The sequence below is a fragment of the Kitasatospora sp. NPDC024654 genome (assembly GCF_055559155.1).
On the sequence record NZ_JBVHLF010000025.1, the window covers coordinates 1 to 57,671 of the forward strand.

Annotated in this window: 42 protein-coding genes, 1 tRNA gene and 1 other RNA gene (1 of these 44 running past the window's edge); 30 read left to right on the top strand and 14 right to left on the bottom strand. The window is 73.6% G+C overall.

The features are described from left to right. Positions 1-150: 150 nt before the first annotated feature. Complete coding sequence (locus tag ACZ38L_RS17025) at positions 151-795, top strand: transposase (RefSeq protein ID WP_465693899.1); 645 nt, start codon at positions 151-153, stop codon at positions 793-795. Between the two features lie 43 nt (positions 796-838). Here ACZ38L_RS17025 and ACZ38L_RS17030 read toward each other — a convergent pair whose 3' ends face one another. From ACZ38L_RS17030 to ACZ38L_RS17050, 5 genes are read right to left on the bottom strand one after another with little or no spacing between them, the layout of a single operon-like run. Beyond that, positions 839-2,149: a DUF58 domain-containing protein gene (locus ACZ38L_RS17030; protein WP_465693903.1), complete on the bottom strand. Its 1,311-nt coding sequence runs from the start codon at positions 2,147-2,149 to the stop codon at positions 839-841. 22 nt (positions 2,150-2,171) lie between these two features. Continuing rightward, on the bottom strand, positions 2,172-3,170 hold the full coding sequence (locus ACZ38L_RS17035) for an AAA family ATPase (protein ID WP_465693907.1): 999 nt from the start codon (positions 3,168-3,170) through the stop codon (positions 2,172-2,174). Next, positions 3,167-4,363: a DUF4350 domain-containing protein gene (locus tag ACZ38L_RS17040; protein ID WP_465693911.1), complete on the bottom strand. Its 1,197-nt coding sequence runs from the start codon at positions 4,361-4,363 to the stop codon at positions 3,167-3,169. Before ACZ38L_RS17040 ends, ACZ38L_RS17035 begins: the two co-directional genes overlap by 4 nt. Continuing rightward, a complete protein-coding gene (locus ACZ38L_RS17045) occupies positions 4,360-5,025 on the bottom strand; it encodes a DUF4129 domain-containing protein (RefSeq protein WP_465693915.1) in 666 nt (221 codons plus the stop codon). The genes ACZ38L_RS17040 and ACZ38L_RS17045 overlap by 4 nt, the downstream gene beginning before the upstream one ends. Positions 5,026-5,030: 5 nt before the next feature. Continuing rightward, positions 5,031-6,251: a DUF7847 domain-containing protein gene (locus ACZ38L_RS17050; protein WP_465693919.1), complete on the bottom strand. Its 1,221-nt coding sequence runs from the start codon at positions 6,249-6,251 to the stop codon at positions 5,031-5,033. A gap of 240 nt (positions 6,252-6,491) precedes the next feature. On the opposite strand from ACZ38L_RS17050, the gene mtrA reads away from it, so the two are divergent. Genes mtrA through ACZ38L_RS17065 form a run of 3 tightly spaced genes read left to right on the top strand, consistent with a single transcriptional unit; the run spans position 6,492 to position 11,236 of the window. Next, positions 6,492-7,169 carry an MtrAB system response regulator MtrA gene (mtrA, locus tag ACZ38L_RS17055; RefSeq protein WP_396563765.1) on the top strand — a complete coding sequence of 226 codons (678 nt, stop codon included), beginning with the start codon at positions 6,492-6,494 and terminating at the stop codon, positions 7,167-7,169. A gap of 1 nt (position 7,170) precedes the next feature. Next, complete coding sequence (mtrB, locus tag ACZ38L_RS17060) at positions 7,171-9,291, top strand: MtrAB system histidine kinase MtrB (protein WP_465693925.1); 2,121 nt, start codon at positions 7,171-7,173, stop codon at positions 9,289-9,291. Then, a complete protein-coding gene (locus tag ACZ38L_RS17065; protein ID WP_465693929.1) occupies positions 9,272-11,236 on the top strand; it encodes an LpqB family beta-propeller domain-containing protein in 1,965 nt (654 codons plus the stop codon). Before mtrB ends, ACZ38L_RS17065 begins: the two co-directional genes overlap by 20 nt. Here the strand turns inward: ACZ38L_RS17065 and ACZ38L_RS17070 are convergent. Beyond that, complete coding sequence (locus tag ACZ38L_RS17070; RefSeq protein WP_465693933.1) at positions 11,233-11,928, bottom strand: ComF family protein; 696 nt, start codon at positions 11,926-11,928, stop codon at positions 11,233-11,235. The genes ACZ38L_RS17065 and ACZ38L_RS17070 overlap by 4 nt on opposite strands. Positions 11,929-12,327: 399 nt before the next feature. On the opposite strand from ACZ38L_RS17070, the gene hpf reads away from it, so the two are divergent. Both hpf and ACZ38L_RS17080 read left to right on the top strand, forming a co-directional pair. Next, positions 12,328-13,017 carry a ribosome hibernation-promoting factor, HPF/YfiA family gene (hpf, locus tag ACZ38L_RS17075; RefSeq protein ID WP_465693937.1) on the top strand — a complete coding sequence of 230 codons (690 nt, stop codon included), beginning with the start codon at positions 12,328-12,330 and terminating at the stop codon, positions 13,015-13,017. A gap of 162 nt (positions 13,018-13,179) precedes the next feature. Continuing rightward, entirely contained in the window at positions 13,180-13,908 is a 729-nt protein-coding gene (locus ACZ38L_RS17080) for a response regulator (protein WP_465693942.1), read from the top strand. Between the two features lie 15 nt (positions 13,909-13,923). On the opposite strand, the gene ACZ38L_RS17085 is transcribed toward ACZ38L_RS17080, so the two are convergent. Beyond that, the gene (locus tag ACZ38L_RS17085) at positions 13,924-15,105 is read right to left on the bottom strand and encodes a winged helix-turn-helix domain-containing protein (protein ID WP_465693947.1); all 1,182 of its coding nucleotides are present in this window, start codon (positions 15,103-15,105) and stop codon (positions 13,924-13,926) included. 47 nt (positions 15,106-15,152) lie between these two features. Next, on the bottom strand, positions 15,153-15,692 hold the full coding sequence (locus ACZ38L_RS17090) for a GNAT family N-acetyltransferase (protein WP_465694018.1): 540 nt from the start codon (positions 15,690-15,692) through the stop codon (positions 15,153-15,155). Positions 15,693-15,931: 239 nt separating this feature from the next. On the opposite strand from ACZ38L_RS17090, the gene secA reads away from it, so the two are divergent. Then, a complete protein-coding gene (gene secA / locus ACZ38L_RS17095) occupies positions 15,932-18,697 on the top strand; it encodes a preprotein translocase subunit SecA (protein ID WP_465693951.1) in 2,766 nt (921 codons plus the stop codon). Between the two features lie 62 nt (positions 18,698-18,759). On the opposite strand, the gene ACZ38L_RS17100 is transcribed toward secA, so the two are convergent. Further along, complete coding sequence (locus tag ACZ38L_RS17100; protein ID WP_465693955.1) at positions 18,760-19,281, bottom strand: Rv3235 family protein; 522 nt, start codon at positions 19,279-19,281, stop codon at positions 18,760-18,762. Positions 19,282-19,588: 307 nt separating this feature from the next. Here ACZ38L_RS17100 and ACZ38L_RS17105 point away from each other — a divergent pair, with 307 nt between their 5' ends. The 3 genes from ACZ38L_RS17105 (at position 19,589) to ACZ38L_RS17115 (ending at position 26,090) form a co-directional block, all read left to right on the top strand. Continuing rightward, the gene (locus ACZ38L_RS17105) at positions 19,589-20,104 is read left to right on the top strand and encodes a DUF6912 family protein (protein WP_465693959.1); all 516 of its coding nucleotides are present in this window, start codon (positions 19,589-19,591) and stop codon (positions 20,102-20,104) included. Between the two features lie 58 nt (positions 20,105-20,162). Beyond that, positions 20,163-20,858: an HAD family hydrolase gene (locus tag ACZ38L_RS17110; RefSeq protein WP_465693962.1), complete on the top strand. Its 696-nt coding sequence runs from the start codon at positions 20,163-20,165 to the stop codon at positions 20,856-20,858. A gap of 285 nt (positions 20,859-21,143) precedes the next feature. After that, a complete protein-coding gene (locus ACZ38L_RS17115) occupies positions 21,144-26,090 on the top strand; it encodes an NAD-glutamate dehydrogenase (protein WP_465693966.1) in 4,947 nt (1,648 codons plus the stop codon). Between the two features lie 62 nt (positions 26,091-26,152). Here the strand turns inward: ACZ38L_RS17115 and ACZ38L_RS17120 are convergent, their stop codons facing one another. After that, positions 26,153-28,876, bottom strand: a complete 2,724-nt coding sequence (locus tag ACZ38L_RS17120; RefSeq protein ID WP_465693967.1) for an FtsK/SpoIIIE domain-containing protein — start codon at positions 28,874-28,876, stop codon at positions 26,153-26,155. 367 nt (positions 28,877-29,243) lie between these two features. Here ACZ38L_RS17120 and ACZ38L_RS17125 point away from each other — a divergent pair, with 367 nt between their 5' ends. The 3 genes from ACZ38L_RS17125 to prfB all read left to right on the top strand — a co-directional run bounded on the left by ACZ38L_RS17125 (position 29,244) and on the right by prfB (position 33,692). Further along, complete coding sequence (locus ACZ38L_RS17125; RefSeq protein ID WP_465693968.1) at positions 29,244-31,097, top strand: serine/threonine-protein kinase; 1,854 nt, start codon at positions 29,244-29,246, stop codon at positions 31,095-31,097. A 200-nt stretch (positions 31,098-31,297) separates the two neighbouring features. Next, complete coding sequence (locus tag ACZ38L_RS17130; protein WP_465693969.1) at positions 31,298-32,572, top strand: serine/threonine-protein kinase; 1,275 nt, start codon at positions 31,298-31,300, stop codon at positions 32,570-32,572. A gap of 10 nt (positions 32,573-32,582) precedes the next feature. Beyond that, complete coding sequence (prfB, locus tag ACZ38L_RS17135; RefSeq protein ID WP_465693970.1) at positions 32,583-33,692, top strand: peptide chain release factor 2; 1,110 nt, start codon at positions 32,583-32,585, stop codon at positions 33,690-33,692. Between the two features lie 159 nt (positions 33,693-33,851). Here the strand turns inward: prfB and ACZ38L_RS17140 are convergent, their stop codons facing one another. Then, positions 33,852-34,046: a hypothetical protein gene (locus ACZ38L_RS17140; RefSeq protein WP_396563794.1), complete on the bottom strand. Its 195-nt coding sequence runs from the start codon at positions 34,044-34,046 to the stop codon at positions 33,852-33,854. A gap of 504 nt (positions 34,047-34,550) precedes the next feature. Here ACZ38L_RS17140 and ftsE point away from each other — a divergent pair. From ftsE to ACZ38L_RS17185, 9 genes are all read left to right on the top strand, one after another. Continuing rightward, positions 34,551-35,240: a cell division ATP-binding protein FtsE gene (gene ftsE, locus ACZ38L_RS17145; RefSeq protein WP_396563796.1), complete on the top strand. Its 690-nt coding sequence runs from the start codon at positions 34,551-34,553 to the stop codon at positions 35,238-35,240. 56 nt (positions 35,241-35,296) lie between these two features. After that, positions 35,297-36,205 (top strand): permease-like cell division protein FtsX, encoded by a 909-nt coding sequence (gene ftsX, locus ACZ38L_RS17150; protein WP_465693971.1) that lies wholly within the window; start codon positions 35,297-35,299, stop codon positions 36,203-36,205. A gap of 45 nt (positions 36,206-36,250) precedes the next feature. Beyond that, entirely contained in the window at positions 36,251-37,390 is a 1,140-nt protein-coding gene (locus ACZ38L_RS17155) for a S41 family peptidase (protein ID WP_465693972.1), read from the top strand. 8 nt (positions 37,391-37,398) lie between these two features. Next, the gene (gene smpB / locus ACZ38L_RS17160) at positions 37,399-37,875 is read left to right on the top strand and encodes an SsrA-binding protein SmpB (RefSeq protein WP_465693973.1); all 477 of its coding nucleotides are present in this window, start codon (positions 37,399-37,401) and stop codon (positions 37,873-37,875) included. An 87-nt stretch (positions 37,876-37,962) separates the two neighbouring features. Next, positions 37,963-39,243, top strand: coding sequence for an alpha/beta hydrolase (locus ACZ38L_RS17165; protein ID WP_465693974.1), 1,281 nt, complete (start codon positions 37,963-37,965; stop codon positions 39,241-39,243). A gap of 96 nt (positions 39,244-39,339) precedes the next feature. Then, positions 39,340-39,710, top strand: a transfer-messenger RNA (tmRNA) gene (ssrA, locus tag ACZ38L_RS17170). 215 nt (positions 39,711-39,925) lie between these two features. Continuing rightward, positions 39,926-42,268: a HelD family protein gene (locus ACZ38L_RS17175; RefSeq protein WP_465693975.1), complete on the top strand. Its 2,343-nt coding sequence runs from the start codon at positions 39,926-39,928 to the stop codon at positions 42,266-42,268. 382 nt (positions 42,269-42,650) lie between these two features. Further along, positions 42,651-44,123, top strand: coding sequence for an NAD-dependent malic enzyme (locus tag ACZ38L_RS17180; RefSeq protein WP_465693976.1), 1,473 nt, complete (start codon positions 42,651-42,653; stop codon positions 44,121-44,123). A gap of 505 nt (positions 44,124-44,628) precedes the next feature. Then, positions 44,629-44,910, top strand: a complete 282-nt coding sequence (locus ACZ38L_RS17185) for an HU family DNA-binding protein (protein WP_396563810.1) — start codon at positions 44,629-44,631, stop codon at positions 44,908-44,910. 160 nt (positions 44,911-45,070) lie between these two features. Here the strand turns inward: ACZ38L_RS17185 and murA are convergent, their stop codons facing one another. Beyond that, positions 45,071-46,411, bottom strand: coding sequence for a UDP-N-acetylglucosamine 1-carboxyvinyltransferase (gene murA, locus ACZ38L_RS17190; protein WP_396563812.1), 1,341 nt, complete (start codon positions 46,409-46,411; stop codon positions 45,071-45,073). Between the two features lie 290 nt (positions 46,412-46,701). Between murA and ACZ38L_RS17195 the strand changes: the two genes are divergently transcribed. From ACZ38L_RS17195 to ACZ38L_RS17220, 6 genes are all read left to right on the top strand, one after another. Further along, positions 46,702-47,271 carry a YqgE/AlgH family protein gene (locus ACZ38L_RS17195; RefSeq protein ID WP_396563814.1) on the top strand — a complete coding sequence of 190 codons (570 nt, stop codon included), beginning with the start codon at positions 46,702-46,704 and terminating at the stop codon, positions 47,269-47,271. A 41-nt stretch (positions 47,272-47,312) separates the two neighbouring features. Next, positions 47,313-47,588 (top strand): DUF3039 domain-containing protein, encoded by a 276-nt coding sequence (locus tag ACZ38L_RS17200; protein WP_396563816.1) that lies wholly within the window; start codon positions 47,313-47,315, stop codon positions 47,586-47,588. Positions 47,589-47,651: 63 nt separating this feature from the next. Beyond that, the gene (locus ACZ38L_RS17205) at positions 47,652-49,286 is read left to right on the top strand and encodes a beta-N-acetylhexosaminidase (RefSeq protein WP_465693977.1); all 1,635 of its coding nucleotides are present in this window, start codon (positions 47,652-47,654) and stop codon (positions 49,284-49,286) included. 324 nt (positions 49,287-49,610) lie between these two features. Continuing rightward, positions 49,611-50,492, top strand: coding sequence for an FAD binding domain-containing protein (locus tag ACZ38L_RS17210; RefSeq protein ID WP_396564035.1), 882 nt, complete (start codon positions 49,611-49,613; stop codon positions 50,490-50,492). Then, complete coding sequence (locus ACZ38L_RS17215; RefSeq protein WP_465693978.1) at positions 50,489-51,769, top strand: (2Fe-2S)-binding protein; 1,281 nt, start codon at positions 50,489-50,491, stop codon at positions 51,767-51,769. The genes ACZ38L_RS17210 and ACZ38L_RS17215 overlap by 4 nt, the downstream gene beginning before the upstream one ends. Beyond that, entirely contained in the window at positions 51,766-54,081 is a 2,316-nt protein-coding gene (locus ACZ38L_RS17220) for a xanthine dehydrogenase family protein molybdopterin-binding subunit (protein WP_465693979.1), read from the top strand. The genes ACZ38L_RS17215 and ACZ38L_RS17220 overlap by 4 nt, the downstream gene beginning before the upstream one ends. Positions 54,082-54,232: 151 nt before the next feature. Here the strand turns inward: ACZ38L_RS17220 and ACZ38L_RS17225 are convergent. Then, a tRNA-Cys gene (locus ACZ38L_RS17225) sits at positions 54,233-54,304 on the bottom strand. A 293-nt stretch (positions 54,305-54,597) separates the two neighbouring features. On the opposite strand from ACZ38L_RS17225, the gene ACZ38L_RS17230 reads away from it, so the two are divergent. Both ACZ38L_RS17230 and ACZ38L_RS17235 read left to right on the top strand, forming a co-directional pair. Further along, entirely contained in the window at positions 54,598-56,043 is a 1,446-nt protein-coding gene (locus ACZ38L_RS17230; protein WP_465693980.1) for an MFS transporter, read from the top strand. Positions 56,044-56,170: 127 nt separating this feature from the next. After that, positions 56,171-57,352 carry a hypothetical protein gene (locus tag ACZ38L_RS17235; protein WP_465693981.1) on the top strand — a complete coding sequence of 394 codons (1,182 nt, stop codon included), beginning with the start codon at positions 56,171-56,173 and terminating at the stop codon, positions 57,350-57,352. Between the two features lie 19 nt (positions 57,353-57,371). Here the strand turns inward: ACZ38L_RS17235 and ACZ38L_RS17240 are convergent, their stop codons facing one another. Further along, positions 57,372-57,671 carry the final stretch of a hypothetical protein gene (locus tag ACZ38L_RS17240; protein ID WP_465693982.1) on the bottom strand. Its footprint extends 438 nt past the window's final position, so only the last 300 of its 738 coding nucleotides appear in the window; its start codon lies beyond the right edge, outside the window; its stop codon occupies positions 57,372-57,374.

Below are 57,671 nucleotides of genomic sequence, written 5' to 3' on the forward strand. Positions count from 1 at the left end.
AGCCTTACAGCGCCGATGGTACTGCAGGGGGGACCCTGTGGGAGAGTAGGACGCCGCCGAACGATTTTTCAGAGAAGCCCCTTCCGGGAGACCGGGAGGGGCTTCTCGCATTTCCGGACCCGGACGGACGGGCCCAATATGATCGGGGGCATGGCAGCTCCCAAGAACCGTCCCGAGGCCAAGCCGCCGCGCATCGAGCCCTTCGGCTCGTCCACCGACCCTTTCGTGCTGGAGACCTCGCACGAGGTCGCCGGGATGTACCTGGCCCCGCCGGAGCGGGTGCTGGCGCTGCGTCTGGACGGCGAAACCCTGCTCCGCCCGAAGCTCCGCGAGGCGTTGCGGGAGCGGCAGGCGGATCCGCTCCTGCCGACCGTCCAGCAGCTGCTGGACGGTCTCGGCAGCACGACCGAGCACGTGCTCGGGACGCTGCACCGCCGCCGGCGCGGAGTGGAGTTCCGACGCTTCCTGTCGCAGCTGGACGGCGAGCTGCCGGAGGGCGGTCAGGTCCACCTCATCTGCGACAACTACTTCACGCACAAGTCCCCGACGGTGGTGAACTGGCTGCGGGCCCACCCTCGGGTCACCATGCACTTCGCGCCCACCGAGGCGGCCTGGCTCGCGTGCGTCGAGCGCTGGTTCGCGTACCAGGCGGCGCGGGAGGCCTTCCACGGCGACAAGTTCACCGCGGTCGGGCTGGTCCAGGGCATCACCGCCTGGCAGCAGGAGAACGCCGAGCCCGCGGCGGACGAGGCCGAGACCGGCCGCGCGCACGTCTGGATCAAGCCGGGCTACTGAGCAGCACGGCTACCGAGCAGCGGGGCAGGTCCCGTCGGACCGGCTACAGCCGGCCGGCGGCCTTCAGCGCCAGGTAGGCGTCGGCCAGCGCCGGCGGTAGGGCGGCCGGTGGGGCGTCCAGAACGGTGGCGCCGAGCCGGGTCAGCCGCTCCGCCACGGCGCGGCGTTCGGCCCGGGTCCGCTCGGCGGCCGCGGCGCCGTAGACGGCCTGCGGGGTGCCGCGGCCGGTGGCCAGCACGTCCAGCCGCGGGTCGGCGGCGGCGGCGATCACCACCTCGTGCCGCTCGGTGAGCCGGGGGAGCAGCGGCAGCAGCCCGTCCTCGACGGGCCCGGCGTCCAGGCCGGTCAGCAGGACGATCAGCGAGCGGTGCGGGGCCAGCCGCAGGGCGGCCGTGGTCAGCGCCCGTAGGTCGGTCTCGACCAGGGCCGGCTGCAGCCCGGCCATCGCGTTGGTGAAGGCCGGTAGCACCTCGCCGGCCGAGCGCCCGAGCACCGCACCGCGCCGGCGCAGGTCGTGGGCGAGCAGGTCGACCCGGTCGCCGGCCTTGGTGGCCAGCGCGGCCAGCAGCAGGGCGGCGTCGAGCGCGGCGTCCAGGCGGGGGGCGTCGCCGACCCGGCCGGCCGAGGTGCGGCCGGTGTCCAGGACGATCAGGATGTGCCGGTCCCGTTCGGGCCGCCAGGTGCGGACCGCGACGGTGTTGCGGCGGGCGCTGGCCCGCCAGTCGATCGAGCGGACGTCGTCGCCCGGCAGGTACTCGCGCAGGCTGTCGAACTCGGTGCCCTGGCCCCGGGTCAACACCGAGGTGCGGCCGTCCAGTTCACGCAGCCGGGCGAGTCGCGAGGGCAGGTGCTTGCGACTGGTGAAGGGCGGCAGCGCACGCAGCGTCCACGGCAGGTGGTGCGAGCCCTGACGGCCCGCCAGGCCGAGCGGGCCGAGCGAACGGATCGTCACCCGCTGGGCGTGGTGGTCGCCGCGGCGGGTCGGCGCGAGCGGTGTGCTGACCCGCCGCCGCTCGCCGGCCGGGATCCGCAGGCTGTGCCGACCGGCGGTCAGTTCCGTCCCGGGGCGGAAGCTGGACGGCGGCCAGGCGTCCCGCAGCCGGGCCCGAAGGGTGCGGCGGGACGGGTTGCTGACGGTCAGTACGACCTCGGCCGGCTCGCCGAGCCGGACCGAGCCGTCGCCCTCGCGGGTCAGCACCAGGCCGCGGACCGGCGCGGCGAGCGCCAGGTCGACCAGGACCGCGACGAGCAGCGGCAGGGTGACCACCGCGATGCCCGTCCAGGAGGGCAGCAGGAGGCCCACCACCAACGCGCCGGCGGCGGCGAGCAGGGCGGTCCGGCCGGTGAGGGCCATCGGGGGCTCCTAGAACTGGTGATCAGCGGGGGACGGGGGTCTGCGCCAGCACGGCCTGGATGACGGCGTCGGCGGTGACGCCCTCCATCTCCGCCTCGGCGCGCAGCTGGACGCGGTGCCGCAGGGTGGGCAGCGCGAGTGCCTTCACGTCGTCCGGCGTCACGTAGTCCCGGCCGGACAGCCAGGCCCAGGCGCGCGCGGTGCCGAGCAGTGCGGTGGCGCCGCGCGGGGAGACCCCGATCGAGAGCGAGGGCGACTGCCGGGTGGCCCGGCAGAGGTCGACGATGTAGGCGAGCACCTCGGGCGAGACGGTCAGCTCGGCGATCTGCGCGCGGGCGGCGGCCAGATCGGCCGGTCCGGCCACCGCGCGGACCCCCGCGGCGGCCAGGTCGCGCGGGTCGAAGCCGGCCGCGTGCCGGCTGAGCACCTGGAACTCCTGCTCCCGGTCGGGCAGCGGCAGCACCAGCTTGAGCAGGAAGCGGTCCAGCTGGGCCTCGGGCAGCGGGTAGGTGCCCTCGTACTCCAGGGGGTTCTGGGTCGCGGCGACCAGGAACGGGACGGGCAGCGCGCGCGGCTCGCCGTCCACCGTGACCTGGCGCTCCTCCATCGCCTCCAGCAGGGCGGACTGCGTCTTCGGAGGGGTCCGGTTGATCTCGTCCGCGAGCAGCAGGTTGGTGAAGACCGGGCCGGGTTGGAAGGAGAACTCGGCGGTGCGGGCGTCGTAGACCAGCGAGCCGGTGACGTCGCCGGGCATCAGGTCGGGAGTGAACTGGATCCGCTTGGTCTCCAGGCTCAGTGCCGCCGAGAGGGTCCGGACCAGCAGGGTCTTGGCGACGCCGGGGACCCCCTCCAACAGGACGTGCCCGCCGCAGAGCAGGGCCACGACCAGGCCGGTGACGGCGGCGTCCTGGCCGACCACGGCCTTGCCGATCTCGGCCCGTAGCGCGGTCAGCGCCTGCCGGGGATCGGCGGGCGCCGCGGCGCTGCCGGCGGGCGTTGCGGGAGCGGAGAGCTCGGTCACGGCTGTCGTACCTGCCTTTCCAGGGCATCGAGGTCGTCGGCGAGCCGCAGCAGCGCGGCGTCGTCGGTGGGTGGCGCGCCGTACAGCAGGGCCTGTGGGGCGCCGGGTCCGGGCCGGTCGGGGAGCCGGTCGGCGAGCGCGGCGAGCAGGGCCGTGGCCTCCGGTTCGCCGGCGGTCAGCGGGACGGCGAGGACGGCGGCGAGCCGGTGCCGGGTGGCCCGGCGCAGCGCGTCGGCGGCCCGGCCGCGAGCCTTGGCGCGCTGGTAGAGCCGGGCTCGGCCCTCGGTGGTCTCGGTGGCCCGGACCACCACCGGCAGCTCCTCGCTGACCACCGGCCCGAGCCGGCGGCCCCGCCAGAGCGCGGCCAGCACGGCGGCCACGGCCAGCTGGAGCGCGGCCCAGGACCAGCCGGCCGGGATCAGCTCGGTGAAGCTCTTGGACTGGTCCGGGGCGGCCGGCAGCGCGTCGTAGTCGGGCGCGTACCAGGTGAGGTGGGGCTGGGAGCCGAGCAGCCCGAGGGCGAGCGCGGCGTTGCCGTCCTGGGCCAGGCTCTGGTTGGTCAGGAAGCGGCCGGAGCCGACCACGATCACCTGGGTGCCGGCCTGGTTGGTGGTGCTGACCAGCGCCGGGTGGCCGTCGCGGGGGTAGCAGGCGCTGGCGCCGCCGCCGAAGGTGTAGAGCAGGCCACCGAGCTCGGCGCTGCCGGCCACCTCGGCCTCCGGCAGTGTGCAGTCCGGCGGGGTGCTGGCGGAGGCGATGCTCAGCGGCTGGTCGGCGGTTCCGGCGGTGCGCAGGTCGGGGGCGAGCACGGCGAGGGTGGCGTCGCCGGGGGAGACCAGGACCAGCCGGCGGTGGCCGGCCGCCATCAGGTCGAGTAGCTGGTCGGGGCTGAGCAGGTCGGGCAGCGGGACCAGCACGGTGTCCGAGCCGGTGCCGCCGCCGAGTTGGGCGGCGGTGGTCGCGGTGTCCACGGTGACGCCCTGGTGGCGCAGGAGTTGGGCGGTGGCCCGGGCACCGTCGGGGTCGGCGGAGCGCGGGTCCAGCGCGGGGTAGCTGGGGCCGCTGGTCAGGCCGCCGATGAGCAGGCCGGCGAGCAGCAGGAGCACGGCGGCGAGCAGGAACCAGCGGACTCGGCGCCAGAGTTGACGGAGCGTCGGGGAGAGCGCAGTGGTGGGTGCGGTGGCGGTGGTCATCCGCGGCCTGCCAGCGTGGCTCGAGTCCGGGTCAACTGTCGGTCGAGGTCGGCGAGTTGTTGATAGGCGGCGCGGTCGGCGGTCCGGGTGCCGTACGCGATGGAGTCGAACAGCCGGGCGGCGTCCTGGAGTTCGGCGGCGTGCTCGGGTAGCGTCCGGCCCGCCTCGGCGGCCGCCTCGTCCGCGGTGCGGCCGGGACGCGGGTCGAGCAGGGTGCGCTCCTCCAGGGCACGGACCAGCGCGCGCATCTGCTCGCGGACGGCCTCCGGCCACTCCTCGGCCGCCGCGTGCCGGCCGGCGGCCGCGCGGTGCTGCTCGGCGGTGCGCGGACCGGTGGTCGCGAAGAGCGCGGCGGTGCCGCCGGCGGTGCGGCCGGGCCGGCCCAGCCGCCACCACAGCGCGGCGCCGATCACCACGGCGACCAGCAGGAAGAGCACGATCCCGGTGGTGCCGTCGGTGGCGGAGGAGTCGAGCCGCCCGAGCAGGCCGTCCAGCTGGTCCCAGAGCCAGTTCGAGATCCGTTGCAGCAGGCTGGGGTCGTGCCGGTGGTACTCCGGGTTGAGCAGCTCGCTGCGGGCGGCCTCGCGGGCGGCGTCGCGCGGCACCTGCACCGGAGCGCCGTCCGCGAGCGCCGCGAGTATCCCGTCCCCCCTGATCGGCATCGGCCTCAGATCCCGGCGGGGGGCGCGGGCTGCCCGGCCCAGCCGGTGCCGCCGTACTCGGGCAGACCGGCGGCGCGGGCCAGTTCGAGGTCGAGCGCCTCGCGGCGGATCCGCTGGTCGACGTAGAGCAGCACGTTGACGGCGGCCTGGATCGGGAACGTCACCGTCCCGCCGATCACCGCGCCGATCCCGATGATCACCAGGAAGCCGAGCGGCAGGCCCTGGCCCGGGTCGGCGCCGAAGGTGGTGAAGGCCGAGGAGTTCAGCACGGCGGCCGCGATGGTGAACGGCAGGCCGATGATGCCGGCCAGCACCTGGGTGATCACCAGGCCGAGCAGGCTGATGCCGAGGATCCGCCACCACGAGCCGCGCACCAGCCGGCGCGAACGGCCCAGGGCGGCCCGGACGCCCTGCTTCTCGAGCATCAGCGCGGGAGCGGCCAGGCTGAGCCTGACCGCCATCCAGAGCCCGGCCAGCAGGCCGGCCAGCGCGCAGGGCAGCCCGACACCCAGGCTGAGCGCGGTCGGGCTCTTGACCACCAGCAGCACGATCAGCGGGACGAACCCGCCGAGCACGATCCCGCCGATGATCAGCCCGAGCAGCACGGTGAGGCCGAGCAGGCGCGCCAGCTGCGGGCGGGCGGCCCGCCAGGCGATGGCGAGCGAGACCGGCTCGCCGAGGACGGCCTTGCTGACCACCATGGTGAGCAGCGCGGTCAGCACCAGCACGGCGACCACGCCGAACAGCGCGCCGCTCACGGTGGTCAGGGCGTTCGCCGGCCCGGTCGGCTCCCACCACTGGAGCAGGGTCTGGACCGTCTGCTCCAGCACCGCGACCACCAGTGAGATGCCGAGGACGGTCCTCCAGTGCCGGCGGACGGTGGAGATCGCGCCGTCCAGGATCTCGCCGACGCCGAGCGGGCGCAGCGGGATGATGCCGGGCTTCGGGCTCGGCGGGGCTCCCCAGGTCGGCTGCCCCCAGCCGGGCTGCGGGCCCCAGACCGGCTGCGGACCCCAGGCCGGCTGCGGGCCCCGGCCGGACCGCGCGGGCGGCGGGACCGGGGCGGTGGCGTACGGTGCGCCGTACGTCGCGTCGTGCGGCGGCGGCGCGGTCGGGCCGGGGATCGTGCTGTCCGACGGACCGTCCGGCGCCGGGGCCGCCGGCGGGGCGTCCTCGGGATCGGATCCGGACGAGCTGGGCGGGACCCAGCCCGGGGTGTCGGTCATCACTGCTCCTCGGCGCGGGGCTGTCGCCCCGGGATGATGGGGTGGCGCACTTGGTGCCGCCCATCGTGCCATGGTGGCGACAGGCGCCCCAGCGGCGCCGGGTTGCTGATCGACAACGGCGTCGGCAGGCCCACTGAAGTGGGGAGTTTGGGTGGATATGGATGGTCTCGACCCGGAGGGCGGACGGAAATTGGCACGGGTGTGCGGCAGGTCACAATCCGGTAATGAGAGGATGGGCGCATGAAAGGTCGCGTCCTCGTCGTCGATGACGACTCCGCACTCGCCGAGATGCTCGGCATCGTGCTGCGTGGTGAGGGTTTTGAGCCGTATTTCGTCGCGGACGGGGACAAGGCACTGGCCGCGTTCCGCGAGACCAAGCCGGACCTGGTGCTGCTCGACCTGATGCTGCCCGGGCGCGACGGCATCGACGTCGCCCGGCAGATCCGGGCGGAGTCCGGCGTCCCGATCGTCATGCTGACCGCGAAGACCGACACGGTCGACGTCGTGGTCGGCCTGGAGTCGGGCGCCGACGACTACGTGGTCAAGCCGTTCAAGCCCAAGGAACTGGTGGCCCGGGTGCGCGCCCGGTTGCGCCGCGCCGAGGAGCCCACCCCCGAGCAGCTGACCATCGGCGATCTGGTGATCGACGTGGCCGGGCACTCGGTCAAGCGGGACGGCCGGGGCATCCCGCTCACCCCGCTCGAGTTCGACCTGCTGGTCGCGCTGGCCCGCAAGCCCTGGCAGGTGTTCACCCGCGAGGTGCTGCTGGAGCAGGTCTGGGGCTACCGGCACGCGGCGGACACCCGGCTGGTGAACGTGCACGTGCAGCGCCTCCGGTCGAAGATCGAGAAGGACCCGGAGCGCCCCGAGATCGTGGTCACGGTGCGCGGTGTCGGCTACAAGGCCGGGCCCAGCTGACGTGACGGATCAGGTACACCCCTCCCCGACCGGCCCGGCGGCCGGCGGGGAGGATCGCGCCGGCACCCGCGGCGCGCGCACCGGCCCGGCCTCGGCCCTCGGGCTGCTGGGACGCCAGCTCCGCCGCCTGGTCCACCGCGCGGCGGCGCTGTACCGCCGGTCCATCCAGCTGCGCGTGGTCGCCGCGACGCTGCTGCTGTCGGTCGCGCTGGTCGTGGTGCTCGGCGTGGTCGTGATGGCGCAGGTCCGCACCGGTCTGCTCGCCACCAAGGAGCACGCCGCGCAGGGGCAGGCCTTCGGCGGCTTCACCACCGCGCAGAAGCAGAGCGACCAGCTCGCCAACCTGCCGGCCGGAGTCGGCGGAACCACCACCGGCCCGAGCCCCAGCGAGACCGGCACCTGGCTGTCCGACCAGGTCGCCAGCCTCGCCAGCGGTGGGCAGGGCGTCTACTCGGTGATCGGCATGGTGGTGCCCGGTGACCAGAGCGCCGGCAGCGCGGGCCCGCTGAGCGTCCGGGTGACCGGTGACGTCACGGTGGACAGCATCTCCCCGGAGCTGCAGGCGGACGTCCGCAAGGACCCGAGCGTCCCGCACGAGCAGACCACCACCATCCACCGCAAGACCAGTTCGGGGCAGAACACCTCGGAGCCCGGTCTGGTGATCGGCAAGCAGCTGCGCGGCCCGGACAACACCGACTACCAGCTCTACTTCGCCTTCTCCTTCGCCCAGGAGGACAAGACCCTGGGCCTGGTGACCGGGACGGTCGCCACCGCCGGCGTCTTCATCGTGGTGTTGCTGGGCTGCATCGCCTGGCTGGTGGTCCGCCAGGTGGTCACGCCGGTGCGGATGGCCGCCGGGATCGCCGAGCGGCTCGCCGACGGGCACCTGGAAGAGCGGATGAAGGTCACCGGGACGGATGACATCGCCCGGCTGGGTGAGTCCTTCAACCGGATGGCGGGTGCGCTGCAGGCCCAGATCCGCCAGCTGGAGGAGCTCTCCCGGGTGCAGCGGCGGTTCGTCTCGGACGTGTCGCACGAGCTGCGCACCCCGCTGACCACCGTGCGGATGGCGGCGGACCTGATCTACGACAGCCGCGAGGACCTCGATCCGATGGCGGCCCGCTCGGCCGAGCTGCTGCAGGGCCAGCTGGACCGGTTCGAGTCGCTGCTCGCCGACCTGCTGGAGATCAGCCGGTTCGACGCCGGCGCGGCGATCCTGGACGCCGAGCCGGTCGACCTGCGCGACATCGTGGGCCGGGTGGTCGAGGCGGCCGACCCGCTGGCCCGGCTGAAGGGCAGCGCGGTGATCCTGCGCGGCGCCGAGGAGCCGGTGGTGGCCGAGGTGGATCCGCGCCGGATCGAGCGGATCCTGCGCAACCTGGTGGTCAACGCGCTGGAGCACGGTGAGGGCCGGGACGTGGTGATCCGGCTCGGTTCGGCCGGCGGCGCGGTGGCGGTCGGCGTCCGCGACTACGGGATCGGGCTCAAGCCCGGCGAGGCGTCCCGGGTGTTCCACCGGTTCTGGCGGGCCGACCCGTCCCGGGTGCGGACCACCGGCGGCACCGGCCTGGGCCTGTCGATCGCGGTCGAGGACGCCCACCTGCACGGCGGCTGGTTGCAGGCCTGGGGCGAACCCGGCGGCGGCTCGCACTTCCGGCTCACCCTGCCGCGCACCCGTGGCGGGGACATCGGCCGGGCGCCGTTCCGGCTGGAGCCCGAGGACTCCCGGCACAACCGCGGGCTGCGCTCCCAGGGCACCCCGTACCGGCGCGCGGTGCAGCCGGCCGGGGCGACCGCGCTGACCGCCAGCGGCGAGTCCACGGTGATCCCGGAAACCCCGGGTGGCGTCGGCGGCGGACTCGGGCCGGGGCTCGGTGGGGTGCTCAGCATCGGGCCCGGGCTCGGGCCCAAGCGGCTGCCGCAGGCGCCCGTGGTGGATCCCTCCGACGTCCGCGCGGCGGCGGCGGGGTACGGTGCCACCGGCGCGCAGGTGGTGGTCGACTGCGGCCAGCCGCGCCCCACGGGCGGTGAGGAGTCGGCCGGCGGGGAACCCCCGGCGGCGGGGACGGACGACGACCGGACGAGCCCGGAGGGGACGCGCAGTGCGGAGCAGCAGGACTGAGCCCGGCGGCCGGCGCCGGGGCCGCCCCGGTCGCCGCACGGCCGGGGCGGCCTGGACCGTGCTGACCGTGCTGCTCGCGGCCGGGTGCGCGACGATGCCGGACAGTGGCGACCCGGAGCGGGTGGATCCGCCGCAGGGCGCCGGGGCCGACCAGGGCGTGCAGGTCCGGGTGATCCCGGTGCCGCCGCGCGAGGGCCAGTCGGCGCGCGAGGTGCTGCAGAACTTCCTGGACGCCTCCATAGCCGACGAGCACGACTACAACACCGCCAAGATGTACCTGACCCCGGCGGCGGCCAAGGGCTGGCACCCGGACAGCGGGGCGGTGGTGCTGCACGACACCAACCCCGGTGCGCCCGTCGTCGACCCGGCCTACGGCAGCGACGACGACAGCCACGTCGTGATAGCCGTCAAGTCCCAGGAGACCGGCCTGCTGGACGCCGGGCACTCCTACACGGCGGTCCAGAACACGCCCTACGAGGCCGACTTCGAGCTGGTCAACGTGGCCAAGGACGGCAAGGACGCGTCGAGCAAGGCGCAGTGGCGGATCGCCACGCTGCCGGACGGGCTGATCCTCAACCAGACCAACTTCCGCAACGCGTACCAGCAGTCGGACCGCTACTTCTTCACCAATCCCCAGCCGGGTGGGAGCGACCAGCCGACGGTGCTGGTGCCGGACCCGATCTACCTGCGCCGCCGGGTGGACCCGGTCTCGGCGGCGGCCGCCGCGCTGGCCCAGGGGCCCTCCGACTGGCTCGCCCCCGCGGTCCGGACCGCCTTCGGCGGCACCTCGCTGGTCGGGGCGGTCAACTCGGACGACCCGCGCAACCCGCGGGTCCAGTTCAACGGCGTCGACTTCGAGAAGAACGCCCACCAGTGCCAGCAGATGGCGGCCCAGCTCTACTTCACGCTGCTCAGCGTGGCCGGCGCCGGCTCCATCGACCGGGTCACGTTGACCGCGCCGCACGGTGGTTGTGACCTGACGTCGAGCCAGGCGAAGACCTCGCCGTACGCGCCGGCCAGCCTGGCCGGCGGGCCGCCCGGGGGCGCCGGCGACGGGCAGGCGTACTTCCGTCGGCCGGAGACCGGGCAGTTGATGCGGACCACCGGGCCGGACTCGGCCGCGCCGGTCAGCGGGGTGCTCGGCGCCGCCGACCTGCCGGCCCCGCTGTCGCCCAGCGGCGGCCACCCGGTCGGTCCGTACGCGGTCCGCCGGGACGGCCGGGTCGCGGCCGTGGTCAGCGACGACGGCAAGTCGCTCTACGAGGTCGGGCTGGACGACGGCGACAACAAGCTCGGCAACGCGCTGGCCACCAGTCAGGCGCCGCGCTCGGACGAGGGGTTCACCTCGCCGAGCTGGGACGGCTTCGGCGGCCTCTGGGTGGTCGACCGCAACCCGTCGGCGCCGCGGATCCTGCTGATCCGCGGGCAGAGCCAGCTGACCGTCGCGGCCGACCTGCCGACCGGCAAAACGGTGGACGGCATCCGGCTCTCCTCGGACGGCACCCGGATCGCCCTGCTGCTCAAGGACCCGGCCAGCGGCACCCGGAGCCTGTGGGTCGGCGTGGTGGTGCAGGGCGGCACCGCCGCGGCGCCGACCGCGACGATCACCGGGGTGCGGCCGATCGCGCCGCAGCTCTCCGACGTCAGCTCGGTCGCCTGGGCCGACTCCGACCTGCTGCTGGCGCTCGGCAGGGAGAGCGACAGCACCCAGCAGCTGCTCTACCTGGCCACCGACGGCTCGCCCGAGGTGGACTCCGGGCTGCAGGCGGTGGACGGGATGACCGTGGTGGCCGCCTCGGAGTACCGCGCGGACCCGGTGCTGGCGGACTCCAACAACCGCACCGTCTACTCGCTCGTCGGCAGCACCTCGGCGCTGGTCGGCAGCGCCCAGTGGCAGTGGAAGGCGTACGGGACGGACGGCGTGCAGCCGTCCTACCCGGGCTAGCCTCCGGCCCGGCCGGCCCGGTCGGCGGCGGTGGCGGCGACCGTCGCGGCGGCCAACGGGGGCGCCCCGGCCGCGCCGAGCGCCCGGGCCGCCTCGGCCAGCGTGGCGCCGGTGGTGACCAGGTCGTCCACCAGGACCGGGCGCAGGCCGGCCAGCCGGGAGCGCAGCCGGGGCGGGACGGTCAGTGCGCCGTGCAGGTTGCGCCGCCGCTCGGCCGCGCCCAGCCCGGACTGGTCGGCGATCCGGCGGGTCGGGCGCAGCACCGGGGCGACCCGGCAGGGCAGCCCGGTCCGGCCCAGCTCGCGGGCGGCGGCCCGGGCCAGGCGCAGCGTGGCGTCGTGGCCGCGGGCCCGGACGGCGCGGCGGGTTGAGGGCATCGGGACCAGCAGCAGCGGCCCGGGCAGGTCCGCGCCGGCGGCCGGGGTGACGGCCGAGCGCACCGCCCGGGCCAGCACCGCGCCGAGCGGGCCGGCCAGTGGCAGCGCTCCCCTCTCCTTGTGGGCCAGCAACAGGCGGCGGACCGGATCCTCGTACCAGCCGGCGGAGTGCGGCACGGGCAGGCCGGGCGGGACCGGCCGGGGGCCCAGCGGGCGGCCGCGCAGCGTTCCCAGCAGGTGGCGGCAGTCGGCGCAGAGCTGGCCACCGGAGGCCCCGCAGCCGGCGCAGTCGGTGGGCAGCAGGAGGTCGAGCACGGCCAGCAGCGGGGTGGTCAGCGCGGCGATGGGACACCTCCCGGGCGGCTCGTGGCGGGCCCGCAGGCCCCGGCGGTCTGCTCAGGGTGGGCCGTCTGGGCGGAGTTGTCCAGATATTTACCTTCACTTCACTCGATCGAGGGTAGACAGGGGTGAACAGCCGCCCGGCTCGCACCCCCTCCGCCTAGGGTCCGGAGGCGAAACGCCCGGTCGGGGTGTCTGATGAGGCTCCGAGGGGTTTCAACCGTCCCCGGTGGGGAGGAAGGTGGGTACAGGGCTCGGTGCGCATCGCCGGCTCGGCGGCGCGCGTGGGCCCGCGGCAGATTGGCTGGTCAGGCTGGGTCCAGCCCGGTCCGGTAGCGATCGGACCGGCGTCAGCACGAAGGATCGGAGTTCTGCGTGGACATCGTCGTCAAGGGCCGCAAGACCGAGGTGCCCAGGAGGTTCCGCGAGCACGTGGCCGAGAAGCTGGAGAAGGTCCAGAAGTTCGACGGCAAGGTGATCAGCCTCGACGTCGAGGTGTCCAAGGAACACAACCCGCGCCAGGCCGACCGGTCCGAGCGGGTGGAGATCACCCTCCGCACCCGCGGTCCGGTGATCCGGGCCGAGGCCGCCGCCGCGGATCCCTACGCGGCGCTCGATCTGGCCGCGGCCAAGCTGGAGGCGCAGCTGCGCAAGTCCGCCGACCGGCGCCGGGTCCACCACGGGGCCCGTAGCACGCCGCTCAGCGTCGCCGAGGCGACCGCCCAGATCGCGGCGATGCCCGGCACGGCGAGCGCGGAGGAGCTGACCCCCCCGCCGACCCGCAAGATGATCGGGTCGCTGGAGGTGGAGGGCGAGGGACCGTTGGTGGTCCGGGAGAAGACGCACGCCGCCGCGCCGATGTCGCTCGACCAGGCGCTCTTCGAGATGGAGCTGGTCGGCCACGACTTCTACCTGTTCGAGGAGAAGGACAGCGGCCTCGCCAGCGTCGTCTACCGGCGGCACGGCTACGACTACGGGGTGATCCACCTCAAGACCGACGGCCTCACTCCGAACGGCGAGATCGGCGGCGCCGGCGGCGCGATCAACGCGCCGGGCGACCGCTGACGGCGCACACCCATATCACCACCCCGGCGGCCGGCCGTGAACCGGCCGCCGGACGTCATTCCCGATGGACGTACGGCGGGTGGCGCGCCGATCAGTGGGTGAGGCGGGTCCCGGATGCCGTGGAATGATGTGCCCCACAGCGTCGGCAGTGGGGAGGGGCGGATGGGGGAGCGGTTCGACGGCGGTGAGGGCGGGGTCCCGGAGCCCGACTACACGCCGCGCGGCGGAGAGCCGATTCGAGTGCTGGTGGTGGACGACCACGCGCTCTTCCGGCGGGGGCTGGAGATCGTGCTCGCCGAGGAGCAGGACATCCGGGTCGTCGGTGAGGCCGGGGACGGCGCCGAGGCGGTGCTCAAGGCGGCCGACCTGCTGCCGGACATCATCCTGATGGATGTCCGGATGCCGCGTCGCAGCGGCATCGAGGCCTGCACCTCGATCAAGGAGGTGGCGCCCAGCACCAAGATCATCATGCTGACGATAAGCGACGAGGAGGCCGACCTCTACGAGGCGATCAAGGCCGGGGCCACCGGCTACCTGCTCAAGGAGATCTCCACGGACGAGGTGGCCACCGCGATCCGAGCGGTGGCCGACGGGCAGTCGCAGATCAGCCCGTCGATGGCGGCCAAGCTGCTCACCGAGTTCAAGTCGATGATCCAGCGGCGTTCGGACGACCGGGAGTTGGTGCCCGCGCCCCGGCTGACCGACCGCGAGCTGGAGGTTCTCAAGCTGGTCGCCACCGGGATGAACAACCGGGAGATCGCCAAGGAGCTGTTCATCAGCGAGAACACGGTGAAGAACCACGTGCGCAACATCCTGGAGAAGCTGCAACTGCACTCCCGGATGGAGGCGGTGGTGTACGCGATGCGGGAGAAGATCCTCGAAATAGGGTGACGGGCCCGGTTCGGGTCAGTCGGCCAGCAGCTTCTCCAGGGCCGGCCGCAGCGCGGGGTCGTCCAGCGCCTCCACCCGGACCGCGTCGCAGCCCACCCAGGCGGCGGCCTCGCGCAACGCCTGGGCGAGCGCGGGCAGCTGCCGGGAGCCGGCCAGCGAGACCTGACGGGCCACCAGGGTCCGCCCCTCGCGGGCCGGGTCGACCCGGCCGACCAGCCGGCCGCCGGCCAGCAGCGGCATCGCGAAGTAGCCGTGCACCCGCTTGTGGCGCGGGGTGTAGGCCTCCAGTCGGTGTGACATTCCGAAGATCCGCTCGGTCCGGGCGCGGTCCCAGATCAGCGAGTCGAACGGGGAGAGCAGGGTGGTGCGGTGCCGGCCGCGCGGCTCGCTCGCCAGCGCCGCCGGATCGGCCCAGGCGGAGACCGGCTCCGGACCCCAGCCGGCCACCGCGACCGGCAGCAGGCCGCAGTCCGCGAGCACCGAGTCGACCTGCTCGGCCTTGAGCCGGTGGTAGTCCATCAGGTCGGCCCGGGTGGCCGCCCCGAGCGCCTGGCCGGCCTGCCGGACCAGCCGTTCCAGGCACTCGCGGTCGGTGAGCTCCTGCTGGTACAGCTCGGCCGGGACGGCCTGCTCGGCCAGCTCGTACACCCGCTTCCAGCCCCGGCGCTCGGTGCAGACCACGTCGCCGAAGGCGAGCGCGCGCTCCACCGCGATCTTGGTGTCGGACCAGTCCCACCACTCGGCGGTCCGCTTGGCGCCGCCCAGCCCGCTGGAGGTGAGCGGGCCCTCGGCGCGCAGCCGGTCCAGCACCGCCCGGTACGCCTCGGGGCTCACCTGGTGGCTCCAGAGCCGGCCGCGGTCGCGGTAGGCGCGGCGGCGGAAGGCGAACAGCGGCCACTCCTCGACCGGCAGGACGCAGGCGGCGTGCGACCAGTACTCGAAGGTGGTCTCGGAACCCCAGTAGGCGTGTTCCACGGCCGGCCGGCCGATCGCGCCGAGCCGGGCGTACGGCACCAGTTCGTGCGAGCGGGCCAGCACCGAGATGGTGTCGAGCTGCACCGCGCCGAGCCGGCGCAGCACACCGCGTACCCCCGCCCGGCGGTCCGGCGCGCCGAGCAGGCCCTGGGCGCGCAGGGCGATCCGGCGGGCCTCGTCGGCGCCGAGGGTGGTGATGGGGGTGGGCAGCGCTGCGGTCATGCCGGGCAGCGTAGGCGCCGGGACCGACAGGCGGACCCGCCCGGCCGTCACCGGGCCAGGTCTGCCGGCAGCAACGAGCCCATCCAGCAGTCGAGGTACCGGCCGCGCTGGGCGCCGTAGGAGCGCGGGGTGCCCTCCATGGTGAAGCCGGCCCGCCGGGCGACCGCGCGGGAGGGCTCGTTGCCGACGTAGGCGACCCACTCCAGGCGACGGATCCGCCACTCGGCGAAGGCCCAGCGGGCCACCGCGAGCAGCGCCTCGACAGTGTAGCCGCGGCCGCGGGCCTCCGCGGCGGTCCAGAACCCGACTTCGGCGACGCCGGGCGCGCGGGTGGCCAGGCCCTGGGTGCCGACCAGGGTGCCGGTCTCCTTCTCCAGCACGCACCAGATCGGGTTCCGACCGGTCGGCCAGCCCTCCGGGGCGAGTTGCCGCACGAAGAACTCGGCATCCGTGCGGTGGTAGGGAGAGGGGACGACCGTCCAGCGCTGGATCGCCTCGTCCTGGCAGGCGAGGTTGACCGCGTCGACGTCCTCGGGGAGCGGCGCGCGCAGGAGCAGGTGCTCGGTCTCCAGGACCACGGGTTCCAAGATCGCTTCCGTCATGCGGGTGAGTATCGCCCGTGCGGGGAGCGGGCGGTAGCGACATTCTCTGCCCGATTTTTCCCTATACGGCAGCCATTGAGTGATCCGCTCCGACGGGTGACACCGGAATGGCGTGCTGACGCACCTCCCGGCGGATTGGACTCCTCGCATACGATGGCCCGTACGGTGGGGTGAACCCCGCCGTGCAGCTGTCCAGAGCCGATCCAGGCAAGGAGCCCGCTCAAGTGTCCGTCTTCGACAAGATCCTGCGCGCCGGCGAAGGCAAGATCCTTCGCAAGCTGCAGCGGATTGCCGCCCAGGTCAACTCCATCGAAGAGGACTTCGTCAACCTCACGGACGAGGAGCTGCGCGCTCTGACCGACGAGTACCGGTCGCGGCTCGCCGACGGGGAGACGTTGGACGACATCCTCCCGGAGGCCTTCGCCACCGTTCGCGAGGCCGCCAAGCGCGTCCTCGGCCAGCGCCACTACGACGTGCAGATCATGGGTGGCGCCGCGCTGCACCTCGGCTACGTGGCCGAGATGCGCACCGGTGAGGGCAAGACCCTGGTCGGCACGTTGCCCGCCTACCTCAACGCGCTGACCGGCAAGGGTGTTCACCTGATCACGGTCAACGACTACCTCGCCGAGCGCGACTCGGAGTGGATGGGCCGGGTGCACCGCTTCCTCGGCCTCGAGGTCGGCGTGATCCTCGGCAACATGCCGCCGGCCGAGCGCAAGCGCCAGTACGGCATGGACATCACCTACGGCACGAACAACGAGTTCGGCTTCGACTACCTGCGCGACAACATGGCCTGGTCGCAGGACGAACTCGTGCAGCGCGGGCACAACTTCGCGATCGTCGACGAGGTCGACTCGATCCTGATCGACGAGGCCCGTACCCCGCTGATCATCTCCGGCCCGGCCGACCAGGCCACCAAGTGGTACGCCGACTTCGCCAAGTTGGTGCTGCGCCTCAAGCGCGACCGCGACTACGAGGTGGACGAGAAGAAGCGCACGGTCGGCGTGCTGGAGGAGGGCGTCACCCGGGTCGAGGACTACCTCGGCATCGAGAACCTCTACGAGTCGGTCAACACCCCGCTGGTCGGGTTCCTGAACAACGCCATCAAGGCGAAGGAGCTCTACAAGGCGGACAAGGACTACGTCGTGATGAACGGCGAGGTCATGATCGTCGACGAGCACACCGGCCGTATCCTGGCCGGCCGCCGCTACAACGAGGGCATGCACCAGGCGATCGAGGCCAAGGAGGGGGTGGAGGTCCAGAACGAGAACCAGACCCTGGCCACCATCACCCTGCAGAACTTCTTCCGGCTCTACGACAAGCTCTCCGGGATGACCGGTACGGCCACCACCGAGGCCGCCGAGTTCCACCAGATCTACAAGCTCGGCGTGGTGCCGATCCCGACCAACCGCACCCCGCAGCGCATCGACCAGCCCGACCTGATCTACAAGTCGGAGCCGGCCAAGTTCGCCGCCGTGGTCGAGGACATCGCCGAGAAGCACGAGAAGGGCCAGCCGGTCCTGGTCGGCACCGTCTCGGTCGAGAAGTCCGAGTACCTCTCCCAGGAGCTGCGCAAGCGCGGCATCCCGCACGAGGTGCTGAACGCCAAGCAGCACGAGCGCGAGGCGCAGATCGTCGCCCAGGCCGGGCGCAAGGGTGCGGTCACCGTGGCCACCAACATGGCCGGCCGTGGCACCGACATCATGCTCGGCGGCAACGCCGACCACCTCGCCACCGCCGAGCTGGCGCAGCGCGGGCTCAACCCGGTGGACACCCCGGAGGAGTTCGAGTCGGCCTTCCCGAGCGCGCTGGAGAAGGCCAAGGCGGCCGTCAAGGCGGAGCAGGAGGAGGTGCAGGAGATCGGTGGCCTGTACGTCCTGGGCACCGAGCGGCACGAGTCGCGCCGGATCGACAACCAGCTGCGCGGCCGCTCCGGCCGTCAGGGCGACCCGGGCGAGTCCCGCTTCTACCTCTCGCTCGGTGACGACCTGATGCGGCTGTTCAAGGCCGGCATGGTCGAGCGCGTGCTGTCGATGGCCAACGTGCCGGAGGACGTGCCGATCGAGTCGAAGATGGTCACCCGGGCGATCGCCTCCGCGCAGACCCAGGTCGAGCAGCAGAACTTCGAGATCCGCAAGAACGTCCTGAAGTACGACGAGGTGCTGAACCGCCAGCGCGAGGTCATCTACGGCGAGCGCCGCCGGGTGCTGGAGGGCGAGGACCTCCAGGAGCAGATCGGCCACTTCATGGACGACACGGTCGAGGCGTACGTCAACGCCGCGACCGGCGAGGGCTTCGAGGACGACTGGGACCTCGACAAGCTCTGGGCCGCGCTCAAGCAGCTGTACCCGATCACCCTGGACCTGGCCGAGCTGGAGGAGGAGGTCGGCGGTCCCTCCGGGCTCACCCCCGAGCACCTCACCAAGGTCATCCAGGAGGACATCCAGGCCCAGTACGGCGCCCGCGAGGACCAGCTCGGCGAGCAGGTCATGCGTGAGCTGGAGCGCCGGGTGGTGCTCTCGGTGCTGGACCGCCGCTGGCGCGAACACCTGTACGAGATGGACTACCTGCAGGAGGGCATCGGCCTGCGGGCGATGGCCCAGCGCGACCCGCTGGTCGAGTACCAGCGCGAGGGCTTCGACATGTTCGGCGCCATGATGGAGGGCATCAAGGAGGAGTCCGTCGGCTACCTGTTCAACCTGGACGTCCAGGTCGAGCAGCAGGTCGAGGAGGTCCCGGTGGCCGACTCCGAGGAGGCCGTCTCGCTGGAGAAGGAGGGCCAGCGCCCGGAGATCAAGGCCAAGGGCCTGGAGGCTCCGGTCCGCCAGCGGCTGCACTACACCGCCCCCTCGGTGGACGGCGACGACACGGTGATCGAGGGCGACTTCGAGGGTGACTTCGAGGACGGCGCGGACGAGGGCGACGGGCTGACCCGCGCCGAGCGCCGCAAGGCCGCGAAGTCGGCCAAGGGCCGCCGCCGCAAGGTCTGACCGTCCCGGTCCGTCGTCGGCAGGGCGCCGTTCCCGGATCTCCGGGGCGGCGCCCTGCCGCGTCACCGGGCTTCCACCGCGGCGCACTGCCACTGCTCGGTGCGCCGGTGCCGCTCCAGCCGGAAGGCCACCATGTGGTGGCGCGGGCCGGCGGCCACCCGGACGCAGACCTCCAGGGCGCCCGGGCCGGGCGAGAAGTCGTGCACCGGGCCGAGCAGCGGGTGGGGCGTGCCGGCCGCGGTGCGCAACGGGCCGCGGCGGGCCAGCCGGGCGAGCTGGCGGTAGCCGTCGTGGGTGGTGTGCCGGACCAGCTGGCCGGCCGGGCGGATCCCGCAGAGCACTTCGACCAGCCGCCGCGCGAAGCGGTCGGCGAGCCCGGCCGGGCCGCCGCGGGCCGGACCGCAGAGCGCGCGCGGCTGTCGCGGCTGCCGGGGCGGGGCACTGCGCGACGCGGGCGGCGGGTGGTGCGGGGGCTGGTGCGTGCGGTGCACCGGCCGGCCGCGGTGTGCGCGCTCGACGGGCGGACGGCGCCCGGGGGCGGTGGCCAGCGGGTGGATCAGCGGGAGGACGGCGGTCTCGGCCATAGCGGGGGGCTCCTCGTTCGGCTGCGGAGTGTTCGGCTGTGGAGCGCTGCTCTGTGCCCTGTGCTACCGCCACCGGGCCGCGCGGTTCAACGCGGTTCGAGGGGAGCCCGGGCCCGCGGTCCGGTGTCACCCGTACGGCGGCTTGACAGCCCGCCGTACCGGCTGCCGGCGGCCCGGGCGGGCCGCGCGCCCCGAGGCCGGGCGTCCGCACAATCGCTCGAAGGGGTACACCGGCGGCGCACCCCCGAGTGATCGCCAGGGCCGTATTCTGTGGGGGTCCGAGAGCCCGAGGAGCGGAGTGCCCCCGATGCGTGTCTACGTGCCCACCACCCTGACCGGTCTGGCGGCGGCGCACCCGGACGGCGAACTGGCGCAGTCGGCGGCGTACGCGGTGACCCCCGCGCTGCGCGAGTGGTACGTCAGCGACGACCTGGAGGAGCTGGAGTACGCCGCGCTGGTCCGGGCCGCCCAGTCCTCGCTGCGCCTGCTGGCCGCTGACCCGGAGGCGCCGCGTCGCCGGGTGGTGGTGGCGCTGGACGTCCCGGACGCCTCGGTGCGGCCGTTCGGCGGGGACGAGTACCAGGACCAGGCCTCGCTCGGCCGGGTCACCCTGGCCGGCCCGGTCCGGCTGGCGAAGGCCGCCGCGGTGCACGCCGACGTGGCCGACCCCGAGGTGGTCGAGGACGTGGCCCAGGCCGCGGCGGTGATCGAGGCGGCGGACGCCGGCGACGACGACGCCCAGTTCACCGTGGACGGCGCGGAGGACCACGAGCTGCTCTGGTTCGCCACCCAGGAGATCCCCGGTCTGCTGGGGCCCGCCTGAGGCCCGCCGTCCGGCCTGCGGACACCCGGTTGTCAGCGCCGTCCGTTACCGTTCCCCGGTGCGCACTCACATCGTCTGGGACTGGAACGGGACCCTCTACCACGACACCGAGGCCGTGCTCGCCGCGAGCAACGCGGCCTTCGCCGAGCTTGGCCACGCCCCGCTGACCCTGGAGCGCTACCGGGAGTTGTACGAGGTCCCCGTTCCGCGCTTCTACCAGCGGGTGCTGGGCTACCAGCCGAGCGGCGCCCAGTGGGAGCGGCTGGACGCCGTCTTCCAGGGGCACTACAGCCGGCTGCGCGGCGGCTGCGGGCTGACCGAGGGCGCCGCCGAGCTGCTCGCCGCCTGGGCGGCCGAGGACGGCACCCAGTCGCTGCTTTCGATGTACGAGCACGAGCGGCTGCTCCCGGTGGTGCACGGCTTCGGGATCCAGCGGCACTTCCTGCGGGTGGACGGCCGGACCGGCCCCTCGCACGGGCAGAAGGCCGCCTCGCTGGTCCGCCACCTGGCCGCGCTGGGGCCGGAGGTGTCGCCGGCGCGCACCGTGCTGATCGGCGACGCGGCGGACGACGCGCTGGCCGCCCGGGAGGCCGGCGCGCACGCGGTGCTCTACACCGGGGGTTCGCAGGCCCGGGCCCGGCTGGAGCCGGTCGGCGTCCCGGTGGTGGACACCCTGGCCGAGGCGGTCGGGCTGGCCCGGGAGCTGGCGGGTTCGAATGCCCGGACCGGGCCGTCCGCCGGGCACCTCGGGTAACGGTTGCGCATCGGTTGGACAAGGTGTCCAGGAACCGCCGATCTTCCTGCAGGTTTGTGCCTCCCTGTCCCCTGACACCTTGGTTTCGGTTGGTTAGGCTGGCTGGCGTCGTCGGGCGGTTTTCGCAGACCAAACGACCTGTCGTACCCAGGCAGGGGGTGCTTCAAGCGTGCCTTTGGCGCCTTTCTCTGGGATCGTGCGGGAGGATTGCGAAAGTGACCCGGCGGTGCACACCCACACCACCACCGAGTCACGCAACGGCGCGCGACAGGAGCCAGAGAAGCCATGCAGACCAAGCTGGACGCAGCCAAGGCCGAGCTGCTCGCCAAGGCAGCAGCAGCCGCTGAGAACAGCCAGGTGGGGGGAGCGGCGCCCGGGGAGGGTCTGAGCAACGGTGCTCTGACCGCGTACCTGCACCACTACTACCTCCACACCGCGCCCGAGGACCTGGTTGACCGCGACCCGGTCGACGTCTACGGCGCGGCCGCCTCCCACTACCGGCTGGGGCTCAAGCGCCCCCAGGGCACCGCCGAGGTCCGGGTCTACACCCCGACCGTGGACGAGAACGGCTGGTCCAGCGGCCACACCGTGGTCGAGGTGGTCACCGACGACATGCCGTTCCTGGTCGACTCGGTCACCAACGAGCTGTCCCGCCAGGACCGGGCGATCCACCTGGTGATCCACCCGCAGCTGGTGGTCCGCCGTGACATCACCGGCAAGCTGCTGGAGATCCTGGACATCGACGCCTGCGCCCGCAGCCAGGCCGCCGGCCGGGACTGGCCGGCCGACGCCACCGTCGAGTCCTGGATGCACATCGAGATCGACCGGGAGACCGACCGCGCCGATCTCCGCTCGATCGAGGCGGACCTGCGCCGGGTGCTGGGCGACGTCCGCGAGGTGGTCGAGGACTGGGCCAAGATGCGCACCTCCGCCCTGCGGCTGGCCGACGAGCTCGCCGAGCAGCCCCCGGCCCACCTGCCCGAGCAGGAGGTCGGCGAGGCCTGGGAGCTGATGCGCTGGCTGGCCGACGACCACTTCACCTTCCTCGGCTACCGCGAGTACGACCTGGTCGAGCACCAGGGCGAGGAGGTGCTGCGCGCCATCCCGGGCACCGGCCTCGGCATCCTGCGCTCCGACCCGCTGAGCCACGACACCGACCACCACCCGGTCAGCGAGTCCTTCGGCCGGCTCTCCGCGCCGGTCCGCGCCAAGGCGCACGAGAAGAAGCTGCTCGTGCTGACCAAGGCCAACTCCCGGGCGACCGTGCACCGCCCGTCCTACCTGGACTACGTCGGCGTCAAGAAGTTCGACGCGGACGGCAACGTGGTCGGCGAGCGCCGCTTCCTCGGCCTGTTCTCCTCGGCCGCCTACACCGAGTCGGTCACCCGGATCCCGGTGGTCCGCCGCAAGGTCCAGGAGGTCGTCAACGACTCCGGCTTCTCCGCCGAGAGCCACGACGGCCGCGACCTGCTCCAGATCCTGGAGACCTTCCCGCGCGACGAGATCTTCCAGACCCCCGCCGCCGAGCTGCTGGCGATCGCGACCAGCGTGCTCTACCTGCAGGAGCGCCGCAAGCTGCGGCTGTTCCTGCGCCAGGACGAGTACGGGCGCTACTTCTCCGCCCTGGTCTACCTGCCGCGCGACCGCTACACCACCCGCATCCGGCTGCGCCTGATGGACATCCTGATGCAGGAGCTGAACGGCGCGGCCATCGACTACACGGTCTGGTCCACCGAGTCGGTGCTCACCCGACTGCACTTCGTGGTCCGGGTCGCCCCGGGCAGCGAGCTGTCCGAGCTGACCGAGGTCGAGATCGAGCGGATCGAGGCCAAGCTGGCCGAGGCCGCCCGGTTCTGGATGGACGGCTTCAACGACCAGCTCCATCTCGAACTGGGTGAGGAGCGGGCCGCCGAGCTCGGCCACCGCTACGCCAACGCCTTCCCCGACGGCTACCGGGCCGACTTCACCGCCCGTACCGCGGTCGCCGACCTCAAGCAGATCGAGTCGCTGCAGGGCGAGGGCGACTTCCGGCTGAACCTGTACCAGCCGGTCGGCGCCGGCGAGGACGAGCGCCGCTTCAAGATCTACCGGGTCGGCGGTCCGATCTCGCTGACCGAGGTCCTGCCGGTGCTCCAGCGCCTGGGCGTCGAGGTGCTCGACGAGCACCCGTACGCGCTGCGCCGCTCGGACGCCACCACCGCCTGGGTCTACGACTTCGGGCTGCGGCTGCGCGAGGCCGGCGAGCTGACCGACGAGGCCCGCGAGCGGTTCCAGGAGGCCTTCGCGGCGACCTGGACCGGCCGCGCCGAGAACGACGGCTTCAACGGCCTGATCCTGACCGCCGGGCTGAACTGGCGCCAGGCGGTCGTGCTGCGCGCCTACGCCAAGTACCTCCGGCAGGCCGGGAGCACCTTCTCCCAGGACTACATGGAGGACGCGCTCCGCAACAACGCCCACACCACCCGGCTGCTGGTGAACCTCTTCGAGGCCCGGCTCAGCCCCAGCCACCGGTCCGGCGCGACCGAGCTGACCGAGGGCATCCTGGAGGAGCTGGCCGGCGCGCTGGACGAGGTCGTCTCGCTGGACGAGGACCGCATCCTGCGCTCCTTCCTGCACCTGATCAAGGCCACCCTGCGGACCAACTTCTTCCAGCGCACCGCGACCGGCGAGTGGCACCCGTACGTGTCGATGAAGTTCGACCCGCACGCCATCCCGGACCTGCCGGCGCCCCGCCCGGCCTTCGAGATCTGGGTCTACTCGCCGCAGGTCGAGGGCGTGCACCTGCGCTTCGGCAAGGTCGCCCGCGGCGGTCTGCGCTGGTCCGACCGGCGCGAGGACTTCCGCACCGAGATCCTCGGCCTGGTCAAGGCCCAGATGGTCAAGAACACCGTGATCGTCCCGGTCGGCGCCAAGGGCGGCTTCGTCGCCAAGCAACTGCCGGACCCGTCGGTGGACCGTGACGCCTGGCTGGCCGAGGGCATCGCCTCGTACAAGAACTTCATCTCGGCGCTGCTGGACATCACCGACAACCTCAAGGGCGGCCAGGTCGTCCACCCGGTCGACGTGGTCCGGCACGACGAGGACGACACCTACCTGGTGGTCGCCGCCGACAAGGGCACCGCGACCTTCTCGGACATCGCCAACGGCGTGGCCGAGGAGTACGGCTTCTGGCTCGGCGACGCGTTCGCCTCCGGCGGTTCGGCCGGCTACGACCACAAGGGCATGGGCATCACCGCCCGCGGCGCCTGGGAGTCGGTCAAGCGCAACTTCCGCGAGCTGGGGGTGGACACCCAGTCCGAGGACTTCACGGTGGTCGGCATCGGCGACATGTCCGGTGACGTCTTCGGCAACGGCATGCTGCTCAGCGAGCACATCCGGCTGGTGGCGGCCTTCGACCACCGGCACATCTTCATCGACCCGAACCCGGACGCGGCCACCTCGTACGCCGAGCGCCGCCGGCTGTTCGACCTGCCGCGCAGCTCCTGGGACGACTACGACAAGTCGCTGATCTCGGCCGGCGGCGGGGTCTTCCCGCGCAGCGCCAAGTCGATCCAGCTCTCCGCGCAGGCCCGCGCGGCGCTGGCGATCGAGGAGAGCCGGCTCACCCCGGCCGAGCTGATGAAGGCGATCCTGCAGGCCCCGGTGGACCTGTTCTGGAACGGCGGCATCGGTACCTACGTCAAGGCCGAGCGGGAGACCAACGCGGACGTCGGCGACAAGGCCAACGACGCGATCCGGGTCAACGGCGGCCAGGTCCGTGCCCGGGTGATCGGCGAGGGCGGCAACCTCGGCTGCACCCAGCTGGGCCGGATCGAGTACGCGCAGAGCGGCGGGCCCGCCGGCGACGGCGGCTGGATCAACACCGACGCGATCGACAACTCGGCCGGTGTGGACACCTCGGACCACGAGGTCAACATCAAGATCCTGCTCAACCGGGTGGTCGCCGAGGGCGACATGACGGTCAAGCAGCGCAACACCCTGCTGGCCGAGATGACCGAGGAGGTCGGCCACCTCGTCCTGCGCAACAACTACGCGCAGAACGTGGTGCTGGCCAACGCGGTCGCCCAGGCGCACAGCCTGGTCAACGTCCACTCCCGGATGATCAACCGGCTGGAGGCCGACGGGCAGCTCGACCGGGCGCTGGAGTTCCTGCCCAGCGAGCGGCAGCTGAAGGAGCGCCAGCAGAGCGGCTTCGGGCTCACCCAGCCCGAGCTGTCGGTGCTGCTCGCCTACACGAAGATCACGCTGGCCGACGAGCTGCTCGCCACCGGGCTGCCCGACGACCCGTACTTCCGCGACACCCTGCACCTGTACTTCCCGACCGCGCTGCGCGAGCGGTTCGCCGACGCGGTGGAGCACCACGCGCTGCGCCGGGAGATCATCACCACTCTGATCGTCAACGACACGATCAACCGCGGTGGCTGCACCTTCGCCTTCCGGCTGCGCGAGGAGACCGGCGCGACCTACGAGGAGATCGCCCGCACCCACACCGCGGCCCGGGCGGTCTTCGGCCTGGAGACCATCTGGGACGAGGTCGAGGGCCTGGACAACAAGGTCTCCGCGGCGGTGCAGACCCGGATGCGGCTGCACTCGCGCCGGCTGGTCGAGCGCGCCACCCGCTGGATGCTCAACAACCGCCGCCAGCCGCTCGACATCGCGGGCACCATCGAGTTCTTCAAGGACCGGGTGGACCAGGTGTGGAGCAGCCTGCCCAAGCCGCTGCGCGGCGAGGACCTGGCCTGGTTCGAGAAGATCCAGAGCGAGCTGACCGACGCCGGGGTCCCCGAGCCGTTGGCCACCCGGGTCGCCGGGCTCTCCTCGGCCTTCCCGACCCTGGACATCACCGAGGTCGCGGACCGCTCGGGCAAGGACGTGGCCGAGGTCGCCGACCTCTACTACGACCTGGGCGACCGGCTGGGCATCGCCCACCTGCTGGACCGGATCATCGACCTGCCGCGCACCGACCGGTGGTCCTCGATGGCCCGCGCCTCGATCCGTGAGGACCTGTTCGCCGCGCACGCGGCGCTGACCGGCGACATCCTGGTCTGCGGTCCGGAGGGCGCGGCGGCCGAGGAGCGGTACAACGCCTGGGCCGAGCTGAACAGCGGGCTGCTCACCCGGGCGAGGACCACGCTGGACGACATAAGGGGTTCGGACACCTACGAGCTGTCCAGCCTCTCGGTCGCCATGCGGGTGATCCGCACGCTGCTCCGCACGGGGTCGATGCGCTGAGCCTGACGGGCTGGGACGCGCCGAAGGGCGGGACCGACGGTCCCGCCCTTCGGCGTTCTCGGCTACTGACCGGCCGCCCGTTGCAGGGCGCTGGCCAGCAGGGCCAGGTCGGTCGGGCCGTTGCCCAGCTCGCGGACCGGCCGGCGGGTCGGCGGGGCGCCGAGCCGGCCGGGGTCGATGGCCACCACGGTCGGCCGCAGGGTGGCGGTGCGCGGGATGCGTCCGCTTACCCGGGCGGTCTGGAAGGCCACCACGGCGCCGTCCGGCCGGCGCAGGTAGCCCCGGCCGGGGGTCTCCTCGGGCAGCGCGGCGGCGTCGTCCACGTGGACCAGCAGCTCGGAGTCGGCCGGATGGTCGGTGCGCAGCGCGATCCGCCAGAGCGCGGCCTCGTCCAGCTCGCTGCCGGCGCTCTGCTCCGGCCGCCCGGTGGCGGCCACCAGGTGCATGCCCAGCCGGCCACCGCGCTGCGCCACCGCCGCGAGCGCCCGGGCCAGCGGGCGTCCGGCCGGCGAGGTCGGGGCGAGCAGCGCGTCGTAGTCGTCGACCACCACGACCAGCCGGGCCGGCGGCGCGGTGACGGTGGCCACCGCGGCGCGGACGGGTGGTTCCGGCGGGCCGGTCGGCTCGGCCGGGCGCGGCCGCACCACGCCGGCGGCCCGGGCCGTCAACGCCTGCTCGGCGTACCAGGAGCCGAACGAGCGGCCCCGGAAGAGCTGCTCGCGCCGGTCCAGCTCGTCCAACAGGGCGTCGGCGGCGAGCATCGCCTGCCGCGGCTCGGCGGCGGCGTCCAGCTGGCCGGTGACGTGCGGCAGCTCGGCGCAGGCCAGCAGGTCCGGACCGCTGCCGCCGATCAGCTGGACGGTGAGCCGGTCGGGGCGCTCGCCGACCGCCAGCGAGGCGACCAGGGTGCGCAGCAGCTCGCTCTTGCCCGAGCCGCGGGCACCGCCGACCAGCAGGTGGTGCGGGCCGTCCGGTTCGGGGCCGGTGAGGTCGACCGTGCAGAGGTCGTCCCGGGTGGTGCCGAGCAGCGCGGTCGCGGTGCCGGCGGTGGCCGGCAGGGCGGCCCAGCGGGCGGAGAGCTTGGCGGGCGTGACGGTGTCCAGCTCCAGCAGGTCGAGCAGGCGCAGCGCGTCCGGCAGCGGGCCGCGCGAGGTCGCCGCGGCCTCCCGCAGCGGGGCCAGCGCGCGGGCCAGCCGCTCGGCCCAGGCGGCCGAGACCGCGTCCAGCGCGACCTCCTCGACCAGCTCCCGGCCGCCGGCCGGGGTGGGCCGGTCCAGGGTCAGCAGGGTGGCCACCTCACCGGTCACGGTGGCGGTGGCGCCCAGGCCGGCCGGCAGCCGCTCGGCGGTCTCGGCCAGGCAGATCGGCAGGATCCCGGCCGCCGGGCCCTGCCGGAGCAGCAGCCGCAGGGCCTGGCGGGCCGGCTCGGAGCCCGGGTCGCCGTCCACCAGCAGCACGGTGACGGGCGGCACCGGTGGGTCGGTGACCCGGGCGGTCAGCTCGGCCAGCCGCTCCTCGGCCTGGGCTGGGTCGAGGCCGAGCAGCAGTCGGCAGTCCTGGCCGTGGCCGGGGCGCAGGTGCGGCAGCCAGAGCGCCCAGGACCAGTCCTCGGTGCGCTCGCCGGCCGGGCGCTGCTGGTCCGCGCTGACCAGCACCAGGCTCAGGCCGCTCGGCGGGTGCAGGGCGGCGAGTTGGGCGACCAGGGCGCGGGCCAGGCCGTTCAGCCGGGCGCGCGGGCCGGCCAGGCCGAGGCTGCCGGCGGCGCGCAGGTCGACGGTGACCGGGACGGCCGGCAGCAGGGTGCCGGGCGTGGTGCCCGGACCGCCGGGGAGGTCGGCGGTGCCCAGCCGCAGGGTCAGCGCATCGGGGTGGGCGGGCGTCCGCTCCCAGAGCCGGGGGCCGGGGCCGAGCGCGCTGAGCAGCAGGGTGGCCGGGTCGGGGAAGCGCTCGCGCTGGGCGGTGGCCTGCCGGGCGCGGGCCCGAGCGTGCTGCTGGGCGGCGTCGGCGGTGGCGGCGGGGGGCGTGCCGAGGCCGAGCCGGCGGGCGAGCAGCGAGCGGGTGCGGCCGGTGGCGGTGACGGACGGGGGCTCGGGGGCGTCGGGGGCGGGTGGCTCGGTGCGGGCGGGCGGTGGCGGGGGGCTGACCTGGAGGTGGCCCAGGCCGTCCGGGGTGGTGGCGCGGCGGCTCTCGGTGCCGGGGGCGCCGGCCAGCGTGAGGGTGGTCTCGCCGAGCCGCAGCAGGGCGCCCTCGGGCAGTGGCAGGCCGTCCGCGGGGAGCGGGCGGCCGTCCAGCGTGGTGCCGTTGGTCGAGCCGAGGTCGTGCACGGTGACCGTGCCGTCGTCCGCCAGGTGCAGGGCCAGGTGCAGCCGGGAGACGTCCGGGTCGTCGAGCGGGACGTCGGCCTCGCCGGAGCGGCCGACCCGGATCTGCCGGCCGTGCAGGTGGTGCACCCCGCCGGCGTCCGGGCCGCCGACCACCCGCAGCTCGGCGGCGGCGCCCGAGGTGTGGTCGTCCGGGTCGGCGTCCGGGTCGGGCTCGCCGAGGGCGAGCACGGCGCCGTCCAGCAGCGGGGGGTGGCCGAGCAGGCTGCGTTCGTCGAGCCGCTGTGGCCCGGCGTAGAGGTGCACGTGGGTGGCGCTGCGGGCGCCGCGCACGCCGACCGCGCCGGCCAGGGCGGCGGCGACCACCCCGAGGGCCGTGCCGACCGGCGCGGTGACCAGCACATCGGTGGCGGGGGCGGGGGACGGGCCGCTGCGGGGCCGGAGGACCGTCAGCCGGATCTGCATCTCGCCCGGGGTTCCCCTCTGCTCATGAGGTCGATCTGATGGTGAGGGAACCCCCGCCCGCGGAACAGGCCGGCCGTCGAACGGCCCACAGGAGTGCCAGACCACAGAGTGCTAGTCGTCATCCTGCCACCTGGGGGTGACAGTCCGCGTCCGGTACCGGATTTGACGATCTTGTGATCATCGCCATGTTGGAGCCGACGGAGACTCAGGTCAAGGTGGGTCGGGCCCGGCCGGTGCCGCGGTCCGCGCAGTCCTCCGGGTCAGGCCGGACGGACCCGGTTAGAGTTGCCGCACAGTACGGGCCGCGGCTCGCGGGCATCGGCAGCGACATCCACAACGGGACATCCGCAGAACAGGAGTGCACCAGGTGCGGCCGGTAGGCAGCAAGTATCTGCTGGAGGAGACGCTCGGGCGCGGTGCCACGGGCACCGTGTGGCGCGGCCGGGTGCGGGAGGACGCCGGCCTGGTGGATCTGCAGCCGGGCCAGTCGGTCGCGATCAAGGTGCTCAAGGAGGAGCTGGCCGCCGACCCGGACATCGTGCTGCGCTTCCTGCGCGAACGCTCGGTGCTGCTCCGGCTCAGCCACCCCAACATCGTCCGGATCCGCGACCTGGTGGTCGAGGGCGAGCTGCTGGCGCTGGTGATGGACCTGGTCGAGGGCCCCGACCTGTACCGCTACCTGCGCGCCAACGGCCCGCTGAGCCCGATCGCCGGGGCCCTGCTGATGGCCCAGATCGCCGACGCCCTGGCGGTCAGCCACGCCGACGGCGTGGTGCACCGCGACCTCAAGCCGGCCAACGTGCTGCTGGCCACCCGGCCCGGCGACGGCGTCCAGGGCGAGCAGATGCACCCGATGCTCACCGACTTCGGCATCGCCCGGCTCGCCGACTCCCCCGGCATCACCCGGACCAGCGAGTTCGTCGGCACCCCCGCCTACGTCGCGCCGGAGTCGGCCGCCGGCCGCCCGCAGACCTCCGCGGTGGACGTCTACGGAGCCGGGATCATGCTGTACGAGCTGGTCACCGGCCGGCCGCCGTTCCTCGGCGACGGGCCGCTGCAGATCCTGCAGGCGCACCTCTCGCAGACGCCGCAGCGCCCGCCCGGCATGCCCGAGCCGCTGTGGACCGTGGTGGAGCGCTGCCTGCGCAAGGAGCCGGCCGAGCGGCCGAGCGCCACCTCGCTGGCGCAGGCACTGCGGGTGGTCGCGGCCGGGATCGGCGTGCACGCCTCGCCGGCCGCGGTGGACGCGGCGCTGGCGGTCGGCGCGCTGCTGGTGCCGGAGGCGCGACCGGCCGAGGTGCCGGGGACGGGGGAGGCCTTCGCCGGCCCGGGCGGCACCGTGCCGGGCGGCGTGCCGCTGAACACCGGCGAGCCGACCACCGTGCCGGCTGGGCGGTACGACCCGGCGGCGGCCACCCAGGTGATGGCGGCCGGCTCGGCGCCGGCGGCCGGGGACGGGACCAGGGTGATGCCGGCCGGTTCGGCCCCGGTCGCGGCGGACGGCACCCGGGTGATGCCGGCCGGGATGTCGGCACCCGGTTCGAACGGGCAGCCGGCGCAGCCGCCGCAGCCCGAGGGCCCGCACCCGTGGCAGACCCAGCTGAGGGCGGCCCGCGACCGCAACCAGCAGACCCAGGTCTTCGCCGCCGAGGACTACGTCGAGCCGCAGGTGGCACCCCGCCCCTACCAGGCCGGTCACGCGCCGCGCCCGCCGCAGGACGGCTACCCGCAGAACCCGGCGTACGGCTACCCGCAACGGCCCGGCTACCAGCAGGGGACCGACTACGCGGGCTACCCGCCGCCGGCCCCGCGCGGGCGCCAGGAGCGGCCCCCGGTCGCCCCGCCGCCGTACCGGGCCGAGCGCCCGGCCCCGTCCGCCTACCGCGAGCCGCCGCAGCCCGGCCCGGCCTACCCGCCGCCCGCGCCGGCCCGCCGCTCGGAACCCCCGGCCCCGCGCGAGGTGGAGCGCGAACGGGAGCGCGAGCCCGAGCCCGAGCCCCGGCCGCGCCGCGAGCCGCGCCCGCGCAGCCGCAACCGGATGTACATCCCGGGCCTGGGCTGCCTCAAGGGCTGCCTGATGGTGCTGGTGATCCTGGCGGTGGCCGCGCTGGCGCTGTGGAACTTCACCCCGCTGCCGCACTACTGGGACAACGTGCAGAACTGGTACCACGACACCACCGGGTGGGTCGGCAGCGCCTGGCACTCGATCACCGGTAGCTGACGAAGCGCCACCAACCGGGCGGCAATGGTTCTTTGTCGACATTTCACACAATTTGTCGCGAGCAACCGCCCGCCCGGGCGGCTCCGAGGTGCCATCGAGGGTCCCGGGACGCGTAGGTTGGTCGCTGACGCACCGACCTACCGAGCGCTCCGGGGCCCCAGCGGCGGCCCGGGCGCGCTCCCGCCGCCCACGGAGCAGCATTGGCACGCAAGATCGGCAGCCGGTACACCGTTCACCAGGTGATCGGCCGGGGGTCCGCCGGCACCGTGTGGCTCGGCGAGGGTCCGGACGGACCGGTGGCCGTCAAGCTGCTGCGCGAGGACCTCGCGGCCGACCAGGTGCTGGTCGGCCGGTTCGTCCAGGAGCGCGCCGCGCTGACCAGCCTGGACCACCCCCGGGTGGTCGGGGTGCGCGACATGGTGGTGGACGGCGAGGACCTCGCCCTGGTGATGGAGCTGGTGCACGGCACCGACCTGCGCTCCCGGCTGGAGCGCGAGGGGGTGTTCGCCCCGCAGGTCGCCGCCGCCGTGATCGCGGACGTGGCGGACGGGCTGGCCGCCGCGCACGCCGCCGGGATCGTGCACCGGGATGTCAAGCCGGAGAACGTGATGCTCGACCTGGCCGCACCGGCCGGTCCCGGCGGCGCGCCGCGCGCCAAGCTCACCGACTTCGGCATCGCCCGGCTGGTGGACGCCCCGCGCCGGACCCGGGCCACCCGGATCATCGGCACCCCCGACTACCTCGCCCCCGAGATCATCGAGGGCCTGGAGCCCCGCGCCGCGGTGGACATCTACGCCCTGGCCACCGTGCTCTACGAGCTGCTCGCGGGCTTCACGCCGTTCGGTGGCGGGCACACCGGCGCGGTGCTGCGCCGGCACGTCACGGAGAGCGTGCCACCCGTCCCCGGCCTGCCGGACGGCCTGTGGCGGATCATCGCCGAGTGCCTCGCCAAGGCCCCGGCCTCCCGGCTGCGGGCGGCCGAGCTGGCCGAGCGGTTGCGCGAGCAGCTGCCCGCGCTGTCCGGGCTGCCCCCGCTGGCGCTGCCCGCGCAGGGCCGGCCGCCCGCCGAGGAGGCGTTGCCCCCGGGCGAGGCGGTGTACGTCGAGGCGGAGACGGGGACGGGTACCCACCGGCGCCAGCGCGGCCCGGCGGTGGCGCTGGTGCCGGCCGCCTCGCCGGACTCCACCCGGGACACCCACACCAGCCTGCGCCGGCCCAGCGCGCAGGAGCTGGCCGGCTACGCCGCCGAGTCCCGCGCCCAGCGCGCGGAGACGGCCGCCACGCACCGCAAGGGCCGCCGGGCGCTGGTGCGCCGGCGCCGGATGCTGGCGGTGCTGCTGGCGGTCGTGCTGCTGCTGGCGGGGGCCGTGGCCGCCTTCACGGCCTTCTCGCACGGCGGCGGCCGGGCCTCCGGCGCGCCCGCTCCGAAGCCGGAGGTCAGCTGGTCGGTCCCGGTGCAGCCCAGGAGCCATTAGGCTTGGGGGCGTGGCAGCCGTCGATCCTTCCGAAGAACTCAAGAACCTCGAATCGACCATGGGGTCGATCGAGGCCGTCCTCGACCTGGACCGGATCCGGGCCGACATCGAACGCCTGGAGGAGGAGGCCGCGGCCCCCGACCTGTGGGACGACCTCGCGAACGCGCAGAAGGTGACCAGCCGGCTCTCCTTCCTGCAGGGCGAGCTGCGCCGGGTGGAGAGCCTGCGCAGCCGGATCGCCGACCTGGACGTGCTGTTCGAGCTGGCCGCCGACGAGGGCGACGCGGACACCCTGGCCGAGGCCGAGACCGAGCTGGCCTCGGTCAAGAAGGCGGTCGAGGAGCTGGAGGTCCGTACTCTCCTGTCCGGTGAGTACGACGCCCGCGAGGCCCTGGTCAACATCCGCGCCGAGGCCGGCGGCATCGACGCCGCCGACTTCGCCGAGCAGCTGATGCGCATGTACCTGCGCTGGGCCGAGCGGCACGGCTACCCGACCGAGGTCTACGACACCTCGTACGCCGAGGAGGCGGGCATCAAGTCCGCGACCTTCAGCGTGAAGTCCCCCTACGCCTACGGCACGCTCTCGGTCGAGCAGGGCACCCACCGCCTGGTGCGGATCTCGCCCTTCGACAACCAGGGTCGCCGGCAGACCTCCTTCGCGGGCGTCGAGGTGCTCCCGGTCGTCGAGCAGAGCGACCACGTCGACATCGACGAGGGCGACCTGCGGATCGACGTGTACCGCGCCTCCGGCCCCGGTGGCCAGGGCGTCAACACCACCGACTCGGCGGTCCGGATCACCCACCTGCCGACCGGCATCGTGGTCTCCTGCCAGAACGAGCGCTCGCAGATCCAGAACAAGGCCTCGGCGATGAACGTGCTCCAGGCCAAGCTGCTGGAGCGCCGCCGCCAGGAGGAGAAGGCCGCGATGGACGCGCTGAAGGACGGCGGCAGCTCCTGGGGCAACCAGATGCGCTCCTACGTGCTGCACCCGTACCAGATGGTCAAGGACCTGCGCACCGAGTTCGAGGTGGGCAACCCGCAGGCGGTGCTGGACGGCGACCTGGACGGCTTCATCGAGGCCGGCATCCGCTGGCGCAAGCAGCGCGAAGCGGGCGAGTAACGAGGTCCGAGGCCGGCCTCGATGAACGACCAGCGCGGTATCGAGGCCGGCATCCGCTGGCGCGAGCAGCGCGAAGCGGGCGAGTGACCCGTGGCTACGTCCGGTAGCAACGTCGATGGGCCCGGAGGCACAGCCTCCGGGCCCATCGACGTTCAGTCCTCAGGCCAGCGCCTGCCGGGCGATCACCAGCACCGCCAGCAGCCCCGCCAGCAGCGCGAGCAGCATGACCGGATTGAGCGCGGCGAACGGCCCCTGCTGCTCCTGGAGCCGGGCGCGGTGGGCGCGGCAGACCGGGCAGCGGCCCTCGCTCACGCGGCCGGCGCAGTTGGCGCACACCAGATGGTCGCATGTCATGCGATCTCCTCCTTGCTGCTACAGCCAACGCACCGGGCGGGCTCCTGGTTCCTGCCCGTGCCCCGGGCGGGGGAGCGGCGAACCACGGCCCGCGCGGGGTTTCCCCTCTACTGTGCCAGGTTCCACGGGATCCGGCGCCCGGGCACCGGAAGCCGACCGTCAAAGCCCGGTCGAAATTGTCCCATAAGCGACATAATTCACACCGGTTTACGCCGCTGCTGTGAATTGGCTCGCAATTTTCCGCTCATTCCCCCGCAAGAGCGGACAATCCATCAGCTTTTCCGGGGGTGGGCGCTGCGAGGTCTCACCCGGGTCGCGTATGGTCCCAAGCCGGGGGAGTGGCCGAGGCCGCTCCCGCCGTCCGCCCTCGGCCGGATGCGGGGGGCGGGACCGACCGAGGAACGGCGCCGCGCGGCAGCTCTCCGACTCCGAGTAACGATCTGGTCACGGAGGTTCGTCCGAGCCGGTAGTCGTTCCGCCTAGGATGGCCCCCGTGATGCAGCCGTGATCAGATTCGACAACGTTTCCAAGACCTATCCCAAGCAGAACCGCCCCGCCCTGTCGGAGGTCTCGCTGGAGATCGAGAAGGGCGAGTTCGTCTTCCTGGTCGGCTCCTCCGGCTCCGGGAAGTCCACCTTCCTGCGCCTCTGCCTGCGCGAGGAGCGGCCGAGCACCGGTGCGGTGCACGTCCTGGGCAAGGACCTGGGCAAGCTGTCCAACTGGAAGGTGCCGCACATGCGGCGCCAACTGGGCACCGTCTTCCAGGACTTCCGCCTGCTGCCGAACAAGACCGTGGCGCAGAACGTGGCGTTCGCGCTGGAGGTCATCGGCAAGCCGAAGAGCGCCATCGCCAAGGTGGTGCCCGAGGTGCTCGACCTGGTCGGCCTCGGCGGCAAGGAGGACCGGATGCCCGGCGAGCTCTCCGGCGGTGAGCAGCAGCGCGTGGCGATCGCCCGGGCCTTCGTCAACCGCCCGATGCTGCTGATCGCGGACGAGCCGACCGGCAACCTGGACCCGCAGAACTCGGTCGGCATCATGAAGCTGCTCGACCGGATCAACCGCACCGGGACCACGGTGCTGATGGCCACCCACGACCAAGCCATCGTCGACCAGATGCGCAAGCGCGTGATCGAGCTCGACAAGGGGCTCCTGGTCCGTGACCAGGTCCGCGGCGTCTACGGATACCAGCACTAGCCGGCCCTTCCGTTGATGCCGTCGGCCCACCAGCACTGACCCTGGAGTAAACAGCAATGCGCGCCCAGTTCGTCCTGTCGGAGATCGGAGTCGGTCTCCGCCGCAACCTGACGATGACCATCGCGGTCGTGGTCAGTGTCGCGCTCTCCCTCGCGCTCGCCGGTGCCAGCCTCCTGGTCCGCGACCAGGTCAACTCCATGAAGGGGTACTGGTACGACAAGGTCGAGGTGAGCATCTACTTCTGCACCAAGGCCGATGCCAAGACCTCGCCGCAGTGCGCCTCCGGCGCGGCCACCGACGACCAGATCGCCGCCGTCAAGGCGGCCCTGGACAAGATGCCGCTGGTCAAGTCGGCCACCTTCGAGACCCAGGCGGAGGCCTACAAGAACTGGAAGGCGATGAACCCGAACAACGCGCTTGTTTCGGTTCTCGGCGCGGACGCCATCCCGTCCTCCTGGCGGGTCAAGCTCAACGACCCCACCCGGTTCGACGTCATCCAGAGCGCCTTCGCCGGCCAGCCCGGCGTCCGTTCGGTGGAGGACGAGCGGCAGATCCTGGAGAACCTCTTCGGGCTGCTCAACGGCCTGCAGACGGCGGCCTTCGTGATCATGGTGCTGATGCTCTCGGTGGCTCTGCTGCTGATCGTCAACACCGTCCGGGTGTCGGCCTTCAGCAGGCGCCGCGAGACCGGCATCATGCGCCTGGTCGGTGCCTCCAACTTCTACGTGCAGATGCCGTTCATCGCGGAGGCGGCGTTCTCCGCGCTACTCGGTGCCGTCTTCGCCTCCTGTCTGCTGCTGATCGGCAACTACGGCGTGCAGCACTGGCTCGCCAACAAGGTCCAGTTCATCCAGTTCATCGGCCTCTCCTCGGTGCTCGCGGTGATCCCGCTGCTGATCGTGGCCGGTATGGCGATGGCGGCGGTGGCGGCCTTCCTGACCCTGCGCAAGTACCTCAAGGTCTAGCAAGGGGCCTCGGGGAGTGGGACGGGAGCCCTAGACTCCCGTCCCATGGCCACATGCTCACGGCGGGTGCGCCAAGGAGCCGCCCTCACGCTGGTGTTCGGCGTGGTGCTGCTCGGCGGGGTGGTGGCCGGGGGCCGGGACGGTGGCGGACCGCCGCTCGGCCGCCGGGCGTTCGACTGCTGCGGCGACCGGTGGGCCGCGCACTACAGCCCGGAGGACTACGCCGAGTTCATCCAGGGCCTGGCCGGCGAGTACCTGGGCGTCGGCCTCTCGGTGGAGCGGGCGCCGGATGGCGCCACCCTCGTCTCCCAGGTGCGACCGGGCGGTCCGGCCGCGGGCGCGGGTCTCGCGGTCGGCGACCGGCTGCTCGCGGTGGACGGCACGGCGGCCGACCCGCTGCCGGTCACCGAGGTGGTGGCCCGGCTGCGCGGGCGGGCCGGTCCGTGGCTCGGACGCGGTCGCGCGGCCGGCCCGGGTACGTCCGTGCTGCTCACCGTGGGCCACCGGGACGGCCCGCCGCGCCAGGTGACCCTGCGCCGCGCCGTGCTCGCCACCCAGGACGTCACCGCCGACCGGCCGGCCGCCGGCGTGCTGCGGATCACCGTGCGTGCCTTCACCAGCGGCGTCGGCGAGCAGATCCGGCAGGCCGTCCGGGCCGCCGCCGGCCCGCCGTCGCGCCGCGGCGTCGTGCTCGACCTGCGCGGCAACTCCGGTGGCCTGGTGGCCGAGGCGGTGGCCGCGGCCTCGGTCTTCCTGGACGGCGGACCGGTCGCCTCCTACCGGTCGGGCGGCGATCAGCGGGAGTTGACCGCGACGCCCGGTGGCGACACCCGCACCCCGCTGGTGGTGCTGGTGGACGCCGGCACGATGAGCGCGGCCGAACTGCTCACCGGTGCGCTGCAGGACCGTTGCCGGGCGGTGGTGGTGGGCAGTCGCACCTTCGGCAAGGGCACCGTGCAGCAGCCCAGCCGGCTGGCCGACGGTTCGGTGCTGGAGCTGACCGTCGGCCGCTACCTCACCCCCGACGGACGTTCCCCGGACGGCACCGGGCTGCTCCCCGACGTGGTCGCCGCCGATCCCGGGCAGGCCGGGCAGTTGGCACTGCGGGTGCTGGCCGGTCTGGGCGGCGGACCGGGGGGTGCCGGTAAAGCTGCTGCCGATCACGCGGCCGAGGTGCGAGAATGATCGGCGCTATGGCAAAGGAAACGGGACAGAAGCTGATCGCGCAGAACAAGAAGGCGCGACACGAGTACACCATCCTGGACACCTACGAGTGCGGGATGGTCCTCACCGGCACCGAGGTGAAGTCGCTGCGCGAGGGCCGGGCCAACCTGGTGGACGGCTACGCCTACACCCAGGGCCACGAGGTCTGGATCGACAACGTCTTCATCCCCGAGTACACCCAGGGGACGTGGACCAACCACTCGGCGCGGCGCAAGCGCAAGCTGCTGCTGCACAAGCTGGAGATCCGCAAGCTGGAGGCGAAGACCAAGGAGACCGGGCACACCCTGGTCCCGCTGTCGATGTACTTCAAGGACGGCCGGGTGAAGCTGGAGCTGGCGCTCGCGGTCGGCAAGAAGCTCTACGACAAGCGGCAGACGCTGCGCGAGCAGCAGGACAGGCGGGAGACCGCGCGGGCGGTCGCCGCAGCCCGGCGGCGGCAGCGCTGACCCCGGTTTGTCCCGGTCCGGTACCAGACGTGTCCGCGTTTCCGCAGCACAGCGGGGTTTCCCAGATACGGTAAGTACCATCCCCGCATGAACGTCTCGCTGTTGGACGGCTGGTTCCCGTGGACCATCCAGCTCGCGGCCGGGGTCGCGATGCTTGCCGCCCTGGGCTGGCGCGACCGGCGGTGGCGGCGACGCCGCGCGCCGCTCGCGCTGCTCGTCGCCGCCGTGCTCACCGCTGCCGCCGCCGTCGCCGTGGTCCGGCTGGGCGGGGTCACCGACCCGTTGCCGGTCGCGCTCTGGATCTGGCTGGGCGTCGCGGTGGCCGCGCTGGTCGTGCTGGTGGTCGGCTGGACCCGCGCGCGCTGGTGGCACCGGCTGATGGCGCCGGTCGCGGCGCTGCTGGCGGTGGTCGCCGGCGCCAACGCGCTGAACGTCTCCACGGGCTACTTCCCGACCGTCGACGACGCGATCGGCGAGCTCAGCGGGGCGCCGCTGCCGCAGCAGGTGACCCTCGGCCAGCTCGGCTCGCTCACCGGCAAGACCACCACCGGCCGGATCGTCCAGGTGGACGTCCCGGACACCGCCAGCGGCTTCGCGCACCGCCCGGAGCTGGTCTACCTGCCGCCCGCGTGGTTCCGCAGCAAGACCCGGCCCAAGCTGCCGGTGCTGGAGATGATCGGCGGGGAGTACGCGGCGCCGGACAACTGGGTGCGGGCCGGTGACGCGGTGCAGACCGCCGACGCCTACGCGGCGAAGCACGGCGGCTACGCACCGGTGCTGGTGTTCACCGACGCGACCGGCGGGTTCAAGGTGGACACCGAATGCGTCGACGGCCCGAACGGAAACGCCGAGGACCATCTGGTCAAGGACATTCCGCCGTACATCGAGAAGACCTTCGACACCTCCACCGACCCGAAGAAGTGGGGAGTGGCCGGCTGGTCGATGGGCGGCACCTGCGCGATCGACCTCACGGTCGAGCATCCCAACGTCTTCACGCATTTCGAGGACATCTCCGGCGACCTCGGTCCGAACACCGGAAACAAGCAGCAGACCATAGCCGGGCTGTACGGGGGCAGTGAGGCGGCCTGGGCGGCGCACGACCCGATGACCGTGCTGGCGCACCACCCGAAGTTCAAGAACGTGTCCGGCTGGTTCGAGAGCGGCGACCAGGAGAGCCAGCACATCCAGCAGGCCAACGAGCTGGACGCGGAGGCCCGCAAGGACGGCATCAAGGCCAGCGTGACGGTCGAGCCGGGCCGGCACTCCTGGCAGTTCGCCGCCACCGCGTTCGCCGAGGCACTGCCCTGGCTGGCCCAGCAGCTGGGCACCCCGGGCCCGCACCAGGCACCGTTGCCCGACAAGGTGTAATGCGCTGGACCGCTCCTCGCCGATGCGCGTATCATGGGCCGAGCAGCACGGGCGGGTCCTCCCGAGCCGGAGCTGTGCTGTTTCTCAAAAAAACATGGGGATGATCGGTTTCGACAGGGGAAGTCGAAACAGGAGAAGCGAGCCGAGGAACGCGGCAATGATCTCGTTAACCATCTGCCGCAAAAAAATAATCGCCAACACCAAGCGCGATTCCTTCGCCCTCGCTGCCTAAGCAGCGACTGGCGTGGTGTCAGACCGGAGCGTTCCCGATCCGGACCCTGGCATAATCTAGGGAACTCAACCTTCCACCCGGGCTGCGCGGGTGGCGGGGAAATCAAACAGTAGCTGGGCCTGTTGGCGGCTTGTCCGCGTGACCGCCAGGGCCGAGAAAAGCACAGCGGACTGCGCTCGGAGAAGTCCTGAATCCACTCCACTGGACCCGGGTTCGATTCCCGGCATCTCCACCGTCCCATGTGCACCCAGGCCGTCCTCCATCCGGAGGGCGGCCTTCGTGTTTCCGGCCCCCTCGCGGGGAGGCAGGGCGTGCGTCCCCGACGACGAGCCCCAGGGCGTACCGGGAGAGGACGGGTGTGCGCCGGAGGACGTAGGATCGTCCGTCCGCCGTTCACGACGGCGGCACGCCACCACCTCTCCACCGCAGGACCGTACGACAGGGGGCTCCTTGGGCGCGCACGACACAGCCCGGCAGCACACAGCCACGACCACCGGCGGCACCGGGGCCGGGCCGGCCACCGCGGCCGAGACTCTCCGGGACCGGGAGATCGCCGGTGAGCAGCGGCACCTCGACACCGTGTACCAGCGGCTGGAGGAGAAGCTCGCCGAGGCCGAGTACGTCCTGGAGGACGCGGCCAAGCGGGTCCAGGTCGGCACGCCCGGCGCGCTCGCCGAGCGGGACGCCCAGGTCTACCGGGCCGGCGCGCACCTGCACCGGCTCAACAGCGAGTTCGAGGACTTCCTGTTCGGCCGGATCGACCTCCAGCAGGCCGACGCCCCCGAGGAGCACGGGATCCCGTCCTTCGCCCCGCTGGACGCGACCGACCCGACCGTGGCGCAGACCCTGCACATCGGCCGGCTCGGCGTGCTGGACGCCGAGTACGGCCCGCTGGTGATCGACTGGCGGGCGCCCGCCGCGGCGCCGTTCTACCGGGCCACCCCGCTGGAGCCGGGCCGGGTGCTGCGCCGCCGGGTGATCCGCTCCAAGGGCCGCAAGGTGCTCGGCGTCGAGGACGACCTGCTGCGCCCGGACCTGGCCCCGACCCTGCACGGCGAGGAACTCGCGGTGATCGGCGACGGCGCCCTGATGGCCTCGCTCGGTCGGGCCCGTAGCCACACCATGCGCGACATCGTCTCCTCGATCCAGAAGGAGCAGGACGAGGTCATCCGGGCGCCCGCCGCGGGCGCCACCCTGGTCACCGGCGGTCCCGGCACCGGCAAGACCGCGGTGGCGCTGCACCGCGCCGCCTTCCTGCTCTACCAGGACCGCCGACGCTACGCGGGCGGCATCCTGGTGGTCAGCCCTACCGCGCTGCTGGTCTCCTACACCGAGGGCGTGCTGCCCTCGCTCGGCGAGGAGGGCCAGGTCGCCATCCGGGCGGTCGGCAGCCTGGTCGACGGCGTCGAGGCCGAGCGGTACGACACTCCCGAGGTCAGCCGGATCAAGGGCTCGGCCCGGATGGTCCAGCTGCTGCGTCGGGCCGCCCGGGCGGCGCTGGAGCTGGACGCGCCGGCCGAGCTCAAGGTGGCGGCCCGCGGCGAGGTGCTGCGGCTGGACGCGGCCCGGCTGCGCGCGGTGCGCGGCAACGTGGTGGGTGGTGGCGGCACCCCGCTCAACCTGCTCCGCCCGCGGGCCCGCCGGCTGCTGCTGGACGCGCTCTGGGCCGAGGCGGTCCGCGACCTGCCCAAGCCGACCGACCACTTCGCCCGGGAGCAGCGGCAGGAGGAGAAGGAGTCCTTCGACGAGTACGTCTCGGACGAGGCGGTGTTCCAGGACTTCCTGGAGGCCTGGTGGCCGACGCTGAGCCCGCGCCAGGTGCTGGCCACGCTGCGCCGCCACCGGCACACCAACCGGATCGCCCGGCGGGCGGTCACCCCGGAGGAGGCCAGGCTGCTGGCCGACTCCTGGCGGCAGCTGGGCGACCGCGGCGAGGGCGCGCTCTCGGCGCACGACGTGGCGCTGCTGGACGAGCTGCGGGTGCTGCTCGGCGAGCCGGCCCGGCCGAAGGTCCGCGAGGTGGACGCGATCGACCTGCTGACCGGTCTGGACGAGGTCACCACCTACGCCGATCGCAGCTCGCGGCAGCGCGAGCGGGGGCCGGTGGAGCGCACCGAGTACGCGCACGTGATCGTGGACGAGGCGCAGGACCTCACCCCGATGCAGTGGCGGATGATCGGGCGCCGCGCGCGGATGGCCACCTGGACCATCGTGGGCGACCCGGCGCAGAGCTCCTGGCCGTTCCCGCAGGAGGCGCAGGCCGCGCTGGACGAGGTGCTGTCCGGCAAGCCGCGCCGCCGCTACACGCTGACCGTCAACTACCGGAACCCGGCCGAGATCGCCGAGGTCGCGGCGGCGGTGCTGGCGCTGGCCGCGCCGGGCACGCCGGCGCCCAGCGCGGTGCGCTCGACCGGGATCGAGCCGCGGTTCGCCGCGGTGGCCTCGGCGGAGCCGGCCGACTTCGCGGCGGCGGCCCGGGCCGAGCTGGTCCGGCTGCTCGGCGAGGTGGACGGCACGGTGGCGGTCGTGGTGCCGATGGACCGCCGTGAGGAGGCGGCCGCCTGGGTGGCCGGGCTGGGCGACCGCGCGGTGGCGCTGGGCAGCCTGGAGGCCAAGGGCCTGGAGTACGACGCGACGGTGGTCGCCGACCCGACCGGCATCGCCGGCGAGTCCGAGGCCGGGCTGCGGGTGCTCTACGTCGCGCTGACCCGGGCCACCCAGCGGCTGACCGTGCTCTCCGGTCCTGACGACCTGCCGGACGCCGCCGGAGTGCCGGCCCTGCTGCGCGGCTGAGCGCCCGTCAACGACCGTGGCCCCCACCATCGGTGGGGGCCACAGTCCTACGTTGGTGACACCGACCCGCCATGCTCGCCTCGCGGCAAGTGGTCGCTCGAAGCGACTAAGGTTGGGCCCGGGGGCTTGGATCGAGCCGGTGTCCCGTCCAATGTAACCCATCGGCCCCGCGTGACAATCCCGCGGCGGCGGATTTTCCGGTGGAAGGTCCAGCCGGCCGGACCCCGCGTTGTCGGTTCCGTGCAATCAATGAACGTTATTTCTGGCTACCCGCTGGTAGGTGCGACGATCGAGGCCTACGATGCGCAAGGCGCTGCATCAACAAGTTGTTGAAGACGGCCTGGCCAGCACAAACCCCTCAGTGGACGGAAGAAGGACGTCGATGGCGACGGTGCCCAGTGTCTCCAACTCGATCACGGTGCGGCTGGAGGTCCCGGCCAGCGGCAACGCCGTCAGCAACATCACCACCGCCGTGGAGTCCTCCGGCGGTTCGGTGACCGGTCTGGACGTCACCGCCTCCGGCCTGGAGGCGCTGCGGATCGACGTGACGGTGGCCGCCGCGTCGGTGGCGCACGGCGAGGAGATCGTCGAGAAGCTGCGGGCGATCGACGGCGTGACGATCGGCAAGGTCTCGGACCGCACCTTCCTGATGCACCTCGGTGGCAAGATCGAGATGTCCTCGAAGCTGCCGATCCGCAACCGCGACGATCTGTCGATGATCTACACCCCGGGCGTCGCCCGGGTCTGCATGGCGATCGCGGAGAACCCCGAGGACGCCCGCCGGCTCACCATCAAGCGCAACAGCGTCGCGGTGGTCACCGACGGCTCGGCGGTGCTCGGCCTCGGCAACATCGGCCCGCAGGCCGCGCTGCCGGTGATGGAGGGGAAGGCCGCCCTCTTCAAGCGGTTCGCCGGCATCGACGCCTGGCCGATCTGCCTGGACACCCAGGACGCCGACGAGATCGTGGCCATCGTCAAGGCGATCGCCCCCGGCTTCGCCGGGATCAACCTGGAGGACATCTCCGCGCCGCGCTGCTTCGAGATCGAGGCCCGGCTGCGCGAGGCGCTGGACATCCCGGTCTTCCACGACGACCAGCACGGCACCGCGATCGTGGTGCTGGCCGCGCTGACCAACGCGCTGCGGGTGGTCGGCAAGGAGATCGGCGACATCCGGGTGGTGATGTCGGGCGCCGGCGCGGCCGGCACCGCGATCCTCAAGCTGCTGCTGGCCGCCGGCGTCGAGCACGCCACCGTGGCGGACGTCCGCGGCGTGGTGCACAGTGGCCGGGACGACCTCAACGACTCGCTGCGCTGGATCGCCGAGCACACCAACCGCTCGGGCCGCACCGGCAGCCTCAAGGAGGCGGTGGCCGGCGCGGACGTCTTCATCGGCGTCTCGGCCCCGAACGTGCTGGACGGCGACGACATCGCCTCGATGGCTCCCGACGCGATCGTCTTCGCGCTGGCCAACCCGGACCCGGAGGTGGACCCGGCGGTGGCCCGGCAGACCGCCGCCGTGGTGGCCACCGGCCGCAGTGACTTCCCCAACCAGATCAACAACGTGCTGGTCTTCCCCGGCGTCTTCCGTGGCCTGCTGGACGCGCAGAGCCGGACGGTGAACACCGAGATGATGATCGCCGCGGCTCGGGCGCTCGCCACCACGGTCACCGACGACCAACTGAACGCCAACTACATCATCCCCAGCGTCTTCCACCCCGAGGTGGCGAAGACGGTGGCCGCGGCCGTGCGGGACGCCGCGCTGGCGGCCGGCGGCGACGACAAGGCCCCGGCCCGGCCCACTCCGGGCATCGTCGGGACCCTGGACACCGCGTCCTTCCCGGTCGTCAGGCTCTGACCTCGAACGATCCTTCCGGGGCGGGATTCGGTCGATCACTTGGCCGATTCCCGCCCCTGTTCGTTGGAGCGGGTCCGAACCCTTGCGACACAAGGGGAAGGGGCGTGTTTGGGCTTGTCCCCGTCAGGGCGTACGGTAGCCCTGCACGGGGCAGGCGTGTCCGACAAGTACGGAACGTCCCCCAACCACTCGGCGAGTCGTTCCCGGCCGCCGCCCCAGCCGGTCAGCCGGTGCCGACGGAGCGTCACAGCTGCGGACGGGGGGCGCCGTTCGGGGTGGACGGCCGAGGCCCGATTGGCTTTCTCGGGGCCGGAAAGGGCAGGATTCGTACCCAGGCAGGCACGTGAGCAGGACTGGCACGCTGCGCGGCGGGGGCACGAGCCGGGCCCTGACCACCAGCCGCCTGAAGGAGCCCAGTGTGCGGACCAGCGGCCCACCCGGCGTCCCCGGAGGGACGACCGATGGAGCCCCCGCACACCGCAACGAACAGACCACAGGAGTACACATGAACCGCAGTGAGCTGGTGGCCGCTCTGTCCGAGCGCGCCGAGGTGACCCGCAAGGACGCCGACGCCGTGCTGGCGGCCTTCGCCGAGGTCGTCGGCGAGGTTGTTGCGAAGGGCGACGAGAAGGTCACCATCCCCGGTTTCCTGACCTTCGAGCGCACCCACCGCGCCGCCCGCACCGCCCGCAACCCGCAGACCGGCGAGCCGATCCAGATCGAGGCCGGCTACAGCGCCAAGGTGAGCGCGGGCTCCAAGCTCAAGGAAGCCGCCAAGGGCAAGTGACCCGGCACTGAGCGGGGGCGGTCCCGACGGACCCCCCCCGCTCTGTCGTGTTCCCGCTGCGGGTCGGTCGAGTGCCGACCTGTCAGCTGACCGGCCGACGAAGAACGGCGCCCACACCGATCCAGGACCGGTGTGGGCGCCGTTTCGCGTGTCGCGGGCCTCAGAGCTCGGCGAGCTCCTCGGAGGGCAGCTCGACGTGCGCGCCGAGCTCGCGCAGCTTGCTCATGAAGTTCTCGTAGCCGCGCTCGATCAGCGAGATGCCGTGCACGGTGGAGGTGCCCTCGGCGGCCAGCGCCGCGATCAGGTAGGAGAAGCCGCCGCGCAGGTCGGGGATGACCAGCTCGCCGCCGAGCAGCTTGGACGGGCCGGAGACGACCGCGGAGTGCAGGAAGTTGCGCCGGCCGAAGCGGCACGGGGTGGCACCCAGGCACTCGCGGTACAGCTGGATGTGCGCACCCATCTGGTTGAGCGCGGAAGTGAAGCCGAGCCGCGACTCGTAGACCGTCTCGTGCACGATGGACAGGCCGGTGGCCTGGGTCAGCGCGACCACCAGCGGCTGCTGCCAGTCGGTCTGGAAGCCGGGGTGCACGTCGGTCTCCAGCGCGATGGCGCTCAGCTCGCCGCCCGGGTGCCAGAACCGGATGCCCTCGTCGTCCACCGCGAAGGCGCCACCGACCTTCCGGAAGGTGTTGAGGAAGGTCATCATCTCCAGCTGGCGGGCGCCGCGGACGTAGATGTCGCCCTTGGTGGCCAGCGCGGCGCAGGCCCAGGAGGCGGCCTCCAGTCGGTCCGGCAGCGCGCGGTGGGTGTAGCCGCCCAGCTCGTCCACGCCGGTGATCAGGATGGTCCGGTCGGTGCCCATCGAGATGATCGCGCCCATCTTCTGCAGCACGCAGATCAGGTCGACGATCTCCGGCTCGATGGCGGCGTTGCGCAGCTCGGTGACGCCCTCGGCGAGCACGGCGGTGAGCAGCACCTGCTCGGTCGCGCCGACCGAGGGGTAGGGCAGCTCGATCTTGGTGCCGCGCAGCCGCTGCGGGGCGACCAGGTAGGTGCCCTGCGGGTGCTTCTCGATGGTGGCGCCGAACTGGCGCAGCACCTCGAAGTGGAAGTCGACCGGCCGGCCGCCGATGTCGCAGCCGCCCAGGCCCGGGATGAAGGCGTGGCCGAGCCGGTGCAGCAGCGGGCCGCAGAACAGGATCGGGATCCGCGAGGAGCCGGCGTGCGCGTCGATGTCGGCGACGTTGGCGCTCTCCACGTGCGAGGGGTCGAGGATCAGCTCGCCCTCCTCCTCGCCGCTGCGCACGGTCACCCCGTGCAGCTGGAGCAGGCCGCGCACCACCTTGACGTCACGGATGTCCGGGACGTTGCGCAGTCTGCTGGGGCCCTGGCCGAGCAGGGCGGCCACCATCGCCTTGGGTACCAGGTTCTTGGCACCGCGGACGCGGATCTCGCCTTCCAGCGGGTTTCCGCCGTGGACCAGCAGGACGTCGTCGGTCATCGTTCTCGCAATCCAGGGGTTCGCAGCCGGGAGAGGCAGGCAGCACGGTTCGTTGGGGCAGCCGTGACGACTGTGGCGCGGGCCGCACGGGCGCCACTTCGGATAGATGGTAGTGGGCGGTTCGGCGGTTCCCGTGCGATCACATGGTGATCATGCTCTCTCCGGGTGGAAGCTCGGCCCGCTGTGCGCCGAACGGGTGAGCGGCCGCGGGGAGGAGGTTTGCTGCCCGGGCCGGGCGGCTTTCGTGTTGGGCTTCCCGCCCGGCACGCGGCTGCGGGATCATGTGAGACATGACCGCGGCCTCCTCACACACCGGCCGCCTGCTCGTGGCGACCCCCGTGCTCACCGACCCGAACTTCGCCCGGTCGGTGGTGCTGCTGCTGGACCACGACGTCCAGGGCGCACTGGGCGTCGTGCTGAACCGACCGACCCCGGTCGAGGTCTCGGACGTGCTGGACGGCTGGGCGGACCTGGCGGGTGCCCCGCCGGTGGTCTTCCAGGGCGGTCCGGTCGGGCTGGACTCCGCGCTGGCGGTGGCCGTGGTGCCGGGGGAGCCGGGGCCGGCCGACCCGCTGGGCTGGCGCCGGGTGCACGGGGCGATCGGGCTGGTCGACCTGGAGGCGCCGCCGCAGGTGCTGGCCGGCGAGCTGGGCGCGCTGCGGGTCTTCGCCGGGTACTCCGGCTGGACCCCGGGCCAGCTGGAGGCGGAGATCGCCGAGGGCGCCTGGTACCTGGTGGACGTCGAGCCGGGGGACATCTCCTGCCCCGATCCCGAGCGGCTGTGGCGCTCGGTGCTGCGCCGCCAGCGCGGGCCGCTGGCGATGCTCGCGACCTACCCCGAGGACCCGCTGCTCAACTGAGACACCACGTTCCGCTCCGCGCCCCCATAGACTTGACCCCCATGAGCACTCTTGAGCCCGAGCGCGGACTCGGCACCGGCACGCTGGTCGAGCCCGTCCCCCAGGTCTCCCACGGGGACGGTGACCACGAGCGCTTCGCGCACTACGTCCAGAAGGACAAGATCATGGAGAGCGCGCTCTCCGGCTCCCCGGTGGTCGCGCTCTGCGGCAAGGTCTGGGTGCCCGGGCGCGACCCGAAGAAGTACCCGGTCTGCCCGATGTGCAAGGAGATCTTCGAGGGCATCGAGCCGGCCGACGGCGGCGGCGACAAGAAGTAACCGCGGTTTTGGTGCTGACAGTGGTCTGTACCAATCGGTGGTCCGCGGGGCAGGACGGGCCGCATGGACCTCATCCCCGCCCCGGCGGACGTCCGGTTCCCGGCTGAGGCGGGCCTGCGGCTGGGTCCGGCGACCACGCTCGCCGGCGGCCCGGGCACCGGGGACGCCGAACGCTGGCTGCGCTCGACGCTGGGCGCCGCGACCGGGCTGCCGCTGGCCCCCGCCGCCGCGCCCGGGCGGGCCGACCTGGCGCTGCGGCTGGACGCCGCCCTCGCCGCCGAGGAGTACCGGATCACGGTCGGCGCCGGGCGGGCCCTGCTCACCGCCGGGGGAGTGGCCGGCGCGCTCTGGGCCGCCCAGACCGTCCGTCAGCTGCTCGGGCCGGAGGCGTTCCGGCGGGCCCCGCTGCGCCGGGCCGGCGGCTGGACGCTGCCCGCCTGCGAGATCGCGGACGCCCCGCGGTTCGGCTGGCGCGGGGTGCTGCTGGACGTCGCCCGGCACTTCCTGCCCAAGGACGGCCTGCTGCGCTACCTGGACCTGCTGGCCGCGCACAAGCTCAACGTGCTGCACCTGCACCTGACCGACGACCAGGGCTGGCGCTTCGAGGTCCGGCGCTACCCGCGGCTCACCGGGGTGGGCGGCTGGCGGGAGCGCTCGATGGTCGGCTTCCGTTCCGGCGGGCGGCGCGACGACCGGCCGCACGGCGGCTACTACACCCAGGACGACCTGTGCGAGGTCGTCGGGTACGCGGCCGGCCTGGGCATCACCGTGGTCCCCGAGATCGACCTGCCGGGCCATGCCCAGGCGGCCATCGCGGCCTACCCGGAGCTGGGCAACACCGACGTGGTGGACGCCGCGGCGCTCGGGGTGTGGACCGACTGGGGCGTCAGCCCCAACGTGCTGAACGCCTCGGATGCCACGCTGGCCTTCTACGAGGGCGTGCTGGAGGAGCTGCTGGAGGTCTTCCCGTCCGAGTTCGTGCACCTCGGCGGCGACGAGTGCCCGAAGGGCCAGTGGCGGGCCAGTCCGGCGGCGCGGGCCCGGATCGCGGAGCTCGGGCTGGCGGACGAGGACGGCCTGCAGTCCTGGTTCCTCCGGCACTTCGACCGCTGGCTGGCCGACCGCGGCCGCCGGCTGATCGACTGGGACGAGATCCTGCAGGGCGGGCTCGCCCCGGGCGCGGCGGTCTCGTCCTGGCGGGGGTACGCCGGTGGGGTGGCCGCCGCGCGGGCCGGGCACGACGTGGTGATGTGCCCGGAGCAGCACGTCTACCTCGACCACCGGCAGGCGGACGGCCCGGACGAACCCGTTCCGGTCGGGTACGTGCGGAACCTGGAGGACGTCTACCGGTTCGAGCCGGTCCCGCCGGAGCTGGGGCGCCCGCCGGAGTCGACGGCCGCCGCCCGTCGGGTGATCGGTACTCAGGCCAACCTGTGGAGCGAGTTCGCCACCGATGCCCGGGACCTCGACTACCGGGCCTTCCCGCGGCTCGCGGCCTTCGCCGAGGTGGCCTGGTCACGGCTGCCGAGCGATCCCGCCGCCCGCGACTGGCCGGGCTTCGAGTGCCGGATGCGCGCCCACTACGCCCGGTTGGACGCGCTCGGGGTGGCGTACCGTCCGCCCGGCGGGCCGCACCCGTGGCAGCGTCGGCCGGGGGTGGCCGGTCGCCCGATCGAGGGTGCGCCGCCGGCCGGCTGACCGGGTGACGGATCGTCTGGGAACCTTTTCCGCCCCGTCCGGCGTCACTAACAGATGAACATCTGATCCCATTCGTGCCTGATTTGCCCGGTATGGGGCCAGATGGTCCGCCACCCCGGGGGTGATCATCGCCTGCGATGTGCCAGAGTTGCCCGACCCGGTGGGCTGCTTCAGTTCGGCAGCGCGGCCCCGTACTCTACGGGCGGTACCGCAGAGCGCGGTGCGGGACGAACCGGCCGGCCCTCGCGGCGGCCGTACTGGACGGCTGATCGAGCGCAGCCCGAGCGAGTGGAGCACGGTGGGATCCTGGTGAACCGCACGATCATGCTGCCGACCTCCCTCGACGAGGCCGTCGAGGCACTCGGCACCAGTCCCACCGCGGTACCGGTGGCCGGCGGTACCGACCTGATGGAAGCCGTCAACGCCGGCCGGCTGCGCCCGGCCGCGCTGATCGGCCTCGGCCGGATCACCGAACTGCGCGGCTGGCGCTACGAGGACGGCGGCACCGCGGTGCTCGGTGCCGGCCTCACGCTGGCCCGGATGGACCGGCCCGACTTCGCCGCGCTGATCCCCGCCCTCGCTGACGCCGCGCGCACCGCCGGACCGCCGCAGACCCGCAACGTCGGCACCCTCGGCGGCAACATCGCCACCGCCGCGCCGACCGGCGACACCCTGCCGGTGCTGGCCGCGCTGGAGGCCTCGGTCACCCTGGCCCGCCCGGGCGGCAGCCGCGAGGTGCCGGTCAGCCACCTGCTCACCGGCCACGACCCGATGCGCCCCGGCGAACTGCTCACCTGGGTCCGGGTGCCGCTGCTGCACGCCCCGCAGGTCTTCCTCAAGGCGACCGGGCGCAGCGGCCCGGCCCGGGCGACCGCCTCGGTCGCGCTGGTGCTCGACCCGGCCCGGCGCGCGGTGCGCTGCGCGGTCGGTGCCGTCGCGCCGGTGCCGCTGCGGCCGCTGGAGGCCGAGGCCTGGGTGGCCGGCTGCATCGACTGGTCGGCCCGCGGCGAGGAGGGCGTGCCGGTGGTCGACCCGGCCGCGGCGGCGGCCTTCGGCGAGTACGTGGCCACCGCCTGCGTCCCCGACGGCTACGGCGCCGACCCCTCGTCGGGACTGCTGATCGAGGGGCCGACCGCGGCCGCGGTGCGGCTGCGGCGTACCGTGTCGGTGCTGGCCCGTCGGGCACTGGGAAGGGCTTTGAAGTGACGGCTGACCTGACGCCCGGGATCGCGTCCGACCCGCTGAACCCCCCACCGCTGCCCGGCGAGGGGCGCCCGTGCGCCTCGTACACGCTGCGCGTCAACGGCTTCGAACGGTCGGTCACCGACGCGTGGATCGGCGAGAGCCTGCTCTACGTGCTGCGCGAGCGGCTCGGGCTGGCCGGCGCCAAGAACGGGTGCGAGCAGGGCGAGTGCGGCGCCTGCTCGGTGCAGGTGGACGGGCAGCTGGTGGCCGGTTGCCTGGTCCCGGCCGCGCTGGCGGCGGACAGCGAGATCAGCACGGTCGAGGGGCTGTCGGCGGGCGGCGCGGCGAGCGACGTGCAGCAGGCGCTGGCCGACTCGGGCGCCGTGCAGTGCGGGTACTGCACGCCCGGGATGGCGATGGCGGTGCACGACCTGCTGCAGCGCAACCACCGGCCGAGCGAGGTGGAGGCCCGGCAGGCGCTGTGCGGCAACCTCTGCCGCTGCACCGGGTACCGCAGTGCGCTGACGGCCGTCCAGACGGTGGCTCAGGCGCGTGGTGCGGCGCTGCTGGAGGCCGAGGAGACGACGGAGGACGCCGCGGAGGCGGTCGACGAGCCCACCGAGCAGGCGGAGCCCGCGGCCGAGCCGGCCGACCTGCCCGTCTACCGGGAGGACTGGCCGCCGGCCGGCGCGACCGCCGCGCAGCCGGTCTTCGGCGACGAGAGCGGCTGGATCAGCGCGGAGACCCCCGAGCCGGCGGCCGAGTACGCGCCGCAGCCGACCGCGGCCGGCACCGGCGTCGGGGCGATCCCGGTGCAGGGCCACCCGGGCTACGACCCGACCGCCTACGGCCCGGGCACGGTGTACGACGCGGGCACGAGCTACGAGCCCGCCCCGGCGCACCACAACACCGCGCCCGGCGGGTCGTACGAGACCCCGGCGCACGACGCGCTCTACGAGCCGACGCCGCCGCACGGCACGCCGTACGACCCGGCCGCCGCGCACGGCACGGTGTACCAGCAGCAGACCCCCGCGCACGGGACACCGTTCGACCCGTCGGCGGTCAACGGCACGGTCTACCAGGGCGACCCGTACCCCGCCCAGGGCTACCCCGCGCCGAGTTACCCCGGCCCGCTCTACGACGGCACGCCCGCGCACGGGATCCCGGCCGCCCCCTACGACGGGACCGTCTACGAGACCGGGTCGCCCACCGTGCCGCTCGACCCCAGCCTCGCCCCCGGCCTCCTCCCCCAGCCGTCGGCCGGAGGCGCCCCGCTTCCCGAGGACGACCACGCATGACCTCCCCCACGGACAGCGCCCTCGCCCCGGCCCCCGCCGACCCGGACGCGCCCGAGCCGCAGACCTTCGGCCTCGGCGGCTCGCCGCTGCGCACCGACGCGCTGCCCAAGGCACTCGGCATCTACCCGTACGCGGCCGACCTGTGGGCCGAGGGCCTGCTCTGGGGCGCGGTGCTGCGCTCCCCGCACCCGCACGCCCGGATCGTCGGCATCGACACCTCGGCCGCGCTGGCCCTCCCCGGCGTGCACGCCGTGGTCACCGCCGCCGACCTGCCGCCCGGCCGGGACGGCGTCCCGGGCGGCCCGCCCGCCGGCGACCGGCCGGTGCTGGCCGCCGACGTGGTGCGCCACCACGGCGAGCCGGTGGCCGCGGTGGCCGCCGACCACCCGGACACCGCCCGGCTGGCCGCCGCCTCGATCGTCGTCGAGTACGAGGTGCTGGACGCGCTCACCGACCCCGAGCAGGCCTTCACCGCGCCGCCGCTGCACCCGGACGGCAACCTCTTCCGCCACCTCCCGCTGCGCACCGGCGACCCGGAGGCGGTCGGCGAGGTGGTCGTCGAGGGCCTCTACCAGGTCGGCCGGCAGGACCCGGCCCCGATCGGCGCCGAGGCCGGGCTGGCCGTGCCGCGCCCGGACGGCGGCGTCGAGCTGCACCTCTCCTCGACCGACCCGCACGGCGACCGCGACCGCACCGCCGCCTGCCTGGGCCTGGAGCCGGACCGGGTGCGGCTGGTGGTGACCGGCGTGCCCGGCGCGACCACGGACCGCGAGGACCTCTCGTTCCAGGTCACGCTGGCGCTGCTGGCGCTGCGCACCGGCCGTCCGGTGAAGATGACGCTCACCCGTGAGGAGTCCTTCCAGGCGCACACCAGCCGGCACCCGGCGCTGCTGAGGTACCGCCACCACGCGGACGCCCAGGGCAAGCTGGTCAAGGTGGAGGCGCAGATCCTGCTGGACGGCGGCGCCTACGCGGACGTCTCGGCCCAGGCGCTGGCCGCCGCCACCGCGTTCTCGGTCGGCCCGTACGTCTGCCCGAACGTCTTCGTGGACGCCTGGGCGGTGCGCACCAACAACCCGCCGGCCGGCCGGATGCGTGGCGAGGGCGCGCTGCAGTCCTGCTTCGCGCACGAGTCGCAGCTCGACCAGCTGGCCGCCCGGCTCGGCCTGGACCCGCTGGAGATCCGCCGCCGCAACGTGATGGCGACCGGCGACCCGATGCCCACCGGGCAGGCCGTCACCTGCCCGGCGCCGGTGGCCGCGCTGCTCGACGCGGTGGCCGCCGAGCCGCTGCCCGCGCTGCCGGTGGACGAGCCGGACGCCGAGTGGCTGCTGCCCGGCGGGCCGGGCGGGGCCGGCGAACCGGCGGCGGTGCGACGCGGCATCGGGTACGCGGTCGGCATGGTGCACATGCTCGGCGCGGAGGGCGCGGACGAGGTCTCCACCGCGACCGTCCGGGTGAGTGGCGACCACGCCACGGTGATCTGCGCGGCCGTCGACGCCGGGCAGGGCTTCGCCACGCTGGCCCGGCAGATCGTCCAGTCGGTGCTCGGAGTGACCGAGGTCTACGTCGCGCCGGTGGACAGTGACCAGTCGATCGCCGGTCCGGCCGCCCGCGGCCGGCACACCTGGGTCTCCGGCGGCGCGGTCGAGCGGGCCGCGCTGATGGTCCGCCACCAGTTGCTGCAGCCGATCGCGGCCGACTTCGGGATGTCCGTCGAGCTGCTGTCGATCGCCGACGGGAAGATCACCTCCTACGACGGGGTGCTCGGCATGCCGGTGACCGAGGCGCTGGAGGGCAAGGAGCTGTGGGCCACCGCGCAGTGCCGCCCGCACCCGACCGAGCCGCTGGACGAGGCGGGCCAGGGTGACGCCTTCGTCTCGATCGCCTTCTGCGCGATGCGCGCGGTGGTGGACGTGGACATCGAGCTGGGCGCGGTGCGGGTGGTCGACGTGACGGTCGCGCAGGACGTCGGCCGGGCGCTGAACCCGGGCCAGATCGAGGACCGGATCGAGGCGGGGGTGGCGCAGGGCGTCGGCCTGGCGCTGCTGGAGGACCTGCGGATGGTGGGCGGCCGGCCGGCCAACCCCTCGCTCACCGGCTACCGGCTGCCCACCGCGTTGGACACCCCCGAGGTGCGGATCGCCGCGCTGCTGGAGGAGCGCGACGTGGTCGCCAGCTTCGGCGCGAAGGCGGTCAGCGCGGTCCCGGCCGTGGTCGCCCCGGCCGCGGTCGCCGCCGCCGTCCGCGCCGCCACCGGCCTCCCGGTCGGCCGCCTCCCGATCCCCCCGGAGGACGCGGCGATCGCCTGACGGTCACCGGAAAAGGGCCCGCCGATATTCTCGGCGGGCCCTTTTCCGGGAGCGCCGCTTTCCGGGAACGCCGTCGAGAATGATTCCGGAAATGCCGGAACGCCGGCCGGCGGATTTCTCGCCGACCGGTCGTGCCGGGTACGTCGTGCGGAGGCCATGACGGGAATCGAACCCGTGTAAACCGCTTTGCAGGCGGTCCCCTGAACCACTCGGGCACACGGCCGGGCGGAGGGCGGCGGGCCCTCGGTCAGTTGGCGCGGTGAGCGGGACGGGCGGGACAACAGGAGGTGGCGGCGGGCTTGCGGATCACGGCCGGGCGCTCCTCTCTGCTGCGGAATTCGGCGGCCCTTTCGGCCGCGTTCACGGAATTCATGGTGCCGGTCCGGCCAGGTCGCCGTCAACAGTGAATTGTGACGGGCGGATGAAATCCGGTGGGGGGTCCTACGGCCAAGGGCGGAGCGCTCCGAGGCTTTCGGTCAGGAGTGAACCCGACCGACGGCACTTACCATGGCAGTCATGACCACAGCCCCCGCCACCTCGGCCGACCCTGCCGACCCGCTGATAGCCGCCGAGGACGGGGGAGGGGTGCTCAGCGCGCCCTACCGGGCGCTGACCCTGGGGATCGTCTCGGTGGTCCTGTTGCTCGCCTTCGAGGCCACCGCGGTGAACACCGCGATGCCGGTGGCGGCCCGTCAGCTGCACGGTCTGGGCCTGTACGCCTTCGCCTTCTCCGGCTACTTCACCAGCACGCTGTTCGCGATGGTGCTCTCCGGCGAGTGGTGCGACCGGCGCGGGCCGCTGCTGCCGCTCCTCGCGGGGATCGGGGTGTTCGGCGCCGGGCTGGTGGTGGCCGGTACCGCCGCCGGGATGTGGATCTTCGTCGCGGGCCGGGCGGTGCAGGGGCTGGGCGGCGGGCTGGTGATCGTCGCGCTGTACGTGGTGGTCGGCCGGGCGTTCCCGGAGCGGCTGCGGCCGTCCGTCTTCGCGGCCTTCTCGGCGGCCTGGGTGCTGCCGTCGATCGTCGGCCCGGTGCTCTCCGGCGCGGTGACCCAGCACCTCGGCTGGCGTTGGGTCTTCCTCTCCGTGCCGATGCTGATCGTGCTCCCGCTGGCGGTGATGGGCCCGGCGTTGCGCCGGGCCGAGCGGGCCCAGCCGGCCAGCCCCGGCGGCGCGCTGGACGGGCGGCGGATCGGGCTGGCCGCGATGGCCGCGCTGGGGGCCGGGCTGTTGCAGTACGCCGGTCAGAGGCTGGACCTGCTCGGGCTGCTGCCCGCGCTGGCCGGGGCCGGGCTGCTCTTCCCCGCCGTACGGCGACTGCTCCCCGCCGGCACGCTGCGCGCGGCGCGCGGGCTGCCCACGCTGATCCTGCTGCGCGGGGTGGCGGCCGGGGCGTTCTTCGCCACCGAGGCGTTCATCCCGCTGATGATGGTGGTGCAGCGGCACCTCTCGCCGACCCTGGCCGGCCTCACCCTCACCAGCGGCGGCCTCTCCTGGGCCCTGGGCTCCTGGTTGCAGGGCCGGCCGGCGGCCGAGCGGCGTCGCGAGGCGCTGATCCGGCTCGGCTTCGGCTGCACCGCGGCGGCCATCGCGGGCGCGGCGCTGGTGCTGCTCCCGGCGGCGCCGACCTGGACCGCCGCGGCGGCCTGGGCGGTCGGCGGGATGGGCATGGGCCTGTCCATCGCCAGCATCAGCGTGCTGATGATGAAGCTCTCGCCGCCCGAGGCGGCCGGCGTCAACTCGGCCTCGTTGCAGATGTCCGACGCGCTCGGCAACGTGCTGCTGGTCGGGCTGGCCGGGGTGCTGTTCTCGGCGTTGGGCGGCGGCGCGGTCCCCGCTGTGGCGACCGGCGGCGCGGGGGCCGGGGCACGGGGCGCGTTCGCGGTGATCTTCGGCGTGATGGCCTGCGTCGCGCTGCTGGGGGCGGTGCTGGCGGGCCGGGTCCGGCCGCGGGTCACCGGCTGACCACGGTGTTCGCGCGGAAATGCGACGCGCGACTGATGGACAGATCGCCCGTCCGGCGGTACATCTGGCGCCTGCCCTCCGGTCCTGGCCGGAAGGGCGGTTCTGTCGAGTCGGCGGAGGAGGGCCGATGTCCATACCAACCTCACCGCCCGGCGGCCCGGACGAGCCGCGGCCCGTCCGGCCGCCCGCCGGTGACGCCGAGTGGGAGCGCTTCCGGGCGGCCTTCACCGCCGAGTCGGTGCGGACCGCCCCGCTGGTGGAGCCCTCCGCCCGGGCCCGGACGCTGGCGGCCCGGGACCACCGCGGCCCGGGGCCCGCGGGCCGGACGGTGGCGACGCCGGGTCCGCGCCCCGCGTCCGGGCGGCTGGCCCGGGTCCGTGACCTGCTGGTGGCCACCGCCACCGCCACCCTGGTACTGGGGGCGCTGGCCACCGGCGCTCCGCTCGGCGGGGCGCCGGACGGCAGGGGCAGCCGGAGCGCGGCCGCCGGCCACCCGGCCTCGGCCGTGCCGCCGGCCTCGCCGGGCGTGTCCACGGGACCGGCGGTGACCGCCGCGCCGGTGACCGCCACCCGCGCCAGTCCGTTCGCCGGCTCGCCGGCCGAGAGCTGGCCGGAGGGACGGGCGGGCCTGACGCCACCGCCCGCCAGGGCGGTGGGGAGACTGACCGCCGAGCAGGTCGGGGCGGCGACCGCGCGGGTGCGCGACTTCCTGGCCGCCGCGAACCTGGACCCGGCCACCCTGGCGGGCGGTCCGCCGACCGTCGCGCTCGGCATGCTGCGGCCGGACTCGCCGCTGTACCAGCAGCTGACCCGGCACCTGGCGGACCACGCCGACGGCGGCGGGGACGAGGTGTTCACCCGCTTCGACCCGGCGGTGGCCGCGCCGGTACCGGACGGGGTGCGGGTCAGCGGGCGGATGGAGGTGACCGACGACCAACTGGGCGGCCTGCTGGTGACCGCCGACTACACCTTCGCGTACGCCCTCAGCCGGCCGGCGGCCACGGCCTCGGACGCACCACCGGCCGAGGTGGCGCGGACCGTGGTGCGGCGGGTGATCACCGTGGCGTTCCCGGCGGACGGCGGGGATCCGGCCGGCTCGGCCGGTCTGGACGTCGCCGCCTGGGACTTCACCATCGCCAACTCCGCCTGCGATGCAGAGGCCGGCCTGCTGCGGCCGGCCTTCCCCTCCGACCCGGCGCCGACCGCGGCGCCGACCGCGGCGTCGAAGCGGCCGGTGGCCGATCCGTACGACCGCAGTGGCGCGATCCCGCATAGCGCGGAGGTGGTGTGCGACCGGGCCGGGACCTGAAGGGTGCCCGGGCGGCGGGTCAGGAGTCGGCGCGGCGGCGGCGCAGCCGCAGGGCGGTGGCTGCGGCGGCGGTGATCATCAGGGAGGCGCCGGCGACGGTCTCCCGGACGTCGGGGCCGGTGCTGCCGCCGACCCCGGCGTGGCTCGCGCCGCTCGGGCCGCCGCCTTTGGAGTACTCGCCGCTGCCGGTGTAGCCCTTGCCGTTGCTGTTGCCGCCGCCTTTGGAGTACTCGCCGCTGCCGGTGTAACCCTTGCCGTTGCCGTTGCCGTTGCCGTTGCCGTTGACGCCGCCGCCGTTGCCGTTGCCGTTGACGCCGCC

What these genes read in the sequence shown, in the direction of transcription:
- ACZ38L_RS17025 (WP_465693899.1), top strand. Translation starts at nt 151, where the DNA reads ATGGCAGCTCCCAAGAACCGTCCCGAGGCCAAGCCGCCGCGCATCGAG.
- ACZ38L_RS17030 (WP_465693903.1), bottom strand. Translation starts at nt 2,149, where the DNA reads ATGGCCCTCACCGGCCGGACCGCCCTGCTCGCCGCCGCCGGCGCGTTG.
- ACZ38L_RS17040 (WP_465693911.1), bottom strand. Translation starts at nt 4,363, where the DNA reads ATGACCACCGCCACCGCACCCACCACTGCGCTCTCCCCGACGCTCCGT.
- ACZ38L_RS17045 (WP_465693915.1), bottom strand. Translation starts at nt 5,025, where the DNA reads ATGCCGATCAGGGGGGACGGGATACTCGCGGCGCTCGCGGACGGCGCT.
- ACZ38L_RS17050 (WP_465693919.1), bottom strand. Translation starts at nt 6,251, where the DNA reads ATGACCGACACCCCGGGCTGGGTCCCGCCCAGCTCGTCCGGATCCGAT.
- mtrA (WP_396563765.1), top strand. Translation starts at nt 6,492, where the DNA reads ATGAAAGGTCGCGTCCTCGTCGTCGATGACGACTCCGCACTCGCCGAG.
- ACZ38L_RS17080 (WP_465693942.1), top strand. Translation starts at nt 13,180, where the DNA reads ATGGGGGAGCGGTTCGACGGCGGTGAGGGCGGGGTCCCGGAGCCCGAC.
- ACZ38L_RS17085 (WP_465693947.1), bottom strand. Translation starts at nt 15,105, where the DNA reads ATGACCGCAGCGCTGCCCACCCCCATCACCACCCTCGGCGCCGACGAG.
- ACZ38L_RS17100 (WP_465693955.1), bottom strand. Translation starts at nt 19,281, where the DNA reads ATGGCCGAGACCGCCGTCCTCCCGCTGATCCACCCGCTGGCCACCGCC.
- ACZ38L_RS17105 (WP_465693959.1), top strand. Translation starts at nt 19,589, where the DNA reads ATGCGTGTCTACGTGCCCACCACCCTGACCGGTCTGGCGGCGGCGCAC.
- ACZ38L_RS17115 (WP_465693966.1), top strand. Translation starts at nt 21,144, where the DNA reads ATGCAGACCAAGCTGGACGCAGCCAAGGCCGAGCTGCTCGCCAAGGCA.
- ACZ38L_RS17120 (WP_465693967.1), bottom strand. Translation starts at nt 28,876, where the DNA reads ATGCAGATCCGGCTGACGGTCCTCCGGCCCCGCAGCGGCCCGTCCCCC.
- ACZ38L_RS17140 (WP_396563794.1), bottom strand. Translation starts at nt 34,046, where the DNA reads ATGACATGCGACCATCTGGTGTGCGCCAACTGCGCCGGCCGCGTGAGC.
- ftsX (WP_465693971.1), top strand. Translation starts at nt 35,297, where the DNA reads ATGCGCGCCCAGTTCGTCCTGTCGGAGATCGGAGTCGGTCTCCGCCGC.
- ACZ38L_RS17155 (WP_465693972.1), top strand. Translation starts at nt 36,251, where the DNA reads ATGGCCACATGCTCACGGCGGGTGCGCCAAGGAGCCGCCCTCACGCTG.
- smpB (WP_465693973.1), top strand. Translation starts at nt 37,399, where the DNA reads ATGGCAAAGGAAACGGGACAGAAGCTGATCGCGCAGAACAAGAAGGCG.
- ACZ38L_RS17165 (WP_465693974.1), top strand. Translation starts at nt 37,963, where the DNA reads ATGAACGTCTCGCTGTTGGACGGCTGGTTCCCGTGGACCATCCAGCTC.
- ACZ38L_RS17180 (WP_465693976.1), top strand. Translation starts at nt 42,651, where the DNA reads ATGGCGACGGTGCCCAGTGTCTCCAACTCGATCACGGTGCGGCTGGAG.
- ACZ38L_RS17185 (WP_396563810.1), top strand. Translation starts at nt 44,629, where the DNA reads ATGAACCGCAGTGAGCTGGTGGCCGCTCTGTCCGAGCGCGCCGAGGTG.
- murA (WP_396563812.1), bottom strand. Translation starts at nt 46,411, where the DNA reads ATGACCGACGACGTCCTGCTGGTCCACGGCGGAAACCCGCTGGAAGGC.
- ACZ38L_RS17195 (WP_396563814.1), top strand. Translation starts at nt 46,702, where the DNA reads ATGACCGCGGCCTCCTCACACACCGGCCGCCTGCTCGTGGCGACCCCC.
- ACZ38L_RS17200 (WP_396563816.1), top strand. Translation starts at nt 47,313, where the DNA reads ATGAGCACTCTTGAGCCCGAGCGCGGACTCGGCACCGGCACGCTGGTC.
- ACZ38L_RS17205 (WP_465693977.1), top strand. Translation starts at nt 47,652, where the DNA reads ATGGACCTCATCCCCGCCCCGGCGGACGTCCGGTTCCCGGCTGAGGCG.
- ACZ38L_RS17210 (WP_396564035.1), top strand. Translation starts at nt 49,611, where the DNA reads ATGCTGCCGACCTCCCTCGACGAGGCCGTCGAGGCACTCGGCACCAGT.
- ACZ38L_RS17220 (WP_465693979.1), top strand. Translation starts at nt 51,766, where the DNA reads ATGACCTCCCCCACGGACAGCGCCCTCGCCCCGGCCCCCGCCGACCCG.
- ACZ38L_RS17230 (WP_465693980.1), top strand. Translation starts at nt 54,598, where the DNA reads ATGACCACAGCCCCCGCCACCTCGGCCGACCCTGCCGACCCGCTGATA.
- ACZ38L_RS17235 (WP_465693981.1), top strand. Translation starts at nt 56,171, where the DNA reads ATGTCCATACCAACCTCACCGCCCGGCGGCCCGGACGAGCCGCGGCCC.